At 47.4% G+C, this 57,671-nt stretch carries 58 protein-coding genes and 2 tRNA genes (2 of these 60 running past the window's edge); 40 read left to right on the forward strand and 20 right to left on the reverse strand.

What is annotated here, in order from left to right; translation table 11 throughout:
* Both H6797_02555 and H6797_02560 read right to left on the reverse strand, forming a co-directional pair.
* Positions 1-300: the beginning of an ABC transporter permease subunit gene (locus H6797_02555; GenBank protein ID USN97050.1), read on the reverse strand. It extends 495 nt beyond the left edge of the window; the window shows 300 of its 795 coding nt (coding positions 1-300); it begins with the start codon at positions 298-300; its stop codon lies off the left edge, out of view.
* Positions 293-1,213, reverse strand: a complete 921-nt coding sequence (locus H6797_02560) for an ABC transporter ATP-binding protein (protein USN97051.1) — start codon at positions 1,211-1,213, stop codon at positions 293-295. Before H6797_02560 ends, H6797_02555 begins: the two co-directional genes overlap by 8 nt.
* Positions 1,214-1,362: 149 nt before the next feature.
* On the opposite strand from H6797_02560, the gene H6797_02565 reads away from it, so the two are divergent.
* The 4 genes from H6797_02565 to H6797_02580 are packed head-to-tail and all read left to right on the forward strand — an operon-like array spanning position 1,363 to position 7,093.
* Positions 1,363-3,843, forward strand: a complete 2,481-nt coding sequence (locus H6797_02565) for an ATP-dependent Clp protease ATP-binding subunit (GenBank protein ID USN97052.1) — start codon at positions 1,363-1,365, stop codon at positions 3,841-3,843.
* On the forward strand, positions 3,809-4,819 hold the full coding sequence (locus H6797_02570; protein ID USN97053.1) for a hypothetical protein: 1,011 nt from the start codon (positions 3,809-3,811) through the stop codon (positions 4,817-4,819). The genes H6797_02565 and H6797_02570 overlap by 35 nt, the downstream gene beginning before the upstream one ends.
* Before the next feature lie 24 nt (positions 4,820-4,843).
* Positions 4,844-6,193, forward strand: coding sequence for a DNA repair protein RadA (gene radA / locus H6797_02575; protein ID USN97054.1), 1,350 nt, complete (start codon positions 4,844-4,846; stop codon positions 6,191-6,193).
* A 24-nt stretch (positions 6,194-6,217) separates the two neighbouring features.
* On the forward strand, positions 6,218-7,093 hold the full coding sequence (locus H6797_02580) for a hypothetical protein (protein USN97055.1): 876 nt from the start codon (positions 6,218-6,220) through the stop codon (positions 7,091-7,093).
* Between the two features lie 3 nt (positions 7,094-7,096).
* Here the strand turns inward: H6797_02580 and H6797_02585 are convergent, their stop codons facing one another.
* Positions 7,097-9,802, reverse strand: coding sequence for a transglycosylase domain-containing protein (locus H6797_02585; protein USN97056.1), 2,706 nt, complete (start codon positions 9,800-9,802; stop codon positions 7,097-7,099).
* A 51-nt stretch (positions 9,803-9,853) separates the two neighbouring features.
* Here H6797_02585 and H6797_02590 point away from each other — a divergent pair, with 51 nt between their 5' ends.
* The 6 genes from H6797_02590 to rsmD are packed head-to-tail and all read left to right on the forward strand — an operon-like array spanning position 9,854 to position 15,992.
* Positions 9,854-11,068, forward strand: a complete 1,215-nt coding sequence (locus H6797_02590; GenBank protein USN97057.1) for a tyrosine--tRNA ligase — start codon at positions 9,854-9,856, stop codon at positions 11,066-11,068.
* Between the two features lie 50 nt (positions 11,069-11,118).
* Entirely contained in the window at positions 11,119-11,889 is a 771-nt protein-coding gene (locus tag H6797_02595) for an HAD-IIB family hydrolase (protein USN97058.1), read from the forward strand.
* A 45-nt stretch (positions 11,890-11,934) separates the two neighbouring features.
* A complete protein-coding gene (locus tag H6797_02600) occupies positions 11,935-12,588 on the forward strand; it encodes a hypothetical protein (protein USN97059.1) in 654 nt (217 codons plus the stop codon).
* Between the two features lie 4 nt (positions 12,589-12,592).
* Positions 12,593-14,623, forward strand: coding sequence for an ATP-dependent DNA helicase RecG (gene recG, locus H6797_02605; protein ID USN97060.1), 2,031 nt, complete (start codon positions 12,593-12,595; stop codon positions 14,621-14,623).
* Between the two features lie 48 nt (positions 14,624-14,671).
* Entirely contained in the window at positions 14,672-15,451 is a 780-nt protein-coding gene (locus tag H6797_02610; GenBank protein USN97061.1) for a hypothetical protein, read from the forward strand.
* A gap of 1 nt (position 15,452) precedes the next feature.
* Positions 15,453-15,992, forward strand: a complete 540-nt coding sequence (rsmD, locus tag H6797_02615; protein ID USN97062.1) for a 16S rRNA (guanine(966)-N(2))-methyltransferase RsmD — start codon at positions 15,453-15,455, stop codon at positions 15,990-15,992.
* A gap of 76 nt (positions 15,993-16,068) precedes the next feature.
* Here rsmD and H6797_02620 read toward each other — a convergent pair.
* Positions 16,069-16,153, reverse strand: a tRNA-Leu gene (locus H6797_02620).
* 106 nt (positions 16,154-16,259) lie between these two features.
* Here H6797_02620 and H6797_02625 point away from each other — a divergent pair.
* Together H6797_02625 and H6797_02630 are read left to right on the forward strand one after the other, a co-directional pair.
* The gene (locus tag H6797_02625; protein ID USN97063.1) at positions 16,260-17,894 is read left to right on the forward strand and encodes an FAD-binding oxidoreductase; all 1,635 of its coding nucleotides are present in this window, start codon (positions 16,260-16,262) and stop codon (positions 17,892-17,894) included.
* 79 nt (positions 17,895-17,973) lie between these two features.
* The gene (locus tag H6797_02630) at positions 17,974-18,423 is read left to right on the forward strand and encodes an STAS/SEC14 domain-containing protein (protein ID USN97064.1); all 450 of its coding nucleotides are present in this window, start codon (positions 17,974-17,976) and stop codon (positions 18,421-18,423) included.
* A 199-nt stretch (positions 18,424-18,622) separates the two neighbouring features.
* Here H6797_02630 and H6797_02635 read toward each other — a convergent pair.
* Positions 18,623-18,709 (reverse strand) — tRNA-Leu (locus tag H6797_02635).
* A gap of 452 nt (positions 18,710-19,161) precedes the next feature.
* Entirely contained in the window at positions 19,162-19,971 is an 810-nt protein-coding gene (locus H6797_02640; protein USN97065.1) for a hypothetical protein, read from the reverse strand.
* Between the two features lie 158 nt (positions 19,972-20,129).
* On the opposite strand from H6797_02640, the gene H6797_02645 reads away from it, so the two are divergent.
* The 9 genes from H6797_02645 to rpoC all read left to right on the forward strand — a co-directional run bounded on the left by H6797_02645 (position 20,130) and on the right by rpoC (position 33,057).
* Positions 20,130-20,669 carry a TrmH family RNA methyltransferase gene (locus H6797_02645; protein USN97066.1) on the forward strand — a complete coding sequence of 180 codons (540 nt, stop codon included), beginning with the start codon at positions 20,130-20,132 and terminating at the stop codon, positions 20,667-20,669.
* Between the two features lie 66 nt (positions 20,670-20,735).
* Positions 20,736-21,497, forward strand: a complete 762-nt coding sequence (locus H6797_02650) for a hypothetical protein (protein ID USN97067.1) — start codon at positions 20,736-20,738, stop codon at positions 21,495-21,497.
* Positions 21,498-21,533: 36 nt separating this feature from the next.
* On the forward strand, positions 21,534-22,871 hold the full coding sequence (locus tag H6797_02655; GenBank protein USN97068.1) for a histidine--tRNA ligase: 1,338 nt from the start codon (positions 21,534-21,536) through the stop codon (positions 22,869-22,871).
* A 73-nt stretch (positions 22,872-22,944) separates the two neighbouring features.
* The gene (locus tag H6797_02660; protein ID USN97120.1) at positions 22,945-23,205 is read left to right on the forward strand and encodes a hypothetical protein; all 261 of its coding nucleotides are present in this window, start codon (positions 22,945-22,947) and stop codon (positions 23,203-23,205) included.
* A gap of 166 nt (positions 23,206-23,371) precedes the next feature.
* Positions 23,372-23,707 carry a hypothetical protein gene (locus H6797_02665; GenBank protein USN97069.1) on the forward strand — a complete coding sequence of 112 codons (336 nt, stop codon included), beginning with the start codon at positions 23,372-23,374 and terminating at the stop codon, positions 23,705-23,707.
* Positions 23,708-23,804: 97 nt separating this feature from the next.
* Entirely contained in the window at positions 23,805-25,079 is a 1,275-nt protein-coding gene (gene tig / locus H6797_02670) for a trigger factor (protein USN97070.1), read from the forward strand.
* 52 nt (positions 25,080-25,131) lie between these two features.
* Positions 25,132-25,728 (forward strand): ATP-dependent Clp protease proteolytic subunit, encoded by a 597-nt coding sequence (locus H6797_02675; protein ID USN97071.1) that lies wholly within the window; start codon positions 25,132-25,134, stop codon positions 25,726-25,728.
* A 184-nt stretch (positions 25,729-25,912) separates the two neighbouring features.
* On the forward strand, positions 25,913-29,278 hold the full coding sequence (locus tag H6797_02680) for a DNA-directed RNA polymerase subunit beta (GenBank protein ID USN97072.1): 3,366 nt from the start codon (positions 25,913-25,915) through the stop codon (positions 29,276-29,278).
* A 2-nt stretch (positions 29,279-29,280) separates the two neighbouring features.
* Positions 29,281-33,057 (forward strand): DNA-directed RNA polymerase subunit beta', encoded by a 3,777-nt coding sequence (gene rpoC, locus H6797_02685; protein ID USN97073.1) that lies wholly within the window; start codon positions 29,281-29,283, stop codon positions 33,055-33,057.
* Positions 33,058-33,193: 136 nt separating this feature from the next.
* Here the strand turns inward: rpoC and H6797_02690 are convergent, their stop codons facing one another.
* Complete coding sequence (locus H6797_02690; protein ID USN97074.1) at positions 33,194-34,156, reverse strand: hypothetical protein; 963 nt, start codon at positions 34,154-34,156, stop codon at positions 33,194-33,196.
* A 155-nt stretch (positions 34,157-34,311) separates the two neighbouring features.
* Here H6797_02690 and H6797_02695 point away from each other — a divergent pair, with 155 nt between their 5' ends.
* Positions 34,312-37,086 carry a hypothetical protein gene (locus tag H6797_02695; GenBank protein USN97075.1) on the forward strand — a complete coding sequence of 925 codons (2,775 nt, stop codon included), beginning with the start codon at positions 34,312-34,314 and terminating at the stop codon, positions 37,084-37,086.
* A 58-nt stretch (positions 37,087-37,144) separates the two neighbouring features.
* On the opposite strand, the gene H6797_02700 is transcribed toward H6797_02695, so the two are convergent.
* The gene (locus H6797_02700) at positions 37,145-38,260 is read right to left on the reverse strand and encodes a hypothetical protein (GenBank protein ID USN97076.1); all 1,116 of its coding nucleotides are present in this window, start codon (positions 38,258-38,260) and stop codon (positions 37,145-37,147) included.
* A 198-nt stretch (positions 38,261-38,458) separates the two neighbouring features.
* Between H6797_02700 and rpsL the strand changes: the two genes are divergently transcribed.
* Complete coding sequence (gene rpsL, locus H6797_02705; protein USN97077.1) at positions 38,459-38,872, forward strand: 30S ribosomal protein S12; 414 nt, start codon at positions 38,459-38,461, stop codon at positions 38,870-38,872.
* 2 nt (positions 38,873-38,874) lie between these two features.
* Positions 38,875-39,354: a 30S ribosomal protein S7 gene (gene rpsG / locus H6797_02710; GenBank protein ID USN97078.1), complete on the forward strand. Its 480-nt coding sequence runs from the start codon at positions 38,875-38,877 to the stop codon at positions 39,352-39,354.
* 56 nt (positions 39,355-39,410) lie between these two features.
* Here the strand turns inward: rpsG and H6797_02715 are convergent, their stop codons facing one another.
* The 4 genes from H6797_02715 to H6797_02730 all read right to left on the reverse strand — a co-directional run bounded on the left by H6797_02715 (position 39,411) and on the right by H6797_02730 (position 41,150).
* The gene (locus H6797_02715) at positions 39,411-39,833 is read right to left on the reverse strand and encodes an Hsp20/alpha crystallin family protein (GenBank protein USN97079.1); all 423 of its coding nucleotides are present in this window, start codon (positions 39,831-39,833) and stop codon (positions 39,411-39,413) included.
* Positions 39,834-39,927: 94 nt separating this feature from the next.
* A complete protein-coding gene (locus H6797_02720; GenBank protein USN97080.1) occupies positions 39,928-40,176 on the reverse strand; it encodes a hypothetical protein in 249 nt (82 codons plus the stop codon).
* Positions 40,177-40,179: 3 nt separating this feature from the next.
* Positions 40,180-40,518: a DUF202 domain-containing protein gene (locus tag H6797_02725; GenBank protein USN97081.1), complete on the reverse strand. Its 339-nt coding sequence runs from the start codon at positions 40,516-40,518 to the stop codon at positions 40,180-40,182.
* Between the two features lie 23 nt (positions 40,519-40,541).
* Positions 40,542-41,150 carry a hypothetical protein gene (locus tag H6797_02730; GenBank protein ID USN97082.1) on the reverse strand — a complete coding sequence of 203 codons (609 nt, stop codon included), beginning with the start codon at positions 41,148-41,150 and terminating at the stop codon, positions 40,542-40,544.
* Between the two features lie 67 nt (positions 41,151-41,217).
* Here H6797_02730 and H6797_02735 point away from each other — a divergent pair, with 67 nt between their 5' ends.
* Positions 41,218-41,712, forward strand: a complete 495-nt coding sequence (locus H6797_02735; protein USN97083.1) for a YajQ family cyclic di-GMP-binding protein — start codon at positions 41,218-41,220, stop codon at positions 41,710-41,712.
* On the opposite strand, the gene H6797_02740 is transcribed toward H6797_02735, so the two are convergent.
* Positions 41,709-42,233 (reverse strand): phosphatase PAP2 family protein, encoded by a 525-nt coding sequence (locus H6797_02740; GenBank protein ID USN97084.1) that lies wholly within the window; start codon positions 42,231-42,233, stop codon positions 41,709-41,711. The two genes, H6797_02735 and H6797_02740, sit on opposite strands and share 4 nt — an antisense overlap.
* Positions 42,230-42,961, reverse strand: coding sequence for a hypothetical protein (locus H6797_02745; protein USN97085.1), 732 nt, complete (start codon positions 42,959-42,961; stop codon positions 42,230-42,232). Before H6797_02745 ends, H6797_02740 begins: the two co-directional genes overlap by 4 nt.
* 67 nt (positions 42,962-43,028) lie before the next feature.
* Between H6797_02745 and H6797_02750 the strand changes: the two genes are divergently transcribed.
* From H6797_02750 to tuf, 4 genes are all read left to right on the forward strand, one after another.
* Positions 43,029-43,916, forward strand: coding sequence for a hypothetical protein (locus tag H6797_02750; protein ID USN97086.1), 888 nt, complete (start codon positions 43,029-43,031; stop codon positions 43,914-43,916).
* A gap of 97 nt (positions 43,917-44,013) precedes the next feature.
* On the forward strand, positions 44,014-46,098 hold the full coding sequence (gene fusA / locus H6797_02755) for an elongation factor G (protein USN97087.1): 2,085 nt from the start codon (positions 44,014-44,016) through the stop codon (positions 46,096-46,098).
* A 204-nt stretch (positions 46,099-46,302) separates the two neighbouring features.
* Positions 46,303-47,310: a hypothetical protein gene (locus tag H6797_02760; GenBank protein USN97088.1), complete on the forward strand. Its 1,008-nt coding sequence runs from the start codon at positions 46,303-46,305 to the stop codon at positions 47,308-47,310.
* A 141-nt stretch (positions 47,311-47,451) separates the two neighbouring features.
* On the forward strand, positions 47,452-48,636 hold the full coding sequence (gene tuf, locus H6797_02765; GenBank protein USN97089.1) for an elongation factor Tu: 1,185 nt from the start codon (positions 47,452-47,454) through the stop codon (positions 48,634-48,636).
* A 122-nt stretch (positions 48,637-48,758) separates the two neighbouring features.
* Here tuf and H6797_02770 read toward each other — a convergent pair whose 3' ends face one another.
* The 3 genes from H6797_02770 to H6797_02780 all read right to left on the reverse strand — a co-directional run bounded on the left by H6797_02770 (position 48,759) and on the right by H6797_02780 (position 49,849).
* Positions 48,759-49,058: a hypothetical protein gene (locus tag H6797_02770; GenBank protein USN97090.1), complete on the reverse strand. Its 300-nt coding sequence runs from the start codon at positions 49,056-49,058 to the stop codon at positions 48,759-48,761.
* A 126-nt stretch (positions 49,059-49,184) separates the two neighbouring features.
* Complete coding sequence (locus H6797_02775) at positions 49,185-49,433, reverse strand: hypothetical protein (GenBank protein USN95983.1); 249 nt, start codon at positions 49,431-49,433, stop codon at positions 49,185-49,187.
* 128 nt (positions 49,434-49,561) lie between these two features.
* Positions 49,562-49,849, reverse strand: a complete 288-nt coding sequence (locus tag H6797_02780) for a hypothetical protein (protein USN95984.1) — start codon at positions 49,847-49,849, stop codon at positions 49,562-49,564.
* 395 nt (positions 49,850-50,244) lie between these two features.
* On the opposite strand from H6797_02780, the gene rpsJ reads away from it, so the two are divergent.
* Entirely contained in the window at positions 50,245-50,568 is a 324-nt protein-coding gene (gene rpsJ / locus H6797_02785) for a 30S ribosomal protein S10 (protein ID USN95985.1), read from the forward strand.
* A 352-nt stretch (positions 50,569-50,920) separates the two neighbouring features.
* Here the strand turns inward: rpsJ and H6797_02790 are convergent, their stop codons facing one another.
* Complete coding sequence (locus H6797_02790; GenBank protein ID USN95986.1) at positions 50,921-51,127, reverse strand: hypothetical protein; 207 nt, start codon at positions 51,125-51,127, stop codon at positions 50,921-50,923.
* A gap of 44 nt (positions 51,128-51,171) precedes the next feature.
* Between H6797_02790 and H6797_02795 the strand changes: the two genes are divergently transcribed.
* Positions 51,172-51,501: a hypothetical protein gene (locus tag H6797_02795; GenBank protein USN95987.1), complete on the forward strand. Its 330-nt coding sequence runs from the start codon at positions 51,172-51,174 to the stop codon at positions 51,499-51,501.
* Here H6797_02795 and H6797_02800 read toward each other — a convergent pair.
* Both H6797_02800 and H6797_02805 read right to left on the reverse strand, forming a co-directional pair.
* Positions 51,498-52,391: a M15 family metallopeptidase gene (locus tag H6797_02800; protein ID USN95988.1), complete on the reverse strand. Its 894-nt coding sequence runs from the start codon at positions 52,389-52,391 to the stop codon at positions 51,498-51,500. The two genes, H6797_02795 and H6797_02800, sit on opposite strands and share 4 nt — an antisense overlap.
* A gap of 87 nt (positions 52,392-52,478) precedes the next feature.
* Positions 52,479-53,015 carry a hypothetical protein gene (locus tag H6797_02805; GenBank protein USN95989.1) on the reverse strand — a complete coding sequence of 179 codons (537 nt, stop codon included), beginning with the start codon at positions 53,013-53,015 and terminating at the stop codon, positions 52,479-52,481.
* A 295-nt stretch (positions 53,016-53,310) separates the two neighbouring features.
* Between H6797_02805 and rplC the strand changes: the two genes are divergently transcribed.
* The 9 genes in view from rplC to rpmC are tightly spaced (at most 5 nt apart) and all read left to right on the forward strand, a layout consistent with a single transcriptional unit that may run on beyond the window.
* Positions 53,311-53,925 carry a 50S ribosomal protein L3 gene (rplC, locus tag H6797_02810; GenBank protein USN95990.1) on the forward strand — a complete coding sequence of 205 codons (615 nt, stop codon included), beginning with the start codon at positions 53,311-53,313 and terminating at the stop codon, positions 53,923-53,925.
* Entirely contained in the window at positions 53,925-54,554 is a 630-nt protein-coding gene (rplD, locus tag H6797_02815) for a 50S ribosomal protein L4 (GenBank protein ID USN95991.1), read from the forward strand. Before rplC ends, rplD begins: the two co-directional genes overlap by 1 nt.
* Before the next feature lies 1 nt (position 54,555).
* Complete coding sequence (rplW, locus tag H6797_02820) at positions 54,556-54,882, forward strand: 50S ribosomal protein L23 (protein USN95992.1); 327 nt, start codon at positions 54,556-54,558, stop codon at positions 54,880-54,882.
* The gene (gene rplB, locus H6797_02825) at positions 54,882-55,721 is read left to right on the forward strand and encodes a 50S ribosomal protein L2 (GenBank protein USN95993.1); all 840 of its coding nucleotides are present in this window, start codon (positions 54,882-54,884) and stop codon (positions 55,719-55,721) included. The genes rplW and rplB overlap by 1 nt, the downstream gene beginning before the upstream one ends.
* A 3-nt stretch (positions 55,722-55,724) precedes the next feature.
* Positions 55,725-55,988, forward strand: coding sequence for a 30S ribosomal protein S19 (gene rpsS / locus H6797_02830; GenBank protein USN95994.1), 264 nt, complete (start codon positions 55,725-55,727; stop codon positions 55,986-55,988).
* Between the two features lies 1 nt (position 55,989).
* On the forward strand, positions 55,990-56,391 hold the full coding sequence (gene rplV, locus H6797_02835; protein USN95995.1) for a 50S ribosomal protein L22: 402 nt from the start codon (positions 55,990-55,992) through the stop codon (positions 56,389-56,391).
* A gap of 1 nt (position 56,392) precedes the next feature.
* Positions 56,393-57,025: a 30S ribosomal protein S3 gene (rpsC, locus tag H6797_02840; GenBank protein USN95996.1), complete on the forward strand. Its 633-nt coding sequence runs from the start codon at positions 56,393-56,395 to the stop codon at positions 57,023-57,025.
* 5 nt (positions 57,026-57,030) lie between these two features.
* On the forward strand, positions 57,031-57,444 hold the full coding sequence (gene rplP, locus H6797_02845) for a 50S ribosomal protein L16 (GenBank protein USN95997.1): 414 nt from the start codon (positions 57,031-57,033) through the stop codon (positions 57,442-57,444).
* A 1-nt stretch (position 57,445) separates the two neighbouring features.
* Positions 57,446-57,671, forward strand: partial view of a 50S ribosomal protein L29 gene (gene rpmC, locus H6797_02850; GenBank protein ID USN95998.1) — the 5' portion only. It continues 11 nt past the right edge of the window; the window shows 226 of its 237 coding nt (coding positions 1-226); its start codon is at positions 57,446-57,448; its stop codon lies beyond the right edge, outside the window.

Genomic DNA, 57,671 nt, shown 5'->3' on the forward strand with positions numbered 1-57,671 from the left:
TTCTTCGCTGGCGCTGATACCTATAAAAACTATGATAGACATGGCGATTGTCAGTATCACGACATTGGGTCCAAAGATTTGCTGACCGACATAGCCTGGAATTGTTTTAAAGTCAGCAACGTCTCCAACAAGTGATTTGAGTGAGTCTGGGACTGAATTAACGATGCTTTCGATACCTTGTTGGTTGAATGAGTTAAAGAGAACCATGGTTAGAAACGCGACAAAAGTGATGCTAAGCATCCAGCCAAGAAGCTGCCAACGTAGGTTAAATATCGTTTTCAGTAATACTGACCTAAACATGTTTATTTTCTCCTCGGTAATAGCCCATAAATAACTCTTCTAAGTCCGGTTCGCTGATAGTGAGCGAGTCGACAGGGTGGGCGGCGAATATGCGCAGAAGTCGATTGATATCGCCTGCAAACGTAAAACTGGTCAGGCCGTCAGTGTGTTTTAGGCTTCTCACTCCATCAAGTTGCTTCAATTGTTTACCAGACAGTTCGTTACGTAAACGGACTTCTACTCGTCGTGGTGTTTTTTCAAGTAGTGTACGCAGCGAGCCGACATGCACGAGTTTACCTTCTCGTATGAAACCGACACGATCGCAGGTTTCCTGAACTTCGCTAAGTACATGTGACGACATGAAGGTCGTTTTGCCGCGCTCTTTGTGTTCTTTTATTATGGCATTGAATTCTGTTTGAATAAGCGGATCAAGACCACTGGTTGGTTCGTCGAGAATTAAGACGTCTGGGTCGTGCATGAGAGCAGCTATGAGGCCAATCTTTTGTCGATTACCGCGTGATAGGTGTTTAATCTTAACAGAAAGGTCGGCTTTGAGACGTTTTGCCAGACCGGTGATTGTTTTTTGCTCAACGTTACCATACAGATGAGAAACGAAAGATAGGTACTGACGACCAGTCAAAGTAGGGTCGGTTTCCATGTCTCCGGATAAATAACCTATGTGCTTATGGACTCTACGAACGCGTTTTTGATGATTAAGGCCAAGGATTTCGATACTTCCGCTGTCTGGACGGAGCGCATCGAGAATAGTGTTAATAGTTGTTGATTTTCCAGCTCCATTTGGGCCCAAAAAACCGAAAACTTCGCCCTGGTTTACAGTGAGACTTATGTCTTTAATGCCATGGTCGTCATCATAGAGCTTAGTAAGGTGTGAAATTTTGAGCGCAGGAGTATCCGTGCTTTTGATATCGGTCATGGTTTGTAGTGTATACCCATTACGAAATTGGGTCAAAAATTAGCACTCCGTTGACGAGAGTGCCAACTATGTTTATACTGGATATATAGTGCAGTAAAGGTTAAATATACCGCTTGCGCTGTCACGGAGGAAAGATAATAATGAATAATATGCCTGATGAGTTCACAGATTTTATTTCGCACCTTACCGATAACGCGCGAACAAGTCTGCAACATGCAGATGCAATCGCGAGAGGGTACGGTAGTGCATATATTGGCACAGAGCACCTTCTTCTTGGTGTTCTGGCGCAGGGGTCGTCGGTTGCGGCGAAGGTGCTTGCTGATTCCGGTGTAACGCTTGATAGAGCGGAAATGGCATTGAATCTTACGCCTCGTACACTTGTTGTTAGCACTGGCGCTAAAGGTTTAAGCGAGACGGCCAAGCTTACTCTCAAGATGAGTTGGGATATCGCACAGGAGTTCCATCAAGACTATTTGGGCACTGAGCACATCCTTTACAGCATACTTAGTCAAAAGAATGCTCGAGCGACCGTATTATTGCGTGACATGAATATCGATGTAACGACAGTTACAAACGAACTCGAGGAGTTCTTTGATCGCCAGGCGAACGACTTTCATCAGTCCACTGAAGAGGCTGCCGCACAGGCGACGAAAAAGCGTCGAAGTGGTGCGCTAGAGGCATTTGGTACCGACCTGACTGTAAAGGCTCGTGCTGGTGAATTAGATCCAGTTATTGGCCGCGACGAGCAGCAGGAGCGCTTAGTCACTATACTGAGCCGCCGGACAAAGAACAACCCGGTACTTATAGGTGAGCCTGGTGTAGGTAAGACCGCCGTTGTTGAGGGACTGGCGCAGAGAATCGCGCGAGAGGACGTACCCGACCATCTACTTGATCGACGGGTTGTTCAGCTTGATCTTGCAGCAATGATTGCTGGTACTAAATATCGTGGTGAGTTTGAAGAAAGACTAAAGAAGGTTGTAGACGAACTTCGCTCGCAAAAGAACGTCATCTTATTTATAGATGAGTTACACCTCATTACAGGTGCGGGTGCTGCGGAAGGCGCTCTGGATGCGGCAAATATGCTAAAGCCGGCATTGGCGCGCGGTGAACTGCACATGATTGGCGCAACGACGATGGACGAATTCCGTAAGCACATTGAAAAGGACAGCGCGCTCGAACGTCGCTTCCAGCCGATCGTCATCAAAGAGCCGTCACTCAAGGATACCAAAGCGATACTTAAGGGGTTGAAGTCGTACTACGAGAAGCACCACGGCGTCACTATTAGCGATGACATTATTGACGATGCGGTTTACATGGCTGATCGCTACGTAAGCGAGCGATATATGCCCGATAAGGCCATTGACGTTATAGACGAAGCCTCAGCATTAGTTCGCGTACGGCACAGTCGCAAGCCGAGTCGTATCCGAGATTTCACTCGACAACTTAAAAATTTGAATGAAAAAATGGACGAAGCTGTCACGGCCGAAGACTATGAACGAGCCGCACTATATAAGACTCGTATAGTTCAACTACAGGCTAAGCTGACAGAGACGAAGGAAAAGGATGAAATGAAGTCCCCAATCATATTGAAGGGTGACGACATTGCTCATGCTATAGCAACAATGACGGGCATACCAGTAAAGAGGTTAAAGAAGTCTGAGACTAAGCTACTTCGCAACCTTGAAAGGTATCTAGCAAAAAGCATCATCGGTCAGGAAGAAGCTGTTAATGCTGTGTCAAAGGCGATTCGTCGCTCGCGCAGTGGAGTAGCAAGCAGTAAACGACCAATAGGATCGTTTGTGTTCATGGGTCCGACAGGAGTTGGCAAAACAGAATTAGCGCGAGTATTGGCTCGTGAAGTATTTGGTAGCGATGACGCACTTATAAAAATCGACATGAGTGAATTCGGTGAAAAGCATAACACGAGCCGCTTAGTGGGAGCCCCTGCCGGCTACGTTGGCTATGAGGATGGTGGCAAGCTGACTGACAAGATTCGTCGACAGCCGTATAGTGTCGTACTGTTTGACGAAATTGAAAAGGCTCACCCTGATGTGTTCCATATGCTCTTGCAGCTACTTGAAGACGGCAAATTAACAGATGCCAAGGGTCGAGAGGTTGACTTCACGAATTCAATTATCATATTGACGAGCAACCTAGGCGCCGAAAAGATGATGAAAGAATCGTCACTTGGTTTCCATGCTACAACGAGTAGTGACAACAAAAAGCTAGATGAATTGCACGATGAAAATGCTCAGGCTGCGCTTGAGGCACTACAAAAACGAATGCGACCAGAGCTAATCAACCGATTCGATGCAATTGTAACGTTCCGCGCCCTGACGCCAAAAGAGGTTGGAAAGATTTTTGATAATCTGATCGACCAATTGCAGGAACGTCTGTCACGAAAGGGTATTAGGCTAGTTGTTAAGCCGACCGCAAAGCGTTATTTGATTCAAAAAGGGTTCGATGAAAAGTATGGAGCTCGCCCGCTTCGCCGCGCCATTCAAAATGAGTTGGAACATCAGCTCGCAGAGGGTATACTGGATGAGAAATATGAACGCGGCACGGTACTAGCAGCTACCGCGCGAGGGGGCAAACTTGCAATCAACGTTACCGCAGAGCAACCAGCATAAACACAAAGGACTAGGTAGTCTAATAGTTCTAGGTATCACAATCACGTTGAGCGCGTGCTTGTGGTTGAATCGTCAGCTTGTGGCAGATGCCGTAAGTTACTTTAGCTATCATCCTACGGTCGCAATTGAGCAAATAGCGTCACGGGATAAATTAACGGACTTAGGAAAGTTCTATTTCTATGCTGACAATCCGGGCGTAGAGGCCAGTGCTACGTTTAGCAAGGCATGCGACAACAAGGAAAGTGGAACTGCTATTTTAGGATGCTACGTCAACAACCGTATTTACGTATATGACGTTACAGATAATCGTCTGGACGGTATTGAGGAAGTTACGGCGGCGCACGAGTTACTCCATGCGGTATACCAACGCATGTCGGACAGCGACAAGGCAACGGTAAACGCTCTGGTTGAAGCTGAGTATGTAAAACTTCAAAAAGACCCGACTTTTGCAGAGCGAATGGCATACTATGCAAGAACTGAGCCTGGTGAACGCGACAACGAGCTTCATTCAATTATCGGTACTGAAGTCGCGTCAATCAGCCCGGAGCTAGAGGCTCATTATAAGCAGTACTTCGCTAATAGGGCGCAAATAGTCGCATTTCACGACGCTTATAACGGTGCTTTTGTAAAACTTGCCGATCAAGCAAAAAGTATGTCTAAGCAGATGGATAAGCTCAATACCCAAATTACTGCGATGTCAAAGCAGTATGATGCGGACGTCAAAAATCTTAATGCGGATATAGCCGACTTTAATCAGCGTGCGAAAAACGGTGGCTTTTCATCGCAGTCTCAGTTTAACTCCGAACGACAAGCGCTCGTGAGCAGGGCTTCGTCGATAGCTGCTGAGCATACAGACATCAATAATATGGTTGATAAATTCAATACGCTGCGCAGCCAGTACAATGATATTGTGACACAATCAAATGATCTTTATAAGAGTATCGACAGTACTTTAGCTCCAGCCCCCAAGGTGTAGACTACCAAGGTATAATAGGAGCATATGGTAAAAATAAAGTCCCAGTTCGTTTGTCAGAGTTGCGGAGCTAGCTATCCGAAATGGACAGGACGTTGCGATAATTGCGGAGAATGGAATACGCTTGTCGAACAGCTACCTGTTTCGTCTGGTAATTCTGCAATTGCAAAGAGTCGTGGAATCCCTCTTACAAGTAAATCTATAGACTCTATAGACAAGGGGAGTAACATAAAACGACTCAGTACGGGTATAGGCGACCTAGACGTCGTGCTGGGCGGCGGTGTGTTGCCCGGAGGAGTTATCTTGCTTGCAGGACAGCCGGGGATGGGAAAAAGTACGTTACTCCTTCAGGTCTCTGCTACGATTGCTAAAAATACCCCTGTGCTATATGTTAGCGGCGAAGAGTCTGCTTCACAGGTGAAAATTAGGGCGGAGCGACTAGGAGCTGCCGGAAATGAGCAATTAAGTTTCGCGGCAAGTACGTCCGCAGATGACATAGCTGCCAGTATCCGTACAGGTAATTACAGACTCGTCGTTGTCGATTCTATCCAGACACTAACACTTGGAGAGCTAACGTCTGCGCCAGGTACGGTCAGTCAGATCACAAACAGCAGTAACGTAATCATTCAGGCGGCAAAGGCAGCGGATGTTGCGGTTGTGCTGGTGGGTCATGTCACCAAAGAAGGCTCAATTGCAGGTCCGAAAGTATTGGAGCATCTGGTAGACGTCGTATTGCAATTTGAAGGAGACCGTTACGGTGGGTTTAAGGTTGTCCGTGCAATAAAAAATAGGTACGGCTCGACGAATGAAGCGGCGATTTTTGAAATGGATGATAGCGGCCTGTCTGTCGTTGAAAATCCGTCGGCGGCTCTTCTAGCTGAGCGCCAAAACGCTGATGGATCAGTCGTATTAGCGACACTTGAAGGCACGAGGCCACTTTTAGTAGAAATCCAAGCACTTGTCAATCCAACTAGTTTCGGGTATCCTAAACGTACAGCCAGTGGATTTGATTTAAACCGACTCAATCTGTTGATTGCCGTTTTAGAGCGGCGTACGAAATTGAATTTATCCGACAAAGATATCTACATCAACGTTGTTGGCGGGTTGAAACTGGCTGATCCTGCGGCTGACTTGGCCGTGTGTATGGCGATTGCTAGCGCTGCGGCGGGCCGCAAGTTAGACGATAGCACCGTAGTGTTTGGTGAAGTAGGACTTGGAGGGGAAATACGCTCTGTCACAGCTGTAGACAGACGAATCGCCGAAGCAAAAAAGCTTGGCTTTACAGGAGCAATTGCTCCAGCCAGCGGAAAAAAGAATACATTTGTCACTGGTGCGAAAGATTTACGCCAAGCGTTGATCAATTACCTGCAGAAATAACCTTAGTAAAGGATAAAATTAATTATGAATAATGATATAGAACAACTAATGATTGTTGGTGCGCTTTTAGTATTGCTGTCTGAAGTGACATACCTCGTTGCAAAATTACCAAGGCAGGCGGGTGGTAAGAAACGTATGATGTTTGTCGATACGTCAGTTCTGATCGACGGCCGCATCGTACCCGTTATCGCCTCTGGGTTTGTTAGCGACACTATCGCCATACCACGCAGTGTTATCGGAGAATTACAGTTCTTGGCGGACAACGCAGATCCTGAAAAGCGATCACGCGCACGCCATGGACTCGATATAGTGCGTGAACTTCAACAAATTGAAGGTGTAGACGTACAGATATTTCAAGATGGCAGTAAAGCCGAGGAAGGTGTGGACGAGCGCTTATTGAACCTTGCCAAAAAACACGGCGGAACTGTATGTACGATTGACTACAATTTAAACAAAGTCGCTGCCGTAGAAGGCATCGTTGTCTGCAACATAAATGAATTGGCCAAGAATCTCAGGATGGCGTATTTGCCGGGCGAGAAAATGAGACTAGAACTTGTACAAAAGGGTCAAGACAGCCATCAGGGCGTCGGATACCTTCCTGACGGCACGATGGTGGTCGTTGAGCATGCTTCTGGGCAAATTGGTCAGATCGTTGAAGTAGAATTTATTCGTAGCCTTCAGACGGCTGCAGGTAAGATGATGTTTGCGAAAAAGGTTGAAACTGCTACGAAGAGTAGTACGCCATCTCAGCCAAAGCAACTTGCGAAACCGAAGCCGCAAAAGGCATCAGGTACGAAGCCGGCCGCGCAGCCTTCTCGACAGCGCAATGATCGCCGTCAGCAACGACGACCAAAGAATCACGAAGATAGCCTCATCGAACTTGTCGAAAAACAACAGTAAGCTTTACGGGATGACTGGGGTGTAAGGGCTACTCTTTGTATCTGAGTAGTACAAATCGTCTGTGACAGAAGCTGAAATTGTAAATGGATCAGTGCTGTCGGACGTATAAGAAGCTTCGTAGCTACCTGCGGCGCTAATGGTTTGCGAGTTAATTTTCTTCCCGTTTACAGATATCGTCAGTCCGTTTGGTTTGCCCTTACCGGCAGCAACAGTAACAGAGATTGTATATACGTTGCCCGAAGGAGAAACGTCAATTGCAGTGATAGACGGCTTAGCGTCGTCACATTTGTGGGCGTCATCGTTTTCGGAGGCGTCGAAGCCACTTGGAGACAAGTACACAACCTTTTTTGTGGTTGGGTCAATCGTTTTCAATACGTCTTGCTCAATCTTAGCTGCGGCTGGAGTACAGTCAGTTGCTAGCTTTTGAGAAACTTTGTCGAATGTCAATTTTGTGTAGCGTTGGGCGTTCTTTTGGTTATACCAAGACGGATAAAGTTCTTTGCCAATTTGCTGAATACCTTTAGGTTTGCTGTACCACTCTCCGGGCTTCCATTTGCCTTCTTTTGCGTATACTACCTCGTGGGCATATGCCATGACTTCATTGATAATCGCGCCCGGCAGGGATGAGTTGCCGTTTAAGAGCGGTTTAGGGTCGTTGTTTCCTAGCCAAACGCCCATTGTAAGTGCCGGGCTATAGCTCATCATCCAGATATCCTTTGACTTACCATCGACGTCAGAAGTTCCGGTCTTAGTTGCTGTTTTTACTTTGCCGTTGTCTACTACAATTCCGGGGAAGTTTGTGCCATACAGTCCGGCGCGGGCATGGTCGTCACTAAGCATATCGGCAACTATGTAAGCTACCTGAGGGTCAATGACTCGCTTTGATTGATCGTCGCTCCACTTTTTTAATACATCGCCATCACTGTTTTTTACCTCTAGGATTGTTGACCACGGCTTATATACGCCACCTCTTGCTAGTGTAGAGAATGCATTGACATGGTCAATTTGTTTAGTGCCACAGCCACCAATGGCAGCCGCTAATCCAACTTGTTTTTCGGCGCCTTGCGTACAATAGGGAGTATCGCCGGCGGCGTGAATCAAATCGAGGGTTTGTTTGACACCCGTCAGCTGCATAGCCTTGATTGCGGGTATATTTCGAGATAAGGCAAGACTGTTACGGATAGGGATATTACCTAGAAAGCGATTGTCGGCATCGTGCGGAGTATAGTTGACCGGAAATGTGGTGCGAGTGTCGGATAGAACGGTCCCGCTACCATATATATTTAGTAGGTCGTTATCGTGCTTTGCAAAGAGTGCTGAGTAGACGAGGGGTTTAATAGTCGAACCGGGTTGTATATACGAAGTTGCGGCATTCGTTTGGCCAAAGCCTGGATAATTGTAGTCACGGCTTCCCATCATAGCAATTATCTGTCCGGTCTTTGAATCTTCTACAGTGGCTGCACCGTTATTGAAACCAGCGTACGTCGGTAAGTTCACGCCGTATCGTGGACTGATTCCGTTAAACATTTCCTTAAAGCTATGCTCAAGCTTAGCTTGCACCTTCAAGTCCAAAGTTGTAGTGACAACCAGCCCTCCTTGACCTACTGTCGCCTTACCTAGTTCGGCCTCAAGCTCCGAGCGTACCATCTGTACGAAATGAGGAGCTTTAATATCGGCAAATTGAGAAGCTTGCGGCAATATGGTATCAAGAATCGGCTCTGCTTTTGCCTTTGCTGCTTGATCTTTAGTTATGTAACCTTGCGAGACCATTTCATCAAGGACTTTATGCTGACGTTCGATGAGAGGCTTTTGGCCGGCTGGGTTGTAAGGGTCGTATAAACCAGGTTCGTTCGGGATGGCTGCAAGTAGGGCTGATTGTGCGAGATTTAAGTTTTTCGCGTCTATGCCAAAGTATGTCTTTGCAGCAGATTCAACGCCATTTCGGCGTCCTCCATAGGGAGACTCGTTGAGGTAAAGATTAAGGATCTGATCCTTGTTGTACATACGCTCTACTTCAATTGATAGAATTATCTCTTTGATTTTACGCGGAACACCAGCGAGTCCTCGCTGCTGAGCTTCGCTCGCGAAGAATACCTGCTTAACGAGTTGCTGAGTTAACGTAGACCCACCCTGCGTACTACCACCCGTGTAGTTGTTGATCATAGCTCGCGTTATACCGGTGAAGCTGACTCCTCCGTGTTTGTAGAAGTCTTTGTCTTCGATCGCGACAGTAGCTTCTTTCATGAGCGTACTAATCTCGTTACCAGCGACAACAAGTTTATAGTTTCCGTCGCCTTTATCTTCCCAGAGTAACTTTCCGTTACGGTCGAGATACTTTGTGACGGTTGTATGGACTCGCTTAGAAAGTTCTTCGGGCCTTATGGAGTCTAGGTCTTTGCGAAAATATGCAAATAATCCGCCGACTAAAATAGCTACTAGCAGTACCCCAGTACCCATGATTTTGAGAATCATTTTGCCGCCCTTGCGGCTGAACCAGTAACCTGCAACTCGTTTTGGATGCATGCGTGCAAAGAATCGCTTTATAGGATGTTTCGGTAGGGTAGCTAAATACTCCGCTTTTTTGCGGTGAATAGCATCTTTTTTAGTCTTTCGTGCACGACTTAAATTAGCGTACACATTCAGCTTGCGGGTACCACGCTTTTTGGCCACCTTTAATCCCCATTTCTCATAAGCAGTATTACGTTCCATTATAACACCAATCACGAAACGCAATGCATAAATTTTTGCTACAATATAAACATGAATTTATCAGAAGAACTTGCTTGGCGCGGATTTATAAATCAGACGACCTATACGGATATTAAGGAACTTGATAGCGAATCGATTTCGTTTTACTGGGGGGTTGATCCTAGCGCGAGCAGTATGACGATTGGAAATCTTGCGGCGGCTATGCTCGTACGACATTTCGTTGATCATGGTCATAAGGCGTTTTTGCTCGTTGGCGGAGCTACTGGCATGATTGGCGATCCAGATGGTAAGAAGGACGAGAGAAATCTAAAAACTCTCGACGAGATTGCTTCTAACAAAGTTGCTATTTCTGTGCAATATGAGCGCATTTTTGCTGGTAAACCGTTTGAAATCGTCGACAACTACGACTGGTTCAAAGACATCAACTATCTGAACTTTTTGCGTGATGTTGGCAAGCATGTTCCTCTCAGTAGTATGTTGGGCCGAGATTTTGTCCAAGCTCGATTAGGCGAAAGCGGTAGTGGCATCAGCTACGCCGAGTTTAGCTATGGTCTTATTCAAGGTTATGATTTCTTGCATTTGTACCGTGAGAAGGGTGTGACGCTTCAGGTTTGCGGTGCCGATCAGTGGGGTAATTCAATTACAGGAGTAGACTTAATCAGGCGTATTGAAGGTGGCAACGCCAACGTACTCAGCTCACCGTTAATTGTAAATAAGACGACTGGTGTTAAATTTGGTAAGTCCGAGGATGGAGCCGTGTGGCTCGACCCTACGCTTACGAGTGTCTACAAGTTTTATCAGTTCTGGCTCAATGTTGACGATGAGGGAGCACTTGATTATGCCAAAATCTACACGTTACTGGGCAAGGAGCAAATTGACGAGCTGGCCGCAAAACAACAGGCAAATCCAGGCGCTCGCGATATCCAGAAGTCATTAGCTTATGAAGTGACGAAGCTTGTCCATGGCGAAGGCGCGGCAGAAAGTGCGAAGCGTGTTACCGGAGTGCTATTTGGTGGAACCGAATTTTCGAGTTTATCGCAGGAAGACATTAATTTACTTGCTAACGAAATTCCTTCAGCATCCACGGGTGCATCGGTTGTTGATCTACTTACAGACAACTCTTTGGCGGCTAGCAAGGGTGAGGCACGACGTCTAATTCTTGGTGGCGCTGTTTCAATCAACGGCGAAAAGATCCTTGATGACAAGATTGTCTCTGAACCTACTCTCGTTAAGAGAGGCAAAAATTCCTTTTTGCTTGTACGCTAACCAAATGTCAATGATATAATGAGAGCTCGATAATAATTCTGGAGGGACACATGACAAAGAAGGTTATTGCTTTTGATCTTGACGACACACTTGCTGTTACGAAATCACCCATATCAGACGAAATGAGTGAGATTCTAGGAAGACTTTTAGAACACTATGATGTATGCGTAATTTCTGGTGGTAATTTTGACCAATTTAAAAAGCAGGTTGTCGATAGGCTTGAAGTACCTGCGCATAAATTAAACAGGTTGCATCTTATGCCAACGTGCGGCACACGTTATTACCGTTATGATGAGCTTAAGACCAATTGGGCTTTGCAATACGCCGAAGACCTGACCGATGCTCAGAAAAAGGACATTGTTGATGCGCTTGAAAAGGTGTCTAAAGAACTTGGCTTATGGGTGGAAAACCCTGCAGGCGAAATCATTGAGGATCGCGGCAGTCAGGTGACGATGTCTGCGCTTGGACAGCAAGCAACTCCTGAGGACAAGTACGCTTGGGCTGAAAAATACAAAGACGTGCGCCCAGTTCTTCGCGACAAGGTGGCAGAGCGGCTGCCCGACCTAGAAGTGCGCATAGGGGGTACTACCAGTACTGACGTGACTATGATCGGTATCGATAAGGCATATGGTATGAAAAAACTATGTGAAGCAATTGATATTAGTAAAGATGAAATACTATTTGTTGGCGACAAGTTACAAGAGGGCGGCAATGACTATCCGGTAAAGTCAATGGGCATTGATACTATTGAAGTTCGTCATCATGACGATACGCTTTTTGTCCTTGAAGGTGTTTTGGGCGTCACAAACAAGAACTCCTAGAAGTAGTTACAAAATAACATAAATATGTTATAATAACCTCATAATATGAACACGCCTAGCACACCTGAGCTTAGTGATATTCTCGATGAGATTACTCCAAAAATCGATTTCGCTCTTAGCGAGGGTTCGATAAATGAGTATTTAGAGAATCCCGATTTGCCGGCAGACCTCCAGCGTCGTGATTGTAATTGCAACCCCACGAGCTGGTTACTTTCATTTGTCCTTCGGGATATGGGTATTTTTGCAGTACCTCATTTACGGACGGGAAGTATAGCCTACCGTAGTGAACAAATACCGATTGCGCATGTCGTACTTAAAATGCCGACGGGGGATAACCGAATAATCGATCCGACGTCTCAGCAATATTATAGATTTGTTGGCTTAAGACCTTCTAGTGTTATAAATGACCCGGATCTTGTCAATTTATATCCAAACAACAGAGTCGCTATCATAGAACCTGATGAAAATGGGTTTCAGGATAACTTTGCAAGCATTGCCCATGACGTAGAGAGGCGCCTTACAGAGAGAGGAACTAAGGGAGGACTACTCTCGGGCTCTACGCTAGATGAAAAGAAGAATGCCTATAGTCAGTTATGGAGCGCTGATTCGTATAAATCTATGTTCCAGCCAAAAAGAGATTTACGGCGCGCGATAACACAGTCGGCAATTGTTGCAGACCGTTACGAACTGCTAAAATAAATTCATGCATTTAAACACGCCGCTCGAAGCGGTAAAAGGTGTCGGCCCAAAGATAGCCGAACAGTTAGCTGTTGCTGGTTTGGAGACTGTTGGCGATTTGATATCATTTTTGCCACGTAAGTATGAAGATTTTTCAGTCGTCGTGCCTATCACGGAGATCAAGCCAGGCAATCAAACCATTCGTGCTCGTTGTGAAAAGGTAGAGACGAAGCGTGTGCGGAGGGGTATGACAGTGACCACAGCGTCGCTGGCAGACAAAACTGGCAAGCTGCAAGCAGTATGGTTTAACCAGCCGTATCGCGCCAATCAGCTCAAGAGTGAAGACGAATTTTACTTTTCGGGTATGTTTGAATTCAGCTATAACCGCTACCAGCTGACGAGCCCGAGCGCAGAAAAAGTGAGCGAAATTCCTGTGTCGAGCGATCGTATTGTTCCAATCTACAGAGCAATCAAGGGTCTAAAGAGCCAGCTTGTACGTAAGATATTAATTGAACTACGTTCGTACATCACAACCATATCGGACCCGATGCCGGAAGACATAGTAAAAGATCAGAAATTATTGCCGTATGCGAACGCGTTACTAGCACTGCACTTTCCCAATAACGGCGATGATGTAACGCGTGGACGTGAGCGGTTAGCCTTTGATGAATTGTTCCAGTTACTGCTTGCTGCGCAACTTAACAAGCAGGCTAATAATCAGCTTGCAGGATGGAAGTTGCCATTTAACAAATCGGCCGTCCAGAGTTTTGTTGAGCAGCTTCCCTTTGAATTGACGGATGCGCAACGGCGAGCGGCGTGGGATATCATCCAAGACTTTGAGCGCGAAACTCCCATGAATCGACTACTACAAGGCGACGTAGGTAGCGGCAAGACTGTCGTCGCCGGGTTGGCGGCTCGACAAGCGGCCGTAGCTGGGTTTCAGTCTGCAGTCATGGCCCCCACTGAGATCTTGGCTTCGCAGCATGCGGAAACCTTGGCTGGGATGCTGCAGCCACACGGTGTATCGGTTGCGCTGCTCACCGGTAGCGTTAAGGGTAAAGTTCGACAGGAGCTGTACAAACACATTGCAGACGGTAGCGTAGACGTTGTCGTCGGTACGCATGCGCTTATACAAGAAGCAGTAAAATTTCATAAACTTGGCTTTGTTGTCATCGACGAACAGCATCGTTTTGGTGTAGCGCAACGTCAGGAACTATTAAAAAAATCCCACCAAATGCCGCACCTACTGGCAATGACTGCTACTCCTATACCCCGAAGTCTCGCTCTGACGGTGTATGGCGAGCTAGATATCAGCATATTGAATGAACGACCAAAGGGACGCAAGCCGATTATTACTAAAATATGGTCACCAAACAGCCGGCCTGGGTTGTATGAATTGATCGAAGAGCAGTTGGCCAATGGCCGGCAGGCGTATGTTATATGCAGTTTGATTGACGATAACCCCACGCTAGAGCAAAAAAGCGTGCAAGAGGAATACAAAAAGCTGCGTGTTGGTCCGTTTAATCATCGTCGGATTGGTCTGCTTCATGGCAAGTTAAAGCCTGCCGAAAAAGATGCCGTGATGGGGGATTTCGCAGCGGGTAAGATTGACATATTGGTTAGTACCACTGTGGTGGAAGTGGGCGTGGACGTTCCTAACGCCACTGTCATGCTGATAGAAAATGCTGATCGTTTCGGGCTTGCACAACTACATCAGTTGCGTGGCCGAGTTGGTAGATCCGATATGCAAAGTTATTGTTTCTTGATGATGTCCGATAGCAGTGCGCCGACGAGGCGATTGAAAGAGATCGAAAAGTCGGGCGACGGTTTTTATCTCGCCGAAGTAGACCTGAAGTTGCGTGGGCCGGGAGAGATATATGGTCGGGCGCAGCACGGAGAATTAAATCTGCAAGTTGCCACACTTGGTGATACGGCGCTTATTGCTCGAGCTCAGCGTGCGGCACGACAATTCGTCGAATCCGGTCGTGATTTGTTACAATATGAGCAGTTAGAGAAGCAGGTTGAGAAATACCGGCGTCTGACAAAATTGAATTAGCCTGACATGTATAGCGGAACGACACTACGAAATAAGTCAGGGCGCGTTATGGGCGCCCACCAGCGGATTGACCGCCTTGCTCGTCGTGAGTTGGCTCATTTACTTCGTAAAAAACGCTACTTCCCAACTATCCGCGAAATCTTGCATTTTGAGGGGCTTAACGGACCAGACGGCATAAAACGAAAAAGTCCCGGACAGGACGAGCCTTGGCATTATTTGGATCCGACAGACCAAGAAGATGTGAAACTGCGCCAGATGATAAATGATCATATTCATAATTTGTCAGTTGCGCTCGCAAAAGGTAATTCACAAAGAGCGGCTTTTGAGGCTGCTTGGATGGCGCACGCAATTACCGATGGTTTGACGCCAGCACACCACTATCCACTCGAAGAAAAGCTAGAAGAACTACGAGGCGGAGAGGGGCTTGAAACTCGAAATACTCCACGAAAAAAGCTGCTAATGCCCGGAGATACTAGGCGGCAGAAACTGCGTAATAACTGGGAGTATTGGGGAGCCAAAGGAGTTATGACAACTCACTTAGCCTTTGAGCTGGGTATTGCCACGACAATAGCTGCCGGTCGTTTGCAAGATACCGCTCCGTCAAAAAGCGACATTGCACGCCTTAAAAGGGATGGTTTCATGGTGTTATTTGACGAGGCATTGGATCATATCGTCGATTTGCAGCTGTATGAAGAGTTTACGCGTTCAGGTTGGACGCGACGACTTGCGCGTGACACTAGAACCGAGCTAGTGCCAGAGATTATTCGTATTATCACCTTGGCTTGGTACAGTTCAGTATTAGCCGCCGAAGAGAAAGAGAAATCATAGCGTGCGGATTATCGCAGGTCGATTAGGCGGTCGTACGATAGCGTCTCCGGACGGTAGGCGAACTCACCCTATGAGTGAACGAGTCCGGAACGCTATGTTTAATAGTTTGGCCGATAGGGTTCAAGATGCTTACGTGCTCGACGCATTTGCCGGTACGGGCGCAGTCGGAATTGAATCGATTAGTCGTGGTGCGAAATTTACAACATTTATCGAGCGCGATCGGGCTGCGCAAATAGTCCTGACTAAAAACATAGAAAACCTTGGTTTAACAGATGAAACGAAGATTATTAAAGCAAGCGTTGCCGCCTGGACTGAGACGTATGACGGGCCAAAATTTGACCTTATTTTTGCTGATCCGCCCTACCATGACCCCCAGTTTTCCACAGTTCAGCGATTAATAGGGCTTTTAAAACCAGGAGCGCTTATGCTATTATCTCATTCAGGAAGCAGTGAGAGCCCGACCTTACCTGGAGTTGTTGTGGTGGACAATCGTGGATATGGAGATGCGGCAATCACCATCTTCCGACAAGAAGGCGCGTAAGCGTCTTCTTGTCTTGTTATGACAAATAATAAATCATCCGACTAATTTGTCGGATGATTTTGCAATTTCAGCTCTCTGGTACGGCAGAAAGGACTTGAACCTTCACGCCCGGAGGCACTAGCTCCTAAGGCTAGCGTGTCTACCAATTCCACCACTGCCGCACAAGAGAACTGAGATTGTTAAATTTTGATTAAGATTATTATACCAAATTTTCCTCGGTAAAACTACTCTTTTTGAATTCATGGTGCTTGTGCTATGATAGTTGCAATGAGCAAGGTTTCGGAGTATCTAAACGAGCATTTGCAAGGGGAGCTGTCGACAAACGAGCAGGTTCGTCGAGCGTTTTCTACTGACGGTAGCGTCCTTTCGATAATGCCAGACATGGTTGTTTACCCACGCACTACTAGTGACTTGCGCAAGGTTGCCCGATTCTGTTGGCAACTTTCAGAGAAAGGCCATAAGCTTCCTATTACTATGCGTGGTGGCGGTACTGACCAGACGGGAGCTGCCATAGGCTCTGGTGTCATAGTGAACACGACTGCCCATATGGATACTATTTTCGAGATTGACGTTAAGCAAAGACTTGTACGCGCTCAGCCTGGAGCTACATTCAGGACACTTAATCAAGCACTTCGCGTACAGGGGCTTTATATACCATCTTTTCCAGCATCACAGTCCTTTAGCACCATTGGTGGGGCTATCGCAAACAATGCTAGCGGCGTATTGTCTGGGCGATTTGGCTCAACTATGGAGTGGGTCAAGCAACTAGAAATTGTGCTTAGCAACGGTGAAATACTACAGACCGGCAGACTAAGTAAACGTGATTTAGAACGCAAAAAAGGCCAGCAGACATTCGAGGGCGAGATTTACCGCAATATCGATAACTTGATCATAGATAACGACAAGGTTATTGATTCACTGGCGATTGATGTTCGCGACAACGTCGGATATAACATCGTCGATGTGAAGCGGCGAGATGGATCGTTTGACCTGACACCTATATTTATTGGTAGCCAAGGCACGCTAGGTATCATTTCTGAGGTTATCTTAAAGGCAGAGGCTAGTTCGGGGCCACCTCTCGTGGGTGCGATTGCTTTTAATGACTTTGAGTCCGCACGTGACGGTATGGAAGTGCTGGCTGGCCTCAATCCAACTTTACTTGAATATGTGGACAATAGATTACTAGAGAAAGCCACGGCAAATGGTAATCGCTATCCATTTTACACAGAAGCCCTAGAGGCGGACAAAGTCGCCGCAGTTGTAGTGATGGAGTTTGACGAGCCTCATGATCGGGCGAAAAAGAAGATAGCCAAAAAGGTTGCGAAATTGTTTAAAGACAAACCATCTCACCTCGTACTCGAAAATGACGAGTTGATTGCTGCAGAACTAAGGCTAATCGCAAATCTACCAACAATGGCACTGGTACCTGATAAAAGTAACGACAGTGATCCTGGAGTGCTCCACGGGGCCTATATACCTCCGGAACGTTTTGAAGATTTTACACATGGAGTAGAGAAATTAGAAAAGAAATATCACGTAGACCTACCGTTATGGGGGCATGTGACACAAAGCGTTTTTCATGCACGACTGTTACTAGATTTGACGAAGCCAAGTGAACGGCACAAGGTATTAAAGCTGCTAGCTGAATGGGGCGTTTTGGTGGCCGAAAATGGCGGACATTTGATTGGTGAAGCTGCCGAAGGACGGCTTAAAGCAGCCTTTGCCTATAAAGACATGAGCGACGAGATGAAGAAGCTGTATGCTGATATACGTGATATATTCGATCCGATGGGAATGATGAACACGGGCGTCAAGCAGTCTGTTGATTTAAAGAAACTTATCGATGAACTACGTACGAATTACGATATTGCTAGTTTCGCTGGCTACGTAGAAGGAGAGTAGTTTAGCCGTTCTTCTGGCTTATCTAGGCTGAGTAAGATTCATTACAGCATGCACGTAGTGTTGATAGCATAATGTAGTAATGATTCATTCTCACACGAAACCTGATAACGAGGTTTTCTTAGACAAGCACGGCATCATCCACTGTGTGTATTATGGTCAACAGACTGCTCAGACTTTAGAGCCGACTCATGAGCGGACGATGAAGATAATCGTAAATTTAATAGCAAACGATAGTCCCGTATGGATACTTGCCGACATCAGACGTATGGGTCAATACGATGTACCTGCGCGATTTGTTGAAATGCACGCCAGGACAGCGATTCCGTATTGGAAGATGGCAATCGTTACTTCTGAACCTGGTTCAATCGGTGAAAGAATCTCACGACAGCTGACTGCCATGTCTGGTAGAAAGGGTGAGATTCGCTATTTTAAGCGCGAAGACGATGCGAGAGGGTGGTTACTTGCCGCTCAGAACGGAGGAAGATGGGAGCCAAAAATAAACCAACCGTCTCAATGGAGTGCTTCGTAAGAGGTAAGTTTCATTGGTACGGATGAGAGGACTATCGGCTAAAGCCTCCTTCGTTTGCTCATTCTGGCAAAAGTAAACTTTTCCAGAATTTCACCGCACTGCGCGACCCTCCACTTCAAATTTTGCATGCAAAATTTCGTGGAGATTCAAGTCCGACGGCGACCAAATAAAAAACCGACACGAAGGTCGATTCTTTATTTGGTACAGATGAGAGGACTTGAACCTCCACGCCCTTGCGGGCACTAGCACCTGAAGCTAGCGCGTCTACCAATTCCGCCACATCTGCGCATTGTAAAAGTTATGTACGGGTCGTAGTTTATCGTCTTTACGGACCTTACGCGCTACGCGTCTACGCATATTTGCATTCACGCAGACTGCCAATTGCGAACTGTAAAAGTTATGTACGGGTCGTAGTTTATCGTCTTTACGGACCTTACGCGCTACGCGTCTACGCATATTTGCATTCACGCAGACTGCCAATTGCGAACTGTAAAAGTTATGTACGGGTCGTAGTTTATCGTCTTTACGGACCTTACGCGCTACGCGTCTACGCATATTTGCGTTCACGCAGACCGCCAACTGCGCATTGTAAAAATTATGTACGGGTCATAGTTTATCGTCTTTACGGACTTTGACGTGCTCGCATCTACACATGATGTACGTTTCACACAGCCCCCCAAGCGAACGTCATTTACAGCATCGAAAATTATAACCCATTACAAACCCAGTCGCAACGACTTACCGGGAAGGTGTGCCCAATATACTCACGACAAGTGCGGCTACGATAACGAGTGTAGATAGTGCTAGCAGAAGGATGAATGGTAGTGCGAGTGTTAGCCAAGAAAGCCAGTGCGCTTGAGGTTTTTTGTTACCAACGCTTTCGAATTGTTTGTAGAGTGTCGCGTTTACCCCGGTTGAGACGATTGAAGAAACTACGCCGAGCGTGAGTATATTAAGTAAAGCATTCGAGGCGTAGGTAGTTATCCATCCGTTTTTTGTCATACGAATGCTTTCTTTGATGGCAGCATTGCCGCGCAGATTTTTCTTTTCATCATAAAACGCTACCCCGGCTAGACTATATCGAATAGACATAATGATGCCAGGTACGATAAAAAGGAGTGTCCACAGAAGTAGCTTGGTAAAGATAATAACTTGTAGCCATAGATACGGCCAAAGGTTCTCGAACGCATTACGAAAAGCTACCTGTAGGCTTACTTTGTGACCTCGGGCTAGTTGGGCCGACGTGTACGAAGCAACCCCATTAAAAAGAGCGGAGACCATGACCACGGCCAGCCCAATTATGGCGAAGCTTTCAATTGTGAATATCCATTCGTTAATTGACCAAGCGCGAATTGTAGAAGAAACAGCATCAAATGAATATTTAGTAGGATCCGGAGAGATACTATTTGTAAACAAGTTGAGTGTCGACAGGATGATAAAAAGTATGAAAATAGGCTGGGCTCTGTTAGCGAGCAAGCTAATACCGTTACTCGCTATAAAAAACGGGTTATTTTCGAACTGATTATGTGGTTTAGATTTATTTGCCATATATAGGTATGTTCATACATAAGTATAGCAACAAGCTTGAGCCTAGTATAGTGCGCGCGTATATCAGAAACACGGTGATTGCTAATTGCAGAGGTTGTCCTTGTGGCTGACAGTACGATGATTTTGCTCGGTGTAGCCGCCACTGCTAGACTGTATGTATGGATGATAAGATTACAGCAGACAATGATCACCGTAATGTCGTTGATGAATTTCGTGGCATGAGTGTTGAAAAAATCAAAGACGAACTAAATTCGAGAAGAAATCGGCTTCATATTGCTGTAGAAAATCTTGAACGTGATTTTAACGCTGGTACGATCGTAAGAAACGCCAACGCTTTTAACGTTGAGGCAGTGCATATAGTCGGACGTCGGCAATGGAATAAGCGAGGAGCGATGGCGACAGATCTGTACATGAATGTTTATTACCACCCGACAATTGCCGATTTTATAGAGGCGACCAAAGGCCGGAGTGTGATAGGTGTCGATAATATAAACGGCAGCGTTCCGCTGCATGGATTTGCCCTACCTGAAAACTCAGTATTAGTTTTTGGTAGCGAAGGACCTGGCCTGAGCGATGAGATGGCGCGTAAATGCGAGGCAATTGTTGCGATTGAGCAATTTGGTAGCACGCGATCTGTTAACGTCGGTGTTGCGTCTGGCATTGCTATGTATAACTGGCTACAACAACACGTATTGTAAATATTTTTACATCATAGACTGGCACTCTCCTGAGAAGATAGATAGTAGGTAATGGAGGGAAAAATTATGCCAAGTCTAAAAGGGGTGGTGAGAAACATTAATACCACGCGCCCACATAGTATGGCACTAATGGCAGGCTGCACCTTGGTGGTGGCAGCCGTGCTTGTGGTGACATCTGTCGTGCAAGCGTATGACAATCAAGCTGCGTACGGTGGATATTATGGATTAAATGACGGGAGCTCTCTCGACAATGGATATGGTAGTGGGGGTAATGCACCGTACTCGGATGGGGGCTACGGTGGCTATCCAGTCGGAAGCGGGTATCTTGCTGGAATAGGCGCGGGTAGTAGCACCACCCCATATGATAGCGGAGGGTATCCTGTCGGTACCGCCGGAAATAATGGCTATACACCCGTCGATACTGGTAGCTATCCGGCCGGAGCCGATGGGAGTAATGACGGTAACGTGCCTATAGACAATGGAAATGCGCAAGATAATGGTGCGCCAGTCGATAATGGTGGCGTGCCGGACAATAGTATACCTGTTGATAACGAGACAAATAACACTACCGCGTCACCATCACCAGAAGCAAGCCCGTCGCCTCAACCAGTTGCGACTGCTAACGCTACTGCAAAAATTATTATCAATAAAGTGGCGCCAAGCTCTGTCGCACGTGCTACATCTACTTCAGTACCGACCGAGCTTCCTGTTACTGGTCTTAGCGGAGGAACGATAGCGAGCGGTATAGGTTTAGCTGGAGTCACTGCTGCGATGGCATACTACCTAAATTCGCGACGTGAACTACACCGTGTGATTTCAAGACGCTAGGATTACTCGAATATCCTTGGTATAATAACAGGGATTATGAGCACACTTTCATCGCTGCCGTATAAAGGCACACGTGATTATTACCCGGAAGACAAGCGGGTTCAGAACTACATATTTGCTACATGGCGTAAAGTCGTAGAGCGACACGGGTACCAGGAATACGGTGCGCCACTTATTGAACCGCTAGAAGTCTACACTGCTAAGTCAGGAGATGAGTTAGCCAATGAGCAGACGTATAGCTTTACCGACAGAGGCGATCGAGTTGTTGCAATCCGACCAGAAATGACACCAAGCATCAGCCGTATGGTTGCCGCTAGGCGGCAAGAAATGGCATATCCAGCTCGTTTGTATAGCATAGCTAATTTTATGCGTTATGAGCGTCCACAGCGTGGTCGTGACCGAGAATTTTGGCAGCTCAATGCTGATTTGTTTGGTGTTGAGGGTTCGCTTGCCGATGCTGAAATTATCGAACTGGCACACGAGATCATGCAAGAGTTTGGCGCTAAAGGCGACATGTATGTCATCCGGGTAAACAATCGTGACCTTATCGACCACATGATGTCTAGTTATCTTGGCCTTGATGCCGTTGGCTCGCAACTCATGATTAAATTATTTGATCGCAAGGAAAAGATCTCTAATGACGATTTTGCTCAGCAGGCAGCCGAAATTTTTGGCAACGAGCAAGTCGAGGAAGGTCTCGCAAAGTTACGGCAACTTGTTTCAGCTACGTCCATCGAAGACCTGCCGTCTGAATTGCACGAGACAGAATATGTCAAAGAGCTCGAAGACTTATTCGAACAGTTACAAAGTGCTGGCGTTAAGAATGTTAAATTCGACATCACACTTATGCGTGGACTAGATTATTACACCGGCATGGTGTTTGAGGTCTTTGATCTACATCCGGACAATAATCGTTCGTTGTTTGGTGGAGGCCGTTATGACGGTCTAGTTGGCTTGTTTGGTGCAGAACCTATACCGACTGTCGGCTTTGCTCCTGGTCTGACGACGACAGAACTATTCCTGAGGTCACATGAACTTCTTCCTGTACTTGCTCCGACAACTGAAATAAATATCCTTGTTGTAGACGATAGTATGTCTGCTGCGCTGGAAGCGGCTCGTAAATTGCGAGAAGAAGGCGTTAAGGTAGAAGTCGACATTAGTGGGCGTAAATTAGATAAGCAAATAAAGTCAGCGCTCAAAAAAGAAGTTCCTTACTTGATGTTTGTTGGATCTAACGAAGTCCGAGAAGGTATATATACGCTGAAAGATACTGCCACGACAACCGAAGAAAAAATGAGCTTAGAACGAATTATTGGCAAGGTGAAAGATCATAGGCGCAATGGCGTAGATAGTGACGAACTGCCAAATATTTAACAGACTTATACAGCCAAATTTCATATCATAATAATTGTCCAATGAGTTCCAATTCCAAAGGAGGTCTCAGGATGTGCTGAGGATAAATGCGACAAAAGTCGCAACTCTCGGTGTTCTCGGAGCCGTCCTGTTTACAGGTGGATCCATGGTTGCTGTTGCTACGGCGCCAGCAGCGAAGGCAGATTATTGTTCCAGTGGATGGGTGCCGACGACTACATGGTCGACATGCGACTATCCGATTGAACCTGATGGTAGTCACATACATTGCGACGCCGTGTTTGTATTTGGGTTCGGTGGTAGAAATTGCTATCGGGTATATCCGCCACCACCGTAGCAGAAGGTCGTCTGTTCTGAGAGCAGCTCCGCGTTTACTTTCACCTGGAAGTGGGCGCGGAGCATTTCGTTTGCAGCGACAGTGCTAGATATTTTACAGACCTGCATGACAGGACCGATTATCATAAAAATACCCAGAGGTACCATTCCAAAGGAGGTCCGAGGAAATGTATAAGAAGTTTGCGGTAAAAGCTGCAACTCTGGGTGTTCTTGGAGCAGGTTTGCTTCTTGGCGGTACCGTCGTCACGGGAGCGTCGGCTCCCGAGGCGCATGCTAACGGATGCTTCGGATGGAATGGAATTTTCATTCATGCGCAGTGGTGTGGTGGCGGTCCATGGGGCGGATACCCTGGAATTGGGTATCCGGGAGGATGTGGTGGTTTCGGTGGGTGCTATCCGAATGTCGGATATCCACCACCTCCATTATTTCCCCCGCCACCTCCGCCACCACCACCGCCACCTCCTATTTGGGGACCTCCGGGTCCCGGTCCGTGTGGGTGCTAGCCGTCCAAGAACACACTCCGTGTCCCCGCCGCACTTAAAGGCGGGGCACGGAGATTTTTTTGCGAATCATCGCCACCTCTGTTATAGTTATGTAAATATGAAGACCACCACAAAATACCTATCAGATACCAAAGTTATGATGACCATCACGCTCGATAAAAGCGAGTTAGATGATGCCGAAAAGGTTGCGTTACATAAGCTTTCAAAAAACGTTAAGGCCCCAGGTTTCCGTAAAGGTAAAGTTCCAATCGCCGTCGCTGCCAAATATGTAGATCCAAACACATTAGCAAACCAGACGGTTGACGACGCGCTTAGCAAAGCCGTGTCAGTCGCCTTTACTGAAGAAAAGATACAAGCACTTGATCGCCCTCAGGTAGAGGTTACGAAATTTGTTCCTGGTCAAGAACTTGAATTCACTGCAGAAGTAGATGTATTACCAAAGGTGAAACTTGGCAAGTATAAGAAAATGGGCGTCAAACGAGTCGTCAGTAAGGTTAAAGAATCAGAGATTGATGATGTCGTTGAACGAATGCGTAGCGGTCTTTCTGAACGTAAGGAAGTTAAGCGAGCAGCCAAGGACGGTGATGAAACCGTCATCGATTTCATCGGGAAGCGTGACGGCGTTGCATTTGACGGCGGTACGGCAAGTGACTACACATTAAAACTAGGCTCTAACCAATTTATACCTGGATTTGAAGAAGGTGTCGTCGGCCATAAAGCTGGCGAGGAATTTGATATATCTCTAAAGTTTCCGGAAGACTATCATGCCGACGCTCTTGCTGGTCAAGATGTCGTCTTTACAGTTACGCTCAAGACCGTAAATGACGTAGCGCTACCTGAAGTTAATGATGCATTTGCTGCCAAAGCCGGACCATTCAAAACAGTCAAGGAGCTTCGAGATGACATCGAACGTGAGCTTGCGAAGTCTCACGAGCGTGAAGCAGATGATAAGTTTAAGGATGAGTTGGTTGCTAAGCTCGCAGAAGTCAGTGACGCCCCTGTGCCTGAAATTCTGATTGAAGACCAAGCTCGCTCAATTGAACAAGATATGTCACAAAATCTCGCATACCAAGGTATGACCATCGAGAATTACCTCGAGAGCAAAAAGTTGTCTCACGAGGAATGGCTGAAGACAGAGGTCCGCGATGCAGCCGAACGCCGCGTAAAGGCCGGACTTGTATTAGCAGAGATGAGCAAGGTGGAAGAAATCACTGCGACGAGCGAAGAGCTCGCTGCAAAGGTGAATGAATACCAGCAAATGTATGGTAAGCAATCCGGACAGGACTTCACAAGCCCTGAGCTACAGCGCGATATTGCCAATCGACTCTTGACCGACAAGACAATTGACCGACTGGTCGAACTCAATAAATAGTAGAATTAGCACTCTATTGACGTGAGTGCTAATTTTGATTTATACTTAATACATGACAAAACCAACGAACTATTTAGTACCAACGGTTATTGAACAATCTTCAGAGGGCGAACGGGCGTTCGACATATATAGTCGATTGCTAAAAGAACGCATTATTTTTCTGGGTGAAGATGTGAATGAGCATACGGCAAATCTTGTTGTTGCCCAGTTATTGCATCTTGCCTATGAAGATCCAAAAAAGGACATCAAACTATACATCAACAGTCCTGGCGGTAGTGTGTATGACGGATTTGCTATTTACGACACCATGCAATACATCTCACCTGACGTTCAGACGATAGGAATTGGTGTACAGGCAAGTATGGGGGCATTTCTTCTCTCGAGCGGCACGAAAGGCAAGCGTATCGTTCTGCCAAATAGCCGATTGATGATTCACCAGCCTTCTAGTGGTACTCAGGGAAAGATTACCGATCAAGAGATTTCTCTTCGTGAGGGAATTTACCTGAAGCACAGGCTTAACGAAATTCTTGCGAAAAACACTGGTCAGAAGCTGGCGAAGGTAGAAAAAGACACCGACCGCGACTTTTGGATGAGCGCCGAAGAGGCCGTAAAATACGGCCTCGCCGATCAAGTCATAACAAAGGCTTAAATTCGTACTATATTTTATCCTGTAAAACTATTGACTATCTTGTTATAGGTGTTCATAATAACCTGCAAGAAGTAGAATAGCTTGGTATCCTTATGTCAATTTTTTGTGGCGAAAAAAATGACTACCAAGCCTAGTGGATCTTCGGGCCGGATCACTAAATTAACTAAATACATTGCGAGGATAAATGGCAAAGGCAACTCAGGGTAATGCCCGTGTGTTCTTTACTAAGGACGACACCGCGTTACCACTCCCAAACCTTATCGCTCATCAAAAAGACAGCTGGCGTGAATTCGTCGAGACTGGCTTGAGCGAAATATTTACTGAACTTAACCCGATCGAGGATTATACTGGTCAGAAGCTCGAATTGCGCTTCAAGCAGTATCATTTCCAAGATCCAAAACTAACAGAACTTCACGCCAAGGAAAACAACCTGACGTTTGATGCGCCACTACACGTCAATGTAGAGCTGACCAACAAGGTCACTGGTGAAGTTAAAGAGCAAGAGATCTACCTAGGTGACTACCCATGGATGACAGACCGCGGTACGTTTATCATCAACGGTACCGAGCGTGTTGTTGTTTCTCAGCTCATTCGTAGCGCAGGCGTATTCTTTACGGCTGATGTTGCAGCTGGCCGAAACTTCTACGGCGCAAAGCTTATCCCAGGCCGTGGTGCATGGCTTGAGTTTGAGACAGCTCCCGGTGGTGCAATCTACGTCAAGATTGATCGTCGTCGTAAGCTGCCTGTTACAACACTGTTACGTGCTCTTGGACACAGCAAAGTGTCTGAAATCAAGACAATGTTTAGCGATGTAGACAATGGCGACATGAAATACATCGAAGCGACTCTCGAAAAGGACCCGGCCCGTGGTGCTAACGAAGCGCTTATTGAGGTTTACCGTCGCTTGCGACCAGGTGACCTTGCAACCGTAGACAACGCCCGTACTATGATTGAGCGCATGTTCTTTGACTTTAAGCGCTTCGACTACAGCCGTGTCGGCCGCTATAAGATGAACCAACGCCTTGCCATCGACATGCCAAACACTACTGAAAGCCGCGTCTTCCAGATGTCGGACTTGATTGCGATCATTCGCGAGATCATCCGCCTAAACAACTCGCAAGAACTTCCAGATGACATCGACGCCCTTAACAATCGTCGTGTCAAATTGGTTGGTGAGCTGGTTGCCCGCCAGTTCCGCGTCGGTATGCTTCGTATGCAACGAAACGCTATGGACCGTATGTCTATGAGCGACATCGAAACAGTTACACCTGGTCAGTTGATCAACGCCCGCCCAGTCGTTGCCGCCGTACGTGAGTTCTTTGCAAGTTCACAGCTAAGCCAGCTGATGGACGAGACGAACCCGCTTGCAGAGCTAAGCCACAAGCGCCGCCTATCTTCGATGGGTCCTGGCGGTTTGAGCCGTGAACGTGCTGGATTCGACGTTCGCGACGCGCACCCAACTCATTACGGACGCCTTTGTTCTGTTGAAACACCTGAAGGCGCAAACATTGGTCTCGTGCTCAACCTTTCTACCTACGCACGTATCAACGAATACGGTTTCATCGAAACCCCTTACCTAAAAGTCGTTAAGGGTAAAGTGACTGACGAAGTAGTTTATCTTGATTCAAGTCAGGAAGCTACAGAAGTCATCGCTGATGCTGGTGCTGCACTCGACAAAGACGGTAAATTCGTCGACGAACGTGTTAGCGCCCGAAATGGCCTCTTGCCAGAGCAAGTTGACGCTTCAGAAGTGACTTTCATGGACGCCGCACACAAGCAGATTCTTGGTTCAACCGCATCACTCGTGCCATTCATCGAGAAAAACCGTGTCGACCGTTCTTTGACCGGCTCAAACATGCAGAAGCAGGCTGTACCACTTCTTAATCCTGAATCTCCAATTGTTGGAACGGGTATTGAGGCAGAAATCGCAAAGAATACGAGTCAACTAGTTGTTGCCGAAGGCGCGGGCGAAGTTGTTCGTGCAGATGGCGACGAAGTTCACGTTAAATACGCTGATGGAGTTAAGAAATACGAGCTGATCCACTTTGCCAAGAGCAACGACGATCGTTCGATTAACCAAAAAGTTCGCGTTACACGTGGCGACAAGGTTACTAAGGGTACAACATTGATCGAAGGTGCATCAATCGCCGATGGCGAACTTGCACTTGGCCGTGACATGCTTGTTGCCTTTATGCCTTGGGGTGGATACAACATGGACGACGCCATCGTCCTTAGCGATCGCCTTGTCAAAGACGATGGACTAACCAGTATTAACATCAAGGATTACAACGTTGAAGTACGCGAAACTAAGCTTGGTGCTGAAATCGTTACTCGCGACATCCCGAATGTTAGTGAAGAATCTCTACGTCACCTTGACGAAAACGGTATCGTACAAATCGGCTCAGAAGTTAAGGCTGGTGACGTGCTTGTCGGTAAGATTACTCCAAAAGGCGAGCAAGAGCTCAGCTCTGAAGAGCGTCTGCTCCGAGCTATCTTCGGTGAAAAAGCCAAAGACGTTCGCGATACCTCACAGCGCATGAACAATGCCGGTGGCGGTAAGGTTGTCGGTGTGAAGATCTTTAGTCGTGAGAACGGCCATGAGCTAAAAGCCGGCGTATTGATGCAAATTCAAATCTTTGTAGCTCAGCTTCGCAAGATTAGCGTAGGTGACAAGTTAGCTGGTCGTCACGGTAACAAGGGTGTTGTAGCGCGTATTCTACCTATCGAAGACATGCCGTTCATGGAAGATGGCACACCTGTTGACGTCGTTTTGAACCCGCTTGGTGTCCCGAGCCGTATGAACATCGGTCAGTTGTTTGAGACTCACCTAGGTATGGCGGCTCGCGCACTTGGTTATAAAGTTGCAACTCCTCCATTTAACGGAGTACCTAACGACGTAATCAGTGACGAACTTGAAAAAGCTGGTTTTGCCCGTGACGGTAAGAGTCAATTATTTGACGGCCGCACAGGTGAGGCGTTTGAGGAACGAACTACTGTTGGTGTGATGCATATCATTAAGCTACACCACATGGTTAGCGACAAGATTCACGCTCGTTCAACCGGTCCATACACTATGGTCACTCAGCAACCTCTCGGTGGTAAAGCGCAAAACGGTGGTCAGCGCTTCGGAGAGATGGAGGTTTGGGCACTTGAAGCTTATGGCGCAGCCACTACACTACAAGAAATGCTTACAATTAAATCTGACGATGTCTACGGACGTGCAAAGGCGTATGAGTCAATCATTAAGAACGAACCGATTGTCGGTCCAAAGCTTCCAGAAAGCTTTAACGTCCTCGTGAAAGAGCTGCAAGGTCTTGGTTTACGCGTTGACTTGCTGGACGAGATTGAAAGCGGTGAAGGTATCGTAATCGATGCAGAGGAAGTCATCGCAGAAGGTGGCCCAGAGGACAAGACTGTTCCTGTGGCACTCAGCGCATCGGATGACGGAGAAGAAACTGTTTTGGATGAAGCAGATGATGTAGATCTTGAAGAAGATGGCATGAGCATCCAGGACTTAGATGAAGTAGAAGAAATCAAGGAGGAGGTATAGTCATGTCACGAATAGTCCCAGGCACCGGAATCGCTGACTTTGACGCTGTGCGCCTCGCAGTTGCCAGCCCCGAGGATATCCAGAAATGGAGCCACGGTGAAGTTACAAAGCCGGAAACAATTAACTATCGTACCCAAAAACCTGAACGAGATGGCTTGTTTTGTGAGCGCATTTTCGGACCAGTTAAGGATATCAACCCGCACGACAACAAGCTAAAGGGCGTACGCTCTCGTGAAGCAGCTGTCGACAAAAACGGCGAATTGGTTACTAAATCAATCGTACGTCGTGAACGCATGGGACACATCACCCTAGCTGCGCCGGTCGCACACATTTGGTTTATGCGCGGCACTCCGAGTGCAATGAGCCTATTGCTCGGCACGACAGTCCGCAACTTGGAACGAGTCGCATATTTTGCAAGCTACGTTATTTTGAACGTCGAAACAGAGAAGCGAGACAAGATTCTTGCTGATCTTGAAGCCGAAACTGAAGCTGCACAAGCAGCCATAAAGATTCGCTACGAAAAAGAAGCTGAAGCTGAAAACGTAGACGTCAAGGAACTTGCAACAAGGCAGTCACGCGAAATTGAAGAGCTTAATGAAAACTACAATATCAAAAAAGCTCAACTCGATAGCCTCGTAAAGGGTGCTTTGATGAATGAGACTGATTACCGCAACCTACCAGAAGAATACGAAGAACTCGTTACCGTTGGTATGGGTGGTACGGCTCTAAAAGCGTTGCTAGACGAAATTGACTTGCCAAAACTCATTGCACAACTAACTGAAGAAGTTGCTGGTGCAAAGGGTCAACGAGAAAAGAAGCTGCTCAAACGTCTTAAGGTACTTGAAGGTATGTATGCCGCAGGCATCAAACCAAGCAGCCTTACTTTGACCATTTTGCCAGTTATCCCACCAGACCTTCGTCCGATGGTTCAACTTACTGGTGGTCGTTTCGCAACGAGCGACTTGAACGATCTATATCGCCGAGTCATCAACCGTAACAACCGTCTAAAGAAGCTAATCGACCTCAACGCGCCGGAAGTTATCCGCCGCAACGAAATGCGTATGCTGCAGGAAGCAGTTGACTCACTGATAGACAACAGCGCCGCTCGTGGCGGTCGTGCTGTAAACGCAACTGGTGGTCGCCGCCGCCTAAAGAGTATCAGCGACATGCTAAAGGGTAAGCAAGGACGCTTCCGCCAGAACCTTCTTGGTAAACGCGTCGACTACTCAGGCCGTTCGGTTATTGTCGTCGGACCAAAGCTCAAAATTAGTGAATGCGGTATACCAAAGCAGATGGCACTCGAATTGTTCAAGCCATTTGTCATTAGCTGGTTGATCCGTGGCGAACACGCTCATAACATCAGAAGCGCAACTCGTCTTATCGAAGCAGGTGATGCACTCGTTTGGGACGCATTAGATGCCGTTATCGAGGGCAAATACGTCCTCCTGAACCGTGCACCTTCATTGCACCGTCTATCAATTCAGGCATTCCAGCCGAAATTGGTCGAAGGCAAGGCTATCCAGCTACACCCACTTGTTGCCAACGGCTTTAACGCCGACTACGACGGTGACCAGATGGCCGTACACTTGCCACTGAGCAAGGACGCACAGCGTGAAGCTCGTGAGCTCATGTCTGCAACGAATAACTTGCTGAAACCAGCCGACGGTGCGCCAGTGCTTAACATCGGACAGGACGTGGTTCTTGGTAACTACTACCTGACATACGAAAAGCCTAGTGCGCAGACAGATAAGGTACGAGCATTTAGTTCGGTCTACGAAGCTGAAATGGCTTACGACGCCGGCGTCATCCAGCTACAGACACCAATTCGTCTCCATGCTAAGGGTGAGATCCGCAATACGACACTCGGCCGAGTATTCTTTAACGAAATCCTACCTGCCGACTATCCGTACGACAACAACGTCCAGAGTAAGAAGCAACTCAAGAAGGTTCTTGCTAAGATCTTTGATCGCTACGGCGCTGAAGAAACTGCAAAGACAGCAGACCGCATGAAGGGTCTTGCGTTCCGCTTTGCGACTATCGCTGCCGTATCGACTGGTAAGGACGATTACATTAACTTTGATCAGATCGACGGGTTCGTTAAGGAAGGTGACGAGCGAAGTGCTCAGATCTCCGACCAGTTCGACCAAGGTTTGATTACTGACGATGAGCGCTACAACCTTACGGTGGCTGCATGGCGTAACGTTGACCGTAAGGTTACTGAATTCCTGCAAGACCAGCTTAAGAACATGGATACCAGTATCTCCGTCATGGTTAACTCTGGTGCTCGTGGTGATATTTCAAACGTCAAGCTTGCAAGCGCCATGATTGGTATCATGGTCGACGCAACGAACCGTGAAATTGAGCTGCCTATCCGTTCAAGCTATAAAGCCGGTCTGTCATCACTGGAAGCCTTCGTGGCAACCCGTGGTGCGCGTAAGGGTCTTATCGACACCGCGCTTAAGACGGCCGACTCAGGTTACCTGACTAGGCGTTTGGTCGACGTGAGCCAAGACGTATTCACTGTCGATGATGACGGTGATGAAGACGAAGGCTTTACGATCTATCGCTCAGAGACTGAGGACACGATGATTGAATTCGCCAACCGCTTGAAGGGTCGCTACACAGCCAAAGAGGTTGCAGGCCATATTGCTGCCGGTGAGCTCATCACACGTGAAATCGCCGACGCTATTGAGGCAGACGAAAAGGTAGAAAGTGTCAGCATCAAGTCTGTACTGTCGACCAAAAACCTGCATGGTATTCCACGCAAGAGCTACGGTATAGATATGGCTTCTGGCGAATTAGTTGCCGAAGCACAGCCTGTAGGTGTTATCGCCGCGCAGTCTGTCGGTGAGCCAGGTACTCAGCTTACGCTGCGAACCTTCCACGCCGGTGGTGTTGCGGGTGGAGACATCACCCAGGGTCTTCCACGTGTTGAAGAGCTGTTCGAAGCTCGTACACCAAAGGGCCAGGCTTATGTAACTGAAGTTACGGGTTCGGTTGATGTATGGGAAGATGGCAAAAAGTACATCGTTCAAGTCACACCTGACAAGGGACATGTCGAAAAAATACCTCTCGAAGACCGAAAAGCCGCAGTCAAAGACGATAGCTACGTTAAGGCTGGCGACGTACTAGCAAATGGCGACAAAGGAACTAAACCACTTGTTGCACCATTTGACGGTTACGTAGAAGTCAAAAAGACGAGTATCGTACTATCGGCAAATGCTACTGCACCTGTCCGCTACGAAATTCCAGGCAACACACAGTTAGTTGTGAAGGCTAGCGATCACGTAGTAGCAGGCGATCGTCTAACAATCGGCTCACTCAATCTGCACGATTTGATGCGCTTGAAGGGCGAAGAAGCTACTCAGCGCTACATAATCAACGAAGTGCTGCGCATCTACGCCGCACAGGGTCAAGACGTTGCTGACAAGCACCTCGAGATCATCGTGCGTCAGATGTTTAGCCGTGTACAGATTGAAGATCCAGTCGAAAGCGAATTCGTCACAGGCGATATCGTTTCAAAGGCAGCGGTTGTTGAAGCAAACAAAAATCTTTCCCTGCAAGGTAAAGACACTGTTAAATACACACAGCTACTCCTCGGTATCACAAAGGTTTCCATCTGGAGCGACAGCTGGCTATCAGCCGCTTCCTTCCAGGACACGACCCGCGTGCTTATCAACGCAGCCACCAGCGGCCGCGCTGATCACCTCCACGGTTTGAAGGAAAACGTCATTATCGGCCGAAAGATTCCGGTCGGTACGGGCGCTGCCTCATACTAAGCTACGTCTGAGGCTGCTCACGACATAGTAGAGGAAATCGCAGAAGACCTCGATCTCAACGATTAGTAGGGTACGATACAATGAAAACCCCCGCCAGTGTTGTGCGGGGGTTTTCTTGTAGAACTAAATACGCGCGCTAAAGTGTCGAATTAACTTTGCGAACGTTATCATAGCACTTAATTCCAGCAAAAGCCTTTTTAAGGACACTTGTGTCATAAGAAGAACAGAACGGAACACCTTGTGTAACTGTAAAGATTGTCCAGTCCTTGCCTGGTTCCATGTAGTACAAGCCCTGGAAGCTTCCGCTAAATTCATTTTTGTTTTCCTGATAGACAATTGCATACTGGTACCCGTCGGCGCCCTTAGCAAGAGTAGGCACGCCAAGCACTACATTGTTGACTGATTTTTTAGTACCGGCCACGTAGGCGTCATAAAAGGGCTGAAGGGCATTTGCCGCATCCGTGTAGCTACTCTTGTCTGCACACCCTATGCCGACAACGTAGTTCTTGACAGTGGTTTGTGTTGCGTCAGCATCAAAAATTGCACAACGAATCTGATTAGACTCGTAAATTCCGTACCAATCGTAAGTGACAATGTCTTTATTGTCCGATATAGGCCCAGTCTGGTCTCTAGACGAAGTTACAAATGTGAAGTTATTTTTATTAAAGAAACTCTCCAGCGCTTGATAATTTCTCTTTGCCGTTTCCGAGTCACTTATATAACCCGCACCAGCTCCACTTGCGGGAAAGGCTTTAAATTTTTTCCCAGAAGGCTGAAGGGTAGGTAAACCGTACGCCCAAAAGCCCGTTGATGTCCTGCCACCCATTCCATCTGCAATTGTAATATCTTGATTTTTACCTTTAAGATTAATTCTCGCCTGATCAACAAGATTTTGAGCAGAAGGAAACTGAGTTGCTGACTTTTTTGAGTCAGATGAATTCTTAACTGTATTAAGTATTCCGTACATGGAATATGCAGATATCATTAAAGCAACTAAAACGATGCCTGCAAAAAACAACCAATGACGCCATTTATTTTCCAATCCATCATGGCCAGTTGGCTGACTACCGGTCGCAGACTGCTTTAATTTGTCATCCATTGCTTGAAGTGCCTCGTTATGTTTGTACTCATAGTTAAAATTACTATGCTTAAGGTTTTAGCGCAACTATCTACGGTGTTTGCAAATCCATTTCGCTTATGTACAATATGCACATAGGGTGAAGAGGCGAGAACTCATTTAGGAGGTGATACCGCGTGGGATATAAAAATAGTAAGTCTAGTGCGATTAATGGTTGGATTCGTGGCTTCGTTACATACATAATGGTCGTCAGTACGTTAGCTACTCCGATATCGACTTTCTTGAGTAGCAGTGCGGCTGCAGCAAATTCGGACGTTTTACAGGTCTCGACAGGACAAACAACTGCCTGTGCGGTTGTTGATTTCAAAGCATATTGCTGGGGAGATAATACATATGGTCAGCTCGGCACTGGTAGGGCATATAGCAGCAACATGCAGACAAAACCCGTTGCGGTAGCTGTAAACAAAAATGCCGTGTCAGTCGGATCAAGCGTATGCTCTTTCAACTTGCTGGGCGCCTGTCTTGCTTCACAGGGCACATCATCGATACCCGCTAGTCCATTAGCCGGTCTCGAGGTAGATAAAGTTAGCGTTGGAAAAACGCATGTATGCGCCTTGGCCGAAGGCAAAGTATTTTGCTGGGGTGACAATAGCCACGGTCAGCTTGGTAATAGGTCTAACACGAGTTCATCAATACCGGTTGCTGTCGATACAAGCGCAACAGACTATACGCCTCCTGTCGTCAAAAAAACGTGTGGCGTATGGCCTTTTCAGTATAGTTGCGACGAGATACGGCCAACACAGCCAAGAAGTAATCTGAGCGGCAAAATCGTCGTAGATATAGCGGCCGGTGATTATTTCACGTGCGCGTTGACGAACGACGGCAAGGTGTCTTGTTGGGGTTATGGAGCCGATGGTCGCCTAGGCCTGAATGGCGACACAACAACTCCGACTGCACCTGTAAGTTCAGGTAGCCCTACAATAAAGCCGTCCACCCCAACTCCCATTCCTACTCCAACTCCAACTCCAACGCCAATCTCCACCCGGACTCCTACTCCAACCCCAGTACCTTCTAGTCGTGTAGGCGGCAATTCAAACACCAATACTAGTAATCGTACGCCCCAATCTACTCCTAGGCCAACTCCAAGGCCGTCTAGTAGTCCCGCCAAAGTAACGACAAGCAATGTCGAGGCAGAGATTATGAGTCTATATCAAGAAGGCGGAAGTTCGGTAGTTAGTGACAGCGCTGCATCTGGCGGTAAAGCTGTACGCATGACTTCAAACTCCACTAGTTCTACTGCTGCTCAAACCGGTACTTTAGAAAAAGTAAGCGTACGTGCGCGCGGGGATCAATGTCTTGGCGCACCGAATGTGCAGGTCAAGGTTGACGGCAAGGTTATCGGAACGCAATCTGTTTCTGCGACGAGTTGGAAGGATTATAGTTTTCCTGTAACACTCAGCTCGGGTAACCACAGGTTGGATGTAAGTTTTACAAATCAATTCAGTTTAAATCTATTGTTCTGGAAAGTCTGCACCAGAGCTCTCTATCTAGACAAAGCGTCATTCACTTCTTCTTCCACGGCCGCATCCGTAGAGCATAGTGACAGCAATAAATATGCACTTTCCGGAGCAAACCTTACGAATAATCAACTAGCGCAGACTACTGAAGCGTCGAATGCTCCCGTCGTTCGTCTAGCAAAAGCTTCGTCGAGCCGCTCAAGCACGAGCACTCCTACTCCGACACCGCCCGTGAATTCAAACAGTAGGACAAGTTCGGGGAGTAATGGCCGCTCGAGTACTACTGGAAATACCACTACCGATACGGCGGTTAAACCAGTAAGTTACAACGATTACAGTTACCCTAAGGCAGTTTTTGCGACGTCTGGATCCGCCCTCGCAGGTAAGTGGGGCTTGCAGCTTGCTAGGGTTTCAGGCGGTACTATGTGCGTTTTGGCCGTACAAAGTACGACACAGCCTGATACGGCCGTCGGCAATCCGTACTGCTGGGGGCGAGGTATCAGCGAAAGCGGCATTCCTGAGCCAAGTGTTAATACTGTAGCATGTAGTAAAACCTCGCCGACAACTATGCCGAGCAACTCGTCTAACACGACGTATCTTAGCACTTCAAGGCCAGTCGAGATTTCTGATTCGCAGCTGTTTTCAGCACTCGACAGCAGCGGATACGTGACCGGTCTCAGCAAAAGTGGAAAACCGTATTATTGGGGTATGTACGGATATCGCGCTGTTGAATCATACGGTTCGAAGAAAACCTGTCACTTTAATTCATGCGTGAGCTACACGACTAACGCCATACTAGCGTCCTATAGCACCAACGGTACACGAACTGTAAGTACTGGTAGCGGGTCAGTTACGCCTCACTATCAAGGAACGGCTAGTCCGGGCACGGTAGCTGGCGGCAATACCTCGGGCGGCCATATAGGCGGCGGTAACAATAACGGAGGGAGCGCTCAGTGTATTTCAGTCACGCATGTCGGCTATACAAAAACGATTGACTATGTGCCTGTAGGCACCATGTCTCCTACTGTGCCGGCTATGAATTTCCTTACGCAAAGCACCTTAAGCTACACGTCCGGGAATGTACGCGACGGCCTATTCTGCGCAACAAATGACACAGCGACATACTGCGATGCAAATGGATCAAGTATGAATGAGGGTCAAACTGGGAGTAGCTACACGCAAAGTTGTACGACAACAACTACTCTCCTTGTCTTTAAAAATACCACCTGCAAACCGTCGCCAACCGGGCCACAAAAGGTGTACGCAGCTGGCTGGTTGTCTGATAAGCACGTGCAGATGCTCGACACTGGCACAAGCGGCTACACCTGTGCAATCGCAGATGGTTCGCTAGGGTGCTGGGGTGTAAACACAGTAGGACAGCTAGGCTCAGGCGATACAAAGAACAAAAACGTACCAACTGAAGTTACGTTTTAAACGGCGCATAAAATGAAAAGTCCCCGCCTGAGTGCGGGGACAATTTTTTGATCTGTTGTTATGCTGAAACTATAGATTGTTTCTTAGTGGTTGAATCGTAGCACGGCTGGCCATTAAATGCCTTCTTCATAGTATCTGTAGTGAGCCAGTCACAATATAGTCCGTCTTGGGACGATCGAACATATGTCCAATCTCTGCCGGCCTCTTGGTAGAAGAAGCCTTCCGAGCTGTCAAACGGCGATCCGACAGTGCTGATTCCTAGGCTGGCGTTCATGTAGCCATCCATCCCGTCATTAGTCGCGAGAGGCGCTTTCAGATACGTTGCAGGGCCGCCTGCAGGCTTCACGCTAGCGACGTAGGCATCGTAAAAGGGCTGCAACACCGTAGAAGCTGCCTCGTAACTTGAAAGGTCGGCACACGATATGCTTGCCATATCAGCATCATCTGCCGTAGATTTTGTCGAATGCGTATATTTTATCTGGCATAAAACTTTCGTCGAGAGATACACCAATTCTTGATCCGGTTCAGTAATGAGTGCTGCGTATGGCTCATCCTTCATTTGCGAAAAGCCTTCGTCCTCTAGATAACTTTGTAATGCCGAAAAATCAGACTTTGCAACACTGGCTAAGCCCAGAGTACCTGTGCCGTATACGTTTAATGGATCATTTGCGAACTTTTTACCGTCAATTTGATAGGGGTAAGCGCCGTAAACATTGACGCCTCCGTCAGTTTCGCCGCTCGTTTTATCAGACTTTACGATTGGTGCAATCTTTCCTTGCAGTTTGAGGTCTTTCACTGAAGATACAATGTTCTCGGCACTTATAGATGGAGTGGGTGAAGGACTAGAAGTTGCGACCGTCTGTACTTTGGCCTCGTCCTTTGGCTTATTTAAAATGCCAGCGTAGTAGTAAACGCCATCAGCAATGACAAATAAAGCCAAAACTAGCAACGCCCAAAGCCATGGAGTCTTTTTATTTTTCGGTTCGACGATTGGCAGCTGAATAGGCCTTATGGGTTCGGTAGTTTCCGACTGCTCTGACTCTATACTGACGCTGTCCTCTACCGATGAAGACGACTCCGTTTCGGCAGTCTGAGCATCCCTTTGATTAGTGACTGGTTCTATCCCTGTGTTTTCTGGTGTATTGTCCAGTGATTCCTCGGGCTTATTTTCCATATTTTTCCTGTATTTTTTGTTTTTTAGCGTTTACATACAGTATATCGCTCTTATGCTCTATAGGCAAGCATCCAGACTGGACAGAATGGTAATTTTTTGCTAATATAACAGGTGAGTTTCATCCTGCTCGACAGGATACGGTACGGGATGCTGACCCGCACCGCTACATTTTTAGAAAACTAAGGAGTATTTTTATACATGCCTACCATTAATCAATTGGTGCGAAAGCCTCGCAAGACCGCCGGAAAGAAGACTAAATCACCGGCTCTTGGACGCATTCATAACGCCCTCAAAGTGCGTTACTACAACCAAGACTCACCGCTTAAGCGCGGCGTCTGTGTCAAAGTGACCACTAAAACACCAAAGAAGCCAAACTCGGCTCTTCGTAAGGTCGCACGTGTGCGCCTAACGAATGGTCACGAAGTCTGGGCATACATTGGTGGTGAAGGCCACAACCTACAGGAGCACGCTGTAGTTCTCGTACGTGGTGGACGCGTGCCAGACCTTCCAGGTGTTCGTTACCACATCGTTCGCGGTGCACTCGACCTTCAGGGTGTTCAAAAGCGCAAAAAAGGCCGTAGTAAGTACGGTGCTAAGAAGGAGGACAAGTAGAAATGCCTCGTAAAGTCACCAAGAAGCTCCAGCGTGAGCTCAAACCTGACCGCAAATACCAGTCAATCCTTGTGCAGCGACTTATCAACAAGTCTATGCTAGATGGCAAGAAACTCGTTGCTGAACGTGCTGTTTACAGCGCACTAGAGCAGGCTGCCAAGAAATTGAACAGTGAAGAGCCACTGGAAGTATTTGAAAAAGCACTTAAAAACGTCAGCCCGAATTTCGAGGTTAAATCTCGTCGTGTCGGCGGTGCCAACTACCAGATTCCATTCGCCATCCAAGGTCATCGTCAACTACACTTCGCTTTCAGCTGGTTGGTTCAATCAGCTCGCAAGCGCAGTGGCATGCCATACGAAAAGCGCCTAGCCGCTGAAATCGTTGATGCATACAACGAAGCCGGTGCTGCCTTCAAAAAGAAGGAAGACACTCACAAAATGGCAGAAGCAAACCGCGCGTTTGCACACTTTGCCCGCGGATAATTATGTCCGCAACTTCAAAAATCTCCGCCTACACGTGCGGAGATTTTTGTATGAAATCATTTCTTACTCTTTACCGAAATCTTCTTTGGCTCGGGTAGGGGCGTGAGCGGTACTTTTACTTTTAGCACGCCATTTTCCAGCTGGGCGTCGATTTTATCGGCGTCGGCTCGCTGGGGTAGCTGGATGCGCCTATAAAAGGTACTACTGCTTTCGTGCACGACGTATTTTCGCCCTTTATGCTCTTCTTTTTCGTGGCGTTGTGCCGACACTACAAGCGCGCCGTTGTCGACCTGGACAGTCACGTCGTCTTGCTCAAAATGAGGCAAGTGCGCCTCTACGATCAAATCATTGCCGTCTGTATATACGTCGGTGGTCGGTAAATTTACACCGCTAAGCGGACTCAACCAATCATTGCTAAAAAATTGTCGCTGCAACGCTTCCATGTCGGCGAACGGATCGTATTTTTGTATATTTGCCATGTATAACCTCCTTTGTGCCCACGTACTCCGTGGGATAAACATACTCTTATACATATATATTATAGAGAGGCAGAGGGAGTGAAACTGAGGATAATCATACAGAAACGACCGGCAGCGACTCTACCGGTACGTCAAGGATTTGGGCGAGCTTGTCGATTTTTTGAAACTTGCAATATTTGATGGCTGAGCCGTCTGCGCGGTAAATGCGGTAGTAATGATCGTAGTGAATCGTTTCATCCTTGAAGTTTTTGGCTTTCGTCGGTTCGTCAATGCGGCGTATGAACCAGCCATCTGGTTCGTCCGAAAGAATTCTTTTTATCTTTGCGTAATGGTTAAATGCCATGACTCAGCGTAGTATTGTCACCTGCAAAAGTGCAATGAAGACAGCTAGCACAGTAATGCCATACACCTGCAGGGCAGCTGTTCCGTCTGATGGTGGTAAATGCCCGGCACGAATACTTTTATCTGTAATCCGATAACGACCGTAGCCAACGACTGCAACCAAAATGCCAAGAAATAAGACTAGAATTCCAGGAAGCGGTGTATTCTGATGAAATGCCGTTAATGCGATGCCGCCTGCTTCGATAGTGAGGCCTGTGCGCACCCAGGCAAGTAGCGTGCGTTCGTTCGCCAATAAAAAGCGTACGTCGACGTCTAGCTCTTCTTTTTTGCTTATTTTATTCATAAATTCAGTGTACCACGAAACTTTTACAGGTATGGTTCGCCGTCTTTGGGGCTTATGCCGAATTCTTCTGGCTTGATGTTCCGCCTGTCGTATACGATTCCCGATGTGCGTCTCGACGAAGACACTTCGATTTTCGTGTATGCATGTTGCCATGGTGTATCACCACTGGCCTCGAGTTCTACAATTTCGGTAGCTTTGCTTATAAGAGATGTCAGCGAATTTCGTAGAATATCTTCTTGCTTTGCATTCGTGGATTCGCGAGTGTGGACAAATTCCGAGCGTTGGTTGCGCACTAATGGCCAGGTTGTTACAACTGGCATATGGATATACCTAAGCCGTCCACCGAAAGACAAATCTAGTTGCAACGGCATGTCCTCGTGCTCTAAGTGAAAACTGAGAAACAGGCCATTTTTGAAGAGTGCAGCCCGTACCAGCCCTAACTCCGTCTTATTAAGCGTCGAGAGCTTGTGTATATTATAGTTATCCATTAGGCCGTTCGTTTTTTGTAAAGACGAGTCAGGGCCTGCGGCGAGCTCATGCACGCGATCAATCATTTCTCTGCGCTGAGTTCTCTCGATACTCTCGCGCTCAATGCTCCACTTACGGTTCGTGCTGTTCTCATGCTCCGACATAGCGCTCCTTTGTTCAGATTAGTACCATTGTATAACAAACAAATGGTAATCTGATAAACTTATAGATATGGCAACATTTAGTTTTGATATAGTTTCGGAATACGACAAAGCCGAAATGAACAACGTATACCAGCAGGTAGAGCGAGAAATCGCAAATCGCTACGACTTCAAGGGTTCACCAGCCAGTATTGAATGGCTGGCTGACAAAAAAGGCTTCAAAGTTATAGGAAGCAATAAATGGCAAGTTGATGCTGTCATCGACATTGTTCGAAAGAAGCTATCTGCGCGCGACATCAGCAGTAAGGTTCTTGACCTCAGTAAGAACGTAAATGAAAGCAACCTCAAGGCGACTAAAGAAGTGCCCTTTGTCGAAGGATTAGACCAAGACAAAGCCAAGAAAGTCTCTGCGCTTATACGTGAGAAATTTCCAAAGGTTAAACCGCAGATTCAAGGCGAAGCCGTACGAGTAACGAGCGGCAGCAAAGACGACTTGCAGGCTGTGATGACAGCTGTCCGCGCAGCTGATTTTGACTTCGTGACAAGCTTTACGAACTATCGTTAAATAAACATGTCTATAACAAAGGCGAGACCGATTACACCGATGATCCATCCGCCGATGATGTCGCTCACGTAGTGAGCCCCTAGGTAAACGCGCGAGACGCCAATCATAAAGCACACGACAAGCGCTACCGCCCACGCGGCGATAGTAAGCTCTGGCCACCTGTTGCCTATGATGAGCGCCGCCATAATGAAGCTGACTAACGAACCTGCGGCATGGCCACTTGGAAAACTAAATGTTTTGATAAACATATTTTTTGAGTAGTCGGTTATTGGTCGTCGCCTGCGTAAAACGAGCTTGAGTAAACTGCCGAAGGCTATCGTGACGAAGGCGATGATACCAGCAGTCTCATAGAGCGGCTTGTCTAAAGCAAAGCCGTACCCGAACGCGATAGCTGCGACACCAACAGTGACCGGCGGTTCGCCAATCCAGCTAAATAAGTGCATGACGGGGTGCATCCACGATGGCAAATCTGTAATCCAGTGACCTACAACTCTGTCAAACGCGTGGATGGCTCGTCTCATGCTTTGCGAAAGACCCTTGCGGTGGACTTATTGACAGGAACTTTCGCTAGTGGCAACACGCGCCATACTAGCACAAGGGCGAGTAACACAGCGAAACCACACATGATCGATGGAATTGCGGCCAGTGTGGATGGATCAACGATATTCGCGAACGTTGTTGGTACGATGAAAGCCGAGTAGCCGGCCGATGTCCATGTGAGAGCAGCTGCTGATTTTTTATTTCGTTTTGCCAATATTGCGGCAAGAAATACAGTCACCAGTAGCCAGCCATAGTAATATACGGCATACCACAGCGCACCGAAGCCATGAACGTCAAAAATAGCATAATTTGGAGCGCACTCTCGACTGACTACGGTGTCGACACCTATAACAAAGTACGCCACGTATGCCGCAGCCGTACCGTATGCCAACCACACAAGTGATCGCATAGACTTATTAGCCTTGCCGAGAGTAGTGACTAAATGCAGTCCTAGTGCCGGTAGCACGGTGATTGCGACATATCCTGTTCGCACCCATTCAACATGCCCCAGACCCAATCCGCCGCATATCATATATTCTGCGAGCTGAAATACTCCGAGCCCAACTAATATTGACGTGACAAGACGCGACACAGTCGTCATTTTATAGCGCCATAACGTGTAAAACGCTAGAGAAAATTCAATGAGAAGCGTCGCCAGCATGACCGGAGGAGAGAAACACCATAGTTTGTTGTTATATTTCTTATACATATATTAAGTATACGGCATGCTAGGCGATTATATTGCATTAAAACGAAGCATCCTGTATAGATGACGTATGAGCCTTTCAGGGGAGCACATTGGAGAACCGGGCAACAATAAGCCTGATGATGAATGGTCTATTGATGACGAATGGGCTGTTTTTAATGCGCAGCAAATCGAACAAGACGAACTAAATGCCCGTACCAAGGTTAAAGCGGACGAGATTATGGATGGCCTTTATCAACGCTTTGATGAATACAATATGCCGCGAGTTATCGACTTTGATGAAGATCGCGAGACTGAACTGTTTCTAGAATACGTGCGCTCACGCCAAGACGCGAAAATTGAGGAGCTGCGATGGTCGCCCGAAGGTCTCGACGACGACGCTTTATGTGAAGCCTCACTCGCAATACTTAAAGACTACTACGAAGAACGAGAATATCAGACGAAACTATTCAATTACGCGACGATGCTCATATATGTCACAACGAACCCTGAAGAATTTAGTGACGAAGATTTAGACGTCGATGAAATGAAGATGAAGCTACTGGCGACGTTTCAAGTTCACTATAAACTCAGCCCTGAATGGATACGTTTCTTCGATGACGTGACACCGGGAGAAAAACGAAGATACCAGTACCCGTTATTTAACGACTACATCGAAGAAGCTTTGGATACCTTGTCGCAATTCGAGTACGAACGTTCGCGGAGATGGATGATTATAGAGATAGCAAAGGAAATACTTGGCGTAAACGAAGATGAAGACGACTTGTCTGATGTTTTAACGAATGTTTCACACCTTATAGAAATGCAATTTATCGCCAACACAACCGTAAACTCAGACTCTGACAGAGCGAACAGAAATGCGGATTTATGGGAATACGGCCGAGAAGTTGGGCTAGACAACGAGTCGCTCCGGTCGATCATCTCATTTTTCGAACAGACTTATCAGATTGAGAACTAGCATATACCCTCGAAATCTGCTAAAATACCCCTAGAGCGCTATTTTTTATGATTTAAAATAGCAAATAATACGTAACAACAGAGGAATAATCGTTATCATGGCAGCAAAAAACGTCCCTTTAGAGGACTTTCGTAACATCGGTATCATTGCACACATCGACGCCGGCAAGACTACTACAACCGAAGGTATTTTGTACCGAACCGGACTAAGCCACAAGATTGGTGCTGTTCACGAAGGTGAAACAACAACCGACTGGATGGCACAAGAACGTGAACGCGGTATCACGATTACATCTGCTGCCGTCACTGCATTCTGGAAAGACCACAAGATCAATATCATCGACACACCTGGTCACATTGACTTTACTGCCGAAGTAGAGCGTTCACTACGCGTGCTAGACGGCGCCGTAACTGTCTTTGACGGTAAAATGGGCGTTGAAGCACAGACAGAAACTGTTTGGCGCCAAGCAAACAAGTACGGCGTGCCTCGTATCTGCTTTATCAACAAGATCAACCAAATCGGTGGCGACTTTTATAAATCACTCGACAGTATTCACAACCGCTTAAGCAAACATGCGCTGCCTATCCACTTGCCAATCGGTTTTGAAAAAGAAATCAACGGTGTTGTAGATCTTGTAGACATGAAAGCCTACACATATAACGATTTTACTGACCACGAACTTATCGTCGGTGAAATCCCTGCCGATATGCTCGAAAAGGCAAAGAATGCTCGCAGCCTGTTAGTTGAAGCTGCCGTCGAAGCCGACGACGAGTTGTTCGAACGATTCCTCGAAAAGGGTGAAGAGTCAATCAGCGTTGAAGAACTCAGGAGCGCACTTCGTAAGCGCGTCCTAGCTGGCGACTTCTACCTAGTCACCGGTGGTGATGGCCGTGGCGTTATCGTCGAAAAGGTTCTTGACCTTGTAGTTGATTTCTTGCCAAGTCCACTTGACGTCGGCGCCGTACACGGTACCAACCCAAAAACTGGGGATGTCATTGAACGCCAAGCTGACGACAAAGAACCTCTTGCCGCTTTGGCATTCAAAATTGCGACAGACCCATTTGTCGGACGTCTTATCTTCGTCCGTGTATATAGCGGCAAATTAGCTGCTGGTTCATACGTACTAAACACTACTACTGGCGAAAAAGAGCGCATTGGACGTGTTGTTCGTATGCATGCCGACAAACGAGAAGATATCGACGGCATCAGCGCTGGCGATATCGCGGCTGTCGTAGGCCTTAAGGGCACCTTTACTGGTCACACTCTATGCGACGCAGCAAACCCAATCACACTTGAGAGCATTACATTTCCAGAACCACCGGTGTCAATCGCCGTCGAACCAAAGACTAAAGCCGACCAGGAAAAAATGGGTATCGCTTTGCAGCGTCTTGCAGAAGAAGACCCAACCTTCCGAATCCACACCGATGAAGAAACCAACCAAACTATTATGTCTGGTATGGGTGAGCTACACCTCGACATTCTAATTGACCGCATGAAGCGTGAATTTAAGGTTGAAGCAAACGTGGGTGAACCACAAGTAGCCTTCCGTGAAACAATTCGCGGCACCACAGAAGCGCAAGGTAAGCATGCCAAGCAAACTGGTGGACGTGGTCAGTACGGTGATGTTTGGATTCGTTTCGAGCCAAACGAAGAAGGCGAAGACTTTGTATTTGTAGACGCCATCAAGGGTGGTGTTGTCCCACAGGAATACCGATCAGCTGTTGAAAAGGGTGTTCGCGATACGCTAGCTGGCGGCGTTATGGCTGGCTACCCAATGATTGGCGTCAAAGCGACTCTTTACGACGGTAGCTATCACGATGTCGACTCATCTGAACTTGCCTTTAACCTTGCTGCAATCTTGGCCGTACGCGAAGGCATCCCGAAGGCAAAACCTGTGCTACTCGAGCCTGTTATGCGCGTCGAAGTTACTACTCCTGAAGAATTCATGGGTGACGTGATTGGCGACCTTAACTCACGCCGTGGCCGAATCGAAGCCATGGAAGACCTACAAGGTGGCGCTAAGCTCGTCCGTGCCATGGTTCCGCTTGCCGAAATGTTTGGCTACACTAACGACATCCGTTCTATGAGCCAAGGCCGTGCGGCTTCTACCATGGAGCTTGCCGACTACGAAGAAGTTCCGCCAAATGTTGCGCAGGAAATCATCGAGAAGCGCAAGAAATAACGCGCGCCTTTCGTATCTGATCACTTTAGACACGACATTAATCAAAGGTATCTGCACCAGCTTCTATATGTCCATTCTGGGCAAAAATCCAGAATTGTGCAAAAAAGCCATTGCAATACCTTTGATTTAGGTGTATACCAGAGGTGGACGACATATCGACCTAAAAAAGTGCTAAATGTGGTTCGAAAGGAGTTTTGGGCCATCATGACTCATGAAAAAATCAACACAACAGAGCGTTTAGCAACGGCGGGCACCCTCTTGGGTGCTTTTTCAGTCGCGCTACTCGTAGCAGAGGCAAAGGCAACAGCCGACGATCGTGTCAAAGGGTCGGACAAAGCATCAGTCATCAGTAACATACGTAACGGCGAGTACGCTACGTTTACTGTGCCCGGCTATCATGCCGACGGCGCCATACTGGGTAAAAACCTCGACCGACATTTTGAACAAATGGGCACGACTCATTATGCCGTTCACCCCGAAAGAGGCTTTTCGCTTGATTCAATCCGTGAAGAATGGTTAAAAGCACGCGCACTCGACGGTCATCGGCCAGCTCGCATATACGCCTTGTCTATGGGTGGATTATTAGTTTCGAAATTATTTTCAGATCCAGAATTTCACAAAGAGTTCGGTGAGATTGACAGACTAGTACTAGACAGTGCACTTTCGGGTAAAAAAGATCTTAGTAACGGTACAAAGCTAGCAATGGGACTCGGAGCCGTATTGCCAGTGACATATTCTACCGCTAGGTTTTACCGGATGATATCGAACATAGAAAACAAGGGTCAGTTAGCTCACGCTCCCGAAGTAACAGACGCTGAGGTAAAGGAACGATATGCCGCTGGTGCTCGAATGCACTTTAGTGCAGGTAAAGACGAAATCCTTTTTATGCATAATGAAGACGTAGAGCGACTTGACCTTCGTGAAGCCGGCAATGAAATAAGAGGCGGTATTATTTATCTACAATCCGCCAAAGACCATTTAGTAAATACACTTCGGTCGTCTCAGTCATATAGCAACTCATACGAACAAGACATACAATGTCGCATAGACACCGCTAGGCCGCTGGGATCGCATGCTTCCGGACCTGAATTTCCAAAGGGAGCCGTTGACGCACTTCTTGATCGAGACCCCAACAACTATCGTATCCGCACCATCCGCCACACACTACCAAGATTCAGCCAAAACGCAGTAAACCTCAAGCCTGCCGCCTAGTACCGCCAGAGAGAGGCCGAAACACTTCAACTCTGCTCTTTACTTACCTCTAATATCCATGTATAATCAGCATCATACGTCGCATAGTCAGTGCTCTGATTGTGCGCGAAAATTATAAATAACCAAGGAGATACATCTCAGATGGCAGATTTCGATCGAACTAAGCCGCACGTCAACGTTGGTACCATGGGTCACGTTGACCACGGTAAAACAACCCTAACAGCAGCTATCACTGCCGTTCTTGCAAAGAAGCTTCCTAGCGAAGTAAACAAACCAATCGCATACGACCAAATTGACAACGCTCCAGAAGAGCGAGCACGTGGTATTACCATCGCTTCTTCTCACCAGGAATACGAGTCAGAAGCACGTCACTACGCACACGTAGACATGCCTGGTCACGCCGACTACGTCAAAAACATGATTACTGGTGCTGCTCAAATCGACGGCGCAATCCTTGTGGTTGCTGCTAACGACGGTCCACTTCCACAGACTCGTGAGCACGTACTTCTTGCACACCAGGTCAACGTTCCTCGTATCGTTGTTTTCCTAAACAAGATGGACCTCGCTGACCCAGAACTAGTTGAGCTCGTAGAGATGGACGTTCGCGAACTCCTAACCAAGAATGGTTACGATGGCGACAACGCTCCTATCATCAAGGGTTCTGCTACTAAGGCTCTCGAAGGCGACGCTGCTTCTGAAGATGCAATCATGGAACTAGTTAAAGCTCTCGACGATTACATCGAAGAGCCTGTCCGCGAGCTAGACAAGCCATTCCTAATGCCAATCGAAGACGTATTCTCAATCAAGGGTCGTGGTACTGTTGCTACCGGCCGTATTGAGCAGGGTATCGTTAAGCTAAACGACGAGATCGAAATCGTTGGTATCAAACCAACTCAGAAGTCTGTCGTTACTGGCATCGAAGCATTCAAAAAGAACCTTGACCAAGGTCAAGCTGGTGACAACGCCGGCCTATTGCTCCGCGGTATTGAGCGCGAACAAATTGAACGCGGTCAGGTCGTTGCTAAGCCTGGTACGATTACACCTCACACTGAGTTCTCAGCTGAAGTGTACATCCTTAAAAAGGAAGAAGGCGGTCGCCACACTCCATTTAGCAAGGGTTACAAGCCACAGTTCTACTTCCGTACAACTGACGTTACCGGTGAAGTTGAGCTACCAGCTGACAAAGAAATGGTCATGCCTGGTGACACTGTTACCTTCAACGTTAAGCTTCTTGCACCTATCGCCATGGAAGACGGTCTACGCTTCGCTATCCGCGAAGGTGGTCGCACCGTTGGTGCTGGTGTCGTAACTAAGATTACTAAATAATCTAGCTACACTATAAAAAGAGCTGCCCAAGGTAGCTCTTTTTATATGTTTAGGCAAGAACAGAGCCTCGCTACCATAGGACGACGCTCTGTATCATAGGTGTGCGAGGCTACGTAGTTGTCCTATCGTCGTAAAGGGATTCGTCTGCGATTCGCCTTGATTGAAATATGCGTCACAGTTGATCCGCGGCGTCGTCGCTTTGGTAAAAATGTCATGTCGATGACAAAAAGGTCGCCATGAGACGCATCAATCTGCCTCTTCATAGCCCTTTCTTCGGATGAAGTCAGCTGAATCGGTGCTTCAAACTGAATATTGAAGTGAGAGCGGTTCTTCATCCTAAGACAACTTTCGAGGTACTTACGGAGTTCCTGACGGATTGTTTCAAGTTTGCTTGAACGCACCTCCAGATCACTAGACGACATGCTGAGTCCTTTCGAACGGTAGGGTGTAAGGTACTTCTATACTAATTATACAATGATTTCAAAGATGTGTCTGGCAAAAGAAAAACCCGCGAGTCAAGGACTGCGGGTTTGTGGGTGGCTTACTGCTTAACGCCGGGCAATGAGTAATTGTTTACTTATGTCCCAGTTAACTTCAGCACCCAAGTGTCGCTCCAAATAACACAGTAGTGCAGTGTCGGGCTTGCCATAATACGGCACTGCTACAACGGTTACTTGTTCGGCTTTAATACTGAAGGTCTCTAGCTGATCAGCCACCACTCTAAATGTACGAGCAACTTCTTTATAGTGTCTTTTTCTCTCGATGGATTCAAAAAAACCTCTGAATAACCGATTCACGGTACTTCCTTAGCCTCGAAGTTTGCCTATGATTATTATAACATAAAATATATATAATGAAAGCACGCCAAATCCCAGCACAAATAAAACCCCGCCGCACCGATGGCGACGGGGTGTCGAGATCGATACTAGGCGGGGGACTTGTAGACCGGAAAAGAAGTGGTCTTGGGCTGGAAAAAGAAGTGCCCATACTCAGGTAAATACAGTACGTAATGCCCGGCTGAAGCGGTGGTTGCGATGCTCGCAGCCAACGTGTAGTCGGCGTCGCTTGCCGTGCTATGCTCAACGATTTCTTTGGGTATACCCGTCCGCGAAACAAAGGGGTTACTACTGAACGGCGACACTGCCTGTTGAACCAGCCAGTTAGCTAGTTCTAGCTGAGCGACGGTGAATTTTGATTCCCGTACCGGACTCATCACACTTCCTTCCTGAAAAGTTCAAACGAATATCGTCAGTAATGATATTATAGCATAATCTCTATAAAATACAATATATCGTTACGGAGCTACTCCCTTTTGGGCATTGCAGTTATCGAATGATGAGGTTATAATAACCAACGTATTATTAATCATACCGAGAACTTGTCTGTGAGCGAATGAGAGCACATTAACATCTATCAAATCACCTAAAAACTTTAGGTCCGGCACTTTACATCTGTTTTTCGCTTCGCGACGTACCATCTAGGTACACCTTGTCACGATAAGACCGACGGAAAAGCACTGGCTGCTAAAGTTTCGGCCTGATCGATAGATGCTAATGGGCTCTCTGCAACACCAGCTCAAGGTTACGGTATAGCACGAAGGAGTATCTCATGGCAGATGCAAAACCAGAAGGATTGCGAATCCGCATCCGACTTAAGGCCTATGATCACAAGGTCATCGACCAATCAGCAAAACAAATCATCGACACGGCTATACGTACCGGTGCAACTATTGCCGGTCCTGTGCCACTTCCTACGCGTCGTAGTACGTACACTGTGGTCAAATCACCACACGTCTACAAAACAGGTGGTGAAAGCTTCGAGATGCGCGTACACAAGCGCCTGATCGACATCACCAACGCGACGCCAAAGACTATCGACAGTCTGCAAAACCTCAGCTTGCCAGCTGGTGTTGATGCAGAAATCCGAATGTAATTTATTGGTTACGAGAAAGGGAGCCCGGAAGGGCTCTTTTTTGTTCTTGTGATTTAAGCACCGAAATATACTTTGGAGACCCAAAGTATCAAAGGTCCTTCTTTTTGTGTCGTCAAAAAGAAGCAAAAAGCTTTGTGACGGCTTCGCCACGCCGTGACCGACGAAACGACAAAAACGGTCGCTGCGGAATACCCTAAAGGGCAGTCGCGAATATTGATTTTAGTTACGGATTCGCGACACGTCCTCGCGAATGACTCCGTTCTTGTCATTCCGCCAGCCTCGGGTGCCTGCAGATGTCACGGTTTGGCTGTAGTTTTTACGCAGCAAAGCTGCGAATTATTAATCAAAATCCTTAATGTGACATCTGCAACGTCCGGAAAAAGTGACGTGTGCCGTCCTGGTTCAGCGAGGATGTTTGAGCCCGACAGTAGCGCCTGTCGGCGCGAGTTCCGCAGCTGACCAAGACGGGAGACGGAGCTTTTTGTCGCGACGTGAAGCCGTCACGAGCTTTTTGACTCTTTTTGTCGATACAAAAAGAGGTGACTTGGTTCTTGGTCATACAAGAACACTTAATTATATAAAACTTATGCTATCATATAAAAAATGACTCAAACAAACATACGAAAACAACGCCACCGTACCTATGCCCGCAACCGCCCACGCAGACGAGCCATGCCTCAGCTCCAAGAGGGCGACGGTGTCTATTTCCTAAAACTTGTTGTCGTGGTCATCCTCGGTACGTTGTGGCTTAAGTTCACGACCCCTCTCAGCTGGAACGGCTTGCCGCTAGCGGCATTTCCGCTAGGCGCACTGATAGCAGTCACGATTATAAAGTTGTTTGAGCGCGATCAATACAATCGTAAAATTTGGTTTGCAGTGTTACTCGTCGTCATGATTATCAGCTACTTCGTACCCGCGGGTATAGTACTCTAGTAGCCTCCGCCACTAATGCCCCAATATTGTTCAAGTGTATGTATTCCTTTTGCCTTCATATCCGTAGCTACTGTTGATCCAACATAACGCCAATGCCACGCCTCTGCATTGTAGCCGGTGAAACTTTCGTAACCCGATTGATACCGTTGAACGAATCCATAATCAGCTGCATGCGCTTTCATCCATACGTATTGAGAGCTCTTTGCAAAACATTCGAGATTACAGGTATTATCAGCATCTAGGTCGACCGCGAAACCAGATTGATGCTCACTATAGCCTGGTCGAGCGCTGACCGTATCTGCAGCCGCCGTACTACCGTTGACTGCCACCCATTTGTTATAGGTAATCAATTGGTTACTATACGAACGATACGCACTGGTAAGTCCGATAACTTCTCCCGATGATGCTGCTGCATCAAGCATCGAAACTAAATGCGAATATATTTTATTACTCACAGGGTAGCCCTGATAGTACACGATGTCGCTTGGTGCGAAATCAATGGGGCTAAAACAGTGCTTTTTGTTTATCAAGACATCAATCTGGTCCGGGTTGCCGTGCGCACCGCTAATTGCACAATTGGGCGTAGCAGCCTGATCATGTTGCGTCTTGAGAGCAGTCTCAGCAGTCGCTTTTGTCTCGGCAGCTTTCCTTGCGGCAGCATCATCCGCCGCTTTTTTATCTGCAGCTGCCTTTTCAGCTATTTTTTTAGATTTTATATCTGCAATCGTTTTATCGAGCTTTGCGAGTTCGGTTTGAGATTTTATTTGCTGCTTGGTGATAAGTTCATTGCCGTAATAGGTAACACCGCTAAATGACCCGGCAAAAAGCAATACAGAAATTAAAATCGAGATATAGAAGATTCGTCTGCTTTTTAGTTTTATTTTGAGCACTAGCACTATTGTAACAAATGAAAAAGCCCGCAGGTGGGCCTACCGAGGTCTCAATCAGAGAAACCCCAGCAGGCCCTACCATGCGAGCTATGATATCGTGGATCCCACACACTCTTTTGCCGACTCTTCCAATAGGGCGAACATGTCGTCGCGAAGAGCGACATACGCGGGAAATCCATAGAAATTATTGCCTATAAACCAAGAACGGGCAAAACTAATGCCTTTTCTGGCTTGCACGTACGTGAGCCACCTGTCAGCAGCCAACATGCGCAATTTTTCGTCGGTTGTCGGTTCGCACTTTAGGTTAAGCCACTGGTCAACGATACAAATGTCGTCAATATTCCCAGACAAAAGCCATATCTGGTGATAACCGATGATGTCACCAAGCCGTCGGATTCGCTGATACCAAGCGGTCTCCGTGGGGTGAACCAGCTGCTTGCGGCAGAAGCCTATGCTGTCGCAAATTTCTTGCGAATCGCAGGCTATGTCCTCCGGGCAGATGAAATCATCCGGCTCTTGATCGTGGCGCTCGGCGCTGGTCGCAAAAGTATGCACGCAGCCCTTGTCTATACACCAGACCGGCGTAGGACAGTTCTCGTTACAAGCGCTGAATGGGTGAGTCATCAGACTGCTCCTAATATGCAATGGAGTGATCCATAATGTGCTTGTTTTGGCCGAATTTGGTCAAGACACGAAAAGTATTTTAGCATAAAAATTGTTAAGCAATGCTTAGAATATGCCCTCAATTATTAATACTCCAACAGATAAAAGACTCTTGACCCACCTCTATTTTTGTGCTATATTGAATCGGTAACTTATTACGTAATAAAAACTCGCTTCCGCGTGAATGAGCAAGTCTAAAGGGTAAAACCGACAGATACTACTCGCCACCGGAGGTTTTAAATGGGAGCAAAGCGCTATGAAAGCACTTCTCGGTACCAAAATTGGTATGACCCAAATCATCAGCAAAGATGGTGTTGCTACTCCAGTAACATTGATTCAAGCTGGCCCTGTGACTGTGACTCAGGTCAAGTCTGTCGAAACCGACGGCTACAACGCAGTTCAAGTGGCATATGGTGAGGGTAAGAACCTGAGCAAGGCCGTTGCTGGACACACCAAACCAGCTCAAGTGACCCCGAAGACAATTCGGGAATTTCGCGTTGAAGACCTACCCGAAGATCTGAAAGTCGGTGATGCTATCGATGTCAGCCAGTTTGCACTAGGCGACGTCGTAGACGCAACCGGAATCAGCAAGGGCAAAGGCTTCGCCGGAACGGTCAAGCGACACAACTTTAACACCAGTAAAAAAACGCACGGCGGCAACGGTAACGTGCGTAAACCTGGTTCGATCGGGTCTATGTACCCACAAAAGGTCTTTAAGGGCAAACGTATGGCTGGCCGCATGGGTCACGACCGCGTAACGGTCAAGAACCTAACCGTCGCCTACGTCGATCAGACTAATAACCTGATTGGGCTCAAGGGTGCCGTACCTGGCCCCAACAAAGGCTTGGTGATCATAGGAGGTAAGGCATAATGGCTGAAACTACTAAACCAGCAGCTGCTAAGGCTGCAACCCTGCCAAAAGAAGTATTCAACGTCGAGGTGACAAACCACGAGTTGCTAAAACTGGCTTACGATTCATACCTAGCAAACAACCGTACTGCAAGCGCTACAACGCTTACTCGCGGTCTAGTTAGCGGTGGTGGCAAGAAGCCGTGGAAGCAAAAAGGCACCGGCCGCGCTCGCTTCGGTTCGTCTCGTAACCCAATCTGGCGCCATGGTGGTGTCGTGTTTGGTCCTAGCGGCAACGAAAACTACTCAAAGAAATTGAGTAAAACAAGCAAGCGTGTTGCTCTTCGCCAAGCGTTGACTTTGTCTAACGAGGCTAAAAAAGTAACCGTACTAGACATCAAGACAACTGGCAAAACTGCTGAAGTTGCAAAGATTCTTGCTTCCCATAAGCTAAACCGTCGCGTATTGATCGTCGTAGAAGCAGCAGAGAAGTCACCGGAATTGATCCGTGCAACTTCAAACCTACAGGACGTCCGCCTCATTGGTGCGAAATACCTAAGTGTCTACGACATCCTAAATGCCGACCACGTAGTACTATCTACTAAATCCGTCCCAGTTATCAAAAACTGGTTGCTACAGGAGGGCGTGTAATATGAGTAACTCAACACAGTTCGTATACCCACGCGCTACCGAAAAGGCATATGCTGCAAGTCTAAATAACGTCTACGTATTTAACGTACCTACATCTGCCAACAAAAACGACATCGTAGCTAGCATCGAAGCTCAGTACGGCGTCAAAGTTGTCAGCGTGCGCACAGTCGTACAAAGTGGCAAAGCCATCCGCTTTAACCGCGGTAAGCGCCGCTTCCCAGGTACGACTCATCGTACAGACACCAAAAAGGCTTACGTAACTCTTGCAAAGGGTGACAGCATCCAAGTCTTTGCCGAGCAAGAGCAGCCTAAGGAGGAGAAGAAGTAATGGCAATTAAAGCATACAACCCAACTACTCCCGGCCGTCGCGGCATGACTACTCAAGATTTGAGTGACATCACTACTCGCGGCAAGGTCAAAAGCCTCGTTAAGAGCAAAAAGCAGAATGCCGGCCGTAATAACACCGGTCGCATCACTGTTCGCCATCGTGGTGGCGGCGTTAAACGCCACTACCGTTTGGTTAACCACAACCTTGCAGCTGGCCTAAAGGTTACTGTCGAGGAAATCGAATACGATCCAAACCGTAGCGCTCGTATTGCCCGTGTTAAAGATCAGCACGGTCTATACCACTACATCTTGGCCGACACTAGCATGACGAAGGGTAAAGTTATCGAAAGCGGTGCAAAAGCACCAATCGAAAGCAGCAACCGTCTACCACTAAGCGAAATTCCTGTAGGTAGTCAGATCTACGCGATCGAACTAACCCCAGGCAAGGGCGCTCAAATGGTACGTGCAGCTGGCGCTAAAGCTCAGCTAATGGCTAAAGAGGGCGACCACGCCCAAATTCGCCTGCCATCAGGTGAAGTTCGCAGGGTTCGTCTAGAGGCAACCGCTGCAATCGGTGTTGTTGGTAACGTTCAGCATCAAAACATCAAGATAGGATCAGCCGGACGTAATCGCCGCAAGGGCATCCGCCCAGGCGTCCGAGGTGTCGTTATGAACGCCGCAGATCACCCACACGGTGGTGGTGACGGTGGTCGTCATGGTACTGGTAAGGCTCCGCGAACACCATGGGGTCAATTGACACTTGGTTACCGCACTCGCCGACGCAAAGACGTTGCCGGTCTGATAGTTAAATCACGCCATGAGGCGAAGAGGAAGAGGTAAGACATGAGTCGATCACTTAAAAAAGGTCCATTCATCGATGCCAAGCTGGCTAAAAAAGTAGCCGCTCTGAGCCTCGATGATCGCACCGTTATCAAAACTTGGGCTCGTTCCAGCACTGTTACTCCTGAAATGGTCGGCCGCACAATCGCCGTACACAACGGCCGCGTGCACGTACCTGTAGTCGTTAGCGAAAACATGGTTGGTCACAAGCTCGGTGAATTTAGTCCAACTCGTAAGTTCCGTAAACACGGTGGTAAGGCGAAGTAACATGGCTGATTCACTAAAAGTACGCGCATATATTAAGGGCGTCGACCAAACTCCCCGCAAGGTAAGCTTGGTCGCAGCGCTTGTACGCAATCGTACAGTTGCAGATGCACTTGTCATCCTGGAACACGTACCTAAGCGTGCAGCACTCCCTGTAAAGAAAGCTATCGAGAGCGCAAAAGCAAACGCCATGAACAATCATGGTCTTGATGGCAAAACACTTGTTATTTCTACATTGAGCGTCACGACTGGTCCACGACTTCGCCGATTCAAACCAGCTAGCCGCGGTCGTGCACTGCCATTTGAAAAGAAAACCAGCCACATTTTGGTCGAAGTATCTGGTACTGAAAAGCCTAAGAAAAAGCCGGTCGCTAAAGTAGCCGACGAGAAGAAAGAGGAGAAATAAGATGGGACAAAAAGTTAACCCTATCAGCTTCCGCCTGCAAGTCCACAAGAACTGGAGTTCTCGCTGGTTTGCTGGCAAAAAAGACTTCGCTAAATGGCTGAAGGAAGACATCGAGATCCGCGAACTGATTGAAAAACGGTTTGCTTCTCGTCCAACTATCAGCCGTATAGAAATTGAACGTTCTGCCAACCTCATCACTATCACTATTCATACCGCGAAAGCTGGTGTTGTGATCGGTCGTGGCGGCGCAGGCGTTACTGAACTAAAGGCTGCGATTGAAAAGTTGGCTAGCCTGCCAGTTCGCATCAACATCGAAGAGGTTAAGCGACCTGAACTCGACGCCAAACTGGTTGCCGAGAACATCGCTCGCCAATTGGAGCGCCGCATCAACTTCCGTCGCGCCATGAAAATGTCTGCTCAGAATACAATGAACGCCGGCGCCAAGGGTATCCGTATCCAAGTTGCCGGTCGTCTGAACAACGCTGAAATGGCCCGCCGCGAAAAGGTTATCGAAGGTTCAGTACCTCTACATACACTACGCGCTGATATTGATTTCCACTCCGCTCGTGCACTTGCACCTGGCGTTGGAATCATCGGCGTAAAGGTATGGATTTACAAAGGTGAAAGGAGCTAATCGATATGTTGATACCAAAGAAAACCAAGTATCGAAAAGTCCGCAAAGGCAAGAACAAGGGTATTGCAACTCGCGGTCACTACGTCGCCTTTGGTGACTTCGGCCTACAGGCGCAAAGCAACAACGACGTTACCAGTCGCCAGATCGAGTCAGCTCGTCAGGCGATGACACGCTACATCAAGCGTGGTGGTAAAATCTGGATTCGCATCTTCCCTCACACTCCACGTACTCGCAAGCCGCAGGACGTGAAAATGGGTAGTGGTAAGGGTAACCCTGAATTCTTTGCCGCAAAAGTTAAAGCCGGTACTGTCATGTTTGAGATGAAGGGCGTTAACGAAGAAATCGCTCGCGAGGCTATGCGCCTAGCAAGTCACAAGCTGCCAGTTAAAACAAAGTTCGTAAAGCGAGAGGAGGCGTAATATGGCTGAAAAGACTACTAAAGCGACCAAATCAAGCAAAGCGAAAGTTGCAGTAGAAGTGAAATCACTTGATCAACTAAAAGCTGAATTGTTAACGAAGCAGAGTGATCACCTGGAAACCCGTCGCAGCCATCGCGCTGGCGAATTGGTTAACCCACGTGCTATCACGCACAGTCGCAAGGACATCGCACGTCTAAAGACCGCGATCCGCGCGCATGAACTAAAAG

The organism is Candidatus Nomurabacteria bacterium, from assembly GCA_023898645.1.
Classification (GTDB): domain Bacteria; phylum Patescibacteriota; class Saccharimonadia; order Saccharimonadales; family Saccharimonadaceae; genus UBA2112.

Coding starts and splice junctions, on each gene's coding strand:
- H6797_02795 (USN95987.1), top strand. CDS start 51,172: ATGACTCAAACAAACATACGAAAACAACGCCACCGTACCTATGCCCGC.
- tuf (USN97089.1), top strand. CDS start 47,452: ATGGCAGATTTCGATCGAACTAAGCCGCACGTCAACGTTGGTACCATG.
- radA (USN97054.1), top strand. CDS start 4,844: ATGGTAAAAATAAAGTCCCAGTTCGTTTGTCAGAGTTGCGGAGCTAGC.
- H6797_02805 (USN95989.1), bottom strand. CDS start 53,015: ATGACTCACCCATTCAGCGCTTGTAACGAGAACTGTCCTACGCCGGTC.
- H6797_02655 (USN97068.1), top strand. CDS start 21,534: ATGAGCACACTTTCATCGCTGCCGTATAAAGGCACACGTGATTATTAC.
- H6797_02560 (USN97051.1), bottom strand. CDS start 1,213: ATGACCGATATCAAAAGCACGGATACTCCTGCGCTCAAAATTTCACAC.
- rpoC (USN97073.1), top strand. CDS start 29,281: ATGTCACGAATAGTCCCAGGCACCGGAATCGCTGACTTTGACGCTGTG.
- H6797_02630 (USN97064.1), top strand. CDS start 17,974: ATGATTCATTCTCACACGAAACCTGATAACGAGGTTTTCTTAGACAAG.
- H6797_02590 (USN97057.1), top strand. CDS start 9,854: ATGAATTTATCAGAAGAACTTGCTTGGCGCGGATTTATAAATCAGACG.
- H6797_02730 (USN97082.1), bottom strand. CDS start 41,150: ATGTCGGAGCATGAGAACAGCACGAACCGTAAGTGGAGCATTGAGCGC.
- rplB (USN95993.1), top strand. CDS start 54,882: ATGGCAATTAAAGCATACAACCCAACTACTCCCGGCCGTCGCGGCATG.
- H6797_02740 (USN97084.1), bottom strand. CDS start 42,233: ATGAGACGAGCCATCCACGCGTTTGACAGAGTTGTAGGTCACTGGATT.
- rplD (USN95991.1), top strand. CDS start 53,925: ATGGCTGAAACTACTAAACCAGCAGCTGCTAAGGCTGCAACCCTGCCA.
- H6797_02690 (USN97074.1), bottom strand. CDS start 34,156: ATGGATGACAAATTAAAGCAGTCTGCGACCGGTAGTCAGCCAACTGGC.
- H6797_02745 (USN97085.1), bottom strand. CDS start 42,961: ATGTATAAGAAATATAACAACAAACTATGGTGTTTCTCTCCTCCGGTC.
- tig (USN97070.1), top strand. CDS start 23,805: ATGAAGACCACCACAAAATACCTATCAGATACCAAAGTTATGATGACC.
- H6797_02725 (USN97081.1), bottom strand. CDS start 40,518: ATGAATAAAATAAGCAAAAAAGAAGAGCTAGACGTCGACGTACGCTTT.
- H6797_02665 (USN97069.1), top strand. CDS start 23,372: ATGTATAAGAAGTTTGCGGTAAAAGCTGCAACTCTGGGTGTTCTTGGA.
- H6797_02720 (USN97080.1), bottom strand. CDS start 40,176: ATGGCATTTAACCATTACGCAAAGATAAAAAGAATTCTTTCGGACGAA.
- H6797_02780 (USN95984.1), bottom strand. CDS start 49,849: ATGAGTCCGGTACGGGAATCAAAATTCACCGTCGCTCAGCTAGAACTA.
- H6797_02595 (USN97058.1), top strand. CDS start 11,119: ATGACAAAGAAGGTTATTGCTTTTGATCTTGACGACACACTTGCTGTT.
- H6797_02770 (USN97090.1), bottom strand. CDS start 49,058: ATGTCGTCTAGTGATCTGGAGGTGCGTTCAAGCAAACTTGAAACAATC.
- H6797_02580 (USN97055.1), top strand. CDS start 6,218: ATGAATAATGATATAGAACAACTAATGATTGTTGGTGCGCTTTTAGTA.
- H6797_02675 (USN97071.1), top strand. CDS start 25,132: ATGACAAAACCAACGAACTATTTAGTACCAACGGTTATTGAACAATCT.
- rplW (USN95992.1), top strand. CDS start 54,556: ATGAGTAACTCAACACAGTTCGTATACCCACGCGCTACCGAAAAGGCA.
- H6797_02680 (USN97072.1), top strand. CDS start 25,913: ATGGCAAAGGCAACTCAGGGTAATGCCCGTGTGTTCTTTACTAAGGAC.
- H6797_02715 (USN97079.1), bottom strand. CDS start 39,833: ATGGCAAATATACAAAAATACGATCCGTTCGCCGACATGGAAGCGTTG.
- recG (USN97060.1), top strand. CDS start 12,593: ATGCATTTAAACACGCCGCTCGAAGCGGTAAAAGGTGTCGGCCCAAAG.
- rpsJ (USN95985.1), top strand. CDS start 50,245: ATGGCAGATGCAAAACCAGAAGGATTGCGAATCCGCATCCGACTTAAG.
- H6797_02640 (USN97065.1), bottom strand. CDS start 19,971: ATGGCAAATAAATCTAAACCACATAATCAGTTCGAAAATAACCCGTTT.
- fusA (USN97087.1), top strand. CDS start 44,014: ATGGCAGCAAAAAACGTCCCTTTAGAGGACTTTCGTAACATCGGTATC.
- H6797_02625 (USN97063.1), top strand. CDS start 16,260: ATGAGCAAGGTTTCGGAGTATCTAAACGAGCATTTGCAAGGGGAGCTG.
- H6797_02650 (USN97067.1), top strand. CDS start 20,736: ATGCCAAGTCTAAAAGGGGTGGTGAGAAACATTAATACCACGCGCCCA.
- H6797_02645 (USN97066.1), top strand. CDS start 20,130: ATGGATGATAAGATTACAGCAGACAATGATCACCGTAATGTCGTTGAT.
- H6797_02700 (USN97076.1), bottom strand. CDS start 38,260: ATGGAAAATAAGCCCGAGGAATCACTGGACAATACACCAGAAAACACA.
- rplP (USN95997.1), top strand. CDS start 57,031: ATGTTGATACCAAAGAAAACCAAGTATCGAAAAGTCCGCAAAGGCAAG.
- H6797_02610 (USN97061.1), top strand. CDS start 14,672: ATGGGCGCCCACCAGCGGATTGACCGCCTTGCTCGTCGTGAGTTGGCT.
- rpsL (USN97077.1), top strand. CDS start 38,459: ATGCCTACCATTAATCAATTGGTGCGAAAGCCTCGCAAGACCGCCGGA.
- rplC (USN95990.1), top strand. CDS start 53,311: ATGAAAGCACTTCTCGGTACCAAAATTGGTATGACCCAAATCATCAGC.
- H6797_02790 (USN95986.1), bottom strand. CDS start 51,127: ATGACCAAGAACCAAGTCACCTCTTTTTGTATCGACAAAAAGAGTCAA.
- rpsS (USN95994.1), top strand. CDS start 55,725: ATGAGTCGATCACTTAAAAAAGGTCCATTCATCGATGCCAAGCTGGCT.
- rpsG (USN97078.1), top strand. CDS start 38,875: ATGCCTCGTAAAGTCACCAAGAAGCTCCAGCGTGAGCTCAAACCTGAC.
- H6797_02585 (USN97056.1), bottom strand. CDS start 9,802: ATGGAACGTAATACTGCTTATGAGAAATGGGGATTAAAGGTGGCCAAA.
- H6797_02735 (USN97083.1), top strand. CDS start 41,218: ATGGCAACATTTAGTTTTGATATAGTTTCGGAATACGACAAAGCCGAA.
- rplV (USN95995.1), top strand. CDS start 55,990: ATGGCTGATTCACTAAAAGTACGCGCATATATTAAGGGCGTCGACCAA.
- H6797_02750 (USN97086.1), top strand. CDS start 43,029: ATGAGCCTTTCAGGGGAGCACATTGGAGAACCGGGCAACAATAAGCCT.
- H6797_02760 (USN97088.1), top strand. CDS start 46,303: ATGACTCATGAAAAAATCAACACAACAGAGCGTTTAGCAACGGCGGGC.
- rpsC (USN95996.1), top strand. CDS start 56,393: ATGGGACAAAAAGTTAACCCTATCAGCTTCCGCCTGCAAGTCCACAAG.
- H6797_02600 (USN97059.1), top strand. CDS start 11,935: ATGAACACGCCTAGCACACCTGAGCTTAGTGATATTCTCGATGAGATT.
- H6797_02565 (USN97052.1), top strand. CDS start 1,363: ATGCCTGATGAGTTCACAGATTTTATTTCGCACCTTACCGATAACGCG.